This is a genomic window from Bradyrhizobium sp. 25ACV, assembly GCF_054863005.1.
Genome location: NZ_JAVAYO010000012.1, coordinates 56248 through 113918 on the forward strand (window position 1 = coordinate 56248; position 57671 = coordinate 113918).

Genomic DNA, 57671 nt, shown 5'->3' on the forward strand with positions numbered 1-57671 from the left:
CTGCGACGATCTGAACCGCCTCGAACGCGCAGCCCGCATTTGCATCGAACCAGTCGTTCGGGTAGTCGGTCGCGAACATCTTCATGATCTTGTCGGTCTCGGCGCCCTTGGGATTGAGCCACAACGCCGACAAAACCGGACCGTCACCATACTTTCCGAGCGCGTCGTGATACGCCTTGTCGGACACGCCGTTGGAGTTGGGCGAAAACACCATCTTCGGGTCCCAGCCCTGCTTGATGCATTCGCGCGCGATCATGATCGCGTCGTTGACGCGCGTGACCGAGATCAAAGCATCGGCACCCGACGCTTTCGCCTTGGCAACTTCCACCGACAGATCTTTGGCCTTCTCGTCATAGGCAACGTACTGCGCGATCTTGAGCGGAACATCCACTTCCTTCCACGCCTGATCGATGCTGGCCGCCGTCGACTGCCCCATCGTGTTGTTGAGATGGAGAACGACGGCGCTGCTCGGCGGGTCCTTCAGCGTGCCGAGCACGGACTTCAGCTCGGTCAACGATTGCCGCACGATGGTCAGCGACGTGGGGTAATAGCGGAACACTTGGGTGAAGCCCTGTGAAGTTACCTGGGTGGCGCTCGCGATGTGGACCACCATCGGCACCTTGGCGGCCTCGCAGGCCTGCAGCGCCGAAATGGTGGCCCCGGAATCCCACGCGCCGATCAGCACGGTGCAGCCCTGCCGGATCAGGCTCTCGGCGGCAATCCGGCCGTTCTCCGGACGGCTTTGCGTATCGGCGTGAACGATCTCGATGTCGAGGCCGAACTTATCACGCGCGAATTTGGCGCCGAGATCGATGCCGCGCACGCAGGCCTGACCGGGAAACGCCAGCACGCCGCTGCTGGGCATGATCGCTCCGACTTTCACTGTCGTGTTCGCCGCAAACGATGGCCTTGATACCAGGCCTGCCGCAATTCCCAATCCGCTTCCGACAATCGTCCGCCGCGTGATTCCGCTTCGCTTGGTCATCTCGATGTCCTGTTGCTGAAGGAGTGAAATCTTATCTCGACTGGTAGCTTCGTACGTTTTGGGACCGACCGCCGACCTCAAAGGCCCATCTCGGCCTTGATCAATTCTTCCTCGGTTTCGTCGTAGAGCGACGCGATCAGCGACTGATAGCGCTCGTTGATCTGCTTGCGACGCTTCTTCCGCGTCGGCGTCATCACGCCGTTCTCGAGCGACAGCTCCTCCGGCAGAATGCGGAACGCCTTGATCTGCTCGGCTCGCGCCAGCCTTCCGTTGGCCTTGCCGATCTCCGCCTCGATCAGCCGGTTGACGATCTCGGAGCCTGCCAGGTCCGCGTAACTCGCGATCTTGTCGTCGCGCGACTTCGCCCAGTCCATTGTGGCGGTGGCATCCACTTCGATCAGGGCGGTGAGATATTTTCGCCCCTCGCCGATCACTGCCGCCTCGGAGATGAACGGGCTGTGCCTCAGCTCGTTTTCGATCTGAGTCGGGCTGATCGATTTGCCGTTCGACGTGTTGATGATCTCCTTCTTCCGGTCGACAAGCTTGAAGGTTCCTTCCGGCGACACTTCGACGATGTCGCCGGTGTAGAGCCAGCCGTCGCGAAGCGCCGCTTTCGTCTCGTCCGGCTTGTTCCAATAGCCCGCGAACAATCCCGGTCCACGGACGATCATCTCGCCGTCCTGGAGCACGGCGGTTTCCCAGGCTGGATCCGGCAGCGGGACCCCGACGTTGCCGGCCTTCGGCCACTCCGCCATCTGCACCAGATTGGCACCGACCAGTTCGGTCTGGCCGTAGCACTCCTTGAGCTGCAAGCCCCACAACTGCCACAGCGACATCAGCTCCGACGGCATCGCCGCCGACGAGGTGAACGCGACCTTCAGCTCGTCGAAACCGACCTCCGCGAGCAGCGGCAGGAACACTTGCTCGCGGCAGGCCGCGAACAGTTTCGAGACGAAGGCATCCTCGTGGCCGCGCTGACGGTCTTCGAGCGCCCTGCGCGCGATTGTCATGGCGAGCGTGTAGTTCTGATCTCCCCCTTCCCCGGCGGGATGCACCTTGCTGAGGATCTGTGTCGCAAAGCGCTGGTAGAACCGCGGCGGCGCCATATAGTAGGTCGGCTTCACCTCTTTGATCGTCTGGGCGAAGTCCGCGGTCGTCTCGCCGAAATATGGAACTGCGTCGGCAATCAGCGGCAACGTGGTCGCTTGCCCGCGCGCGACGGTGTGCGACATCGGCAAATGCACGACCACCCGGTGTTCCTCTTCGCGCATGCTGGGGCCGAACAGGGTGATGCAATGAACGCCGGCGAGAATGGAAAGGTGCGTCAGCATGGCGCCTTTGGGGTTTCCGGTCGTCCCGGACGTATAGCCGATGCTGACGACATCGGACGCCTTTGCTGTCGCGCTCTCCTTCTGCAGATAGTCATGCGCATCGACATCGTGTGCTCCAACAAAGTCGGCCAGCGACTTGATCGACGCCGAGGCCTCGCCGGTCCAATCCGGGTCGAGCACGATGATGCCGCGGAGCTGCTCGGCCCGACCGGAGGCGAGCACGATGCGAAGCTGCGGCTCCCCGCCGACGAACGCGAACTTCGCGCCTGAATCCGTGAAGCAGTAAGCCACTTCTTCGGGTGAAGAGGTGAAGTAAACGCCCACCATGACGCCGCCGGCGCACATCGTGGCCATGTCGGCGATCAGCCATTCCTCGGACGAATCGCCCATGATCGCGACCCGATCGCCGCGCTCGAGACCAGCACGCCGCAGCGCGCTGGCCAGGTTCACGACACGCTGCGCATAGGCGCTCCACGTCATGGCGGTCCAGGCGCCGTGACGCTTTTGTTGCAAGGCGATCTTGTCGGGCCGCTCCGCGAGCCGCGCGGCCAAAAGCTGCACGACGGTCGTATCCGCCAACTGGGCGCCGGATGTCATCTCAGCGACGTTCATCTCAGCGCTCCGCGAAACGCTTGCGCTTGGCCGCGAATGCGGCAACCGCCTCGGCCCGCTCGGGCGACTTGAACGTCAACATCTCCAGCGCCGCAGAGGTGTCGAGCAGCAGGTGGGCGTACTGCTTGATGATCTTGTTGACGCTGTACTTGGTCCACACGATCGATTCCTTCGGCCCGCTTGCCAGCAGTTCGGCGTATTCGATCGCGGCATCGAGAACGTTGCCGTCTGCGACCACCTCGTTGATCATGCCGATAGCAGCCGCTTTCTCGGCGGAGATGAATTCGCCGGTCATCAGATAGTGCTTCGCGCGTACCGGCCCCATCAGCAGCGGCCAGATCACCGCGCCGCCATCGCCCGCGACGACGCCGGCATTTACGTGCGTGTCGGCGAAACGGGCTGTCGAGCTCGCATAGATCACGTCGCAGAACAGTGCGAGCGTAGCACCCAGGCCGACCGCGACACCGTTGACCGCCGCGACGATCGGCACTTCGACTTCCAGCATGTTGCGGATGAGGTGGCGACCGCTGCGCGTCGGGGACGGCAGCGTTCCCTTATCCAGCGACTTCTGATCGCCACCAGAGCAAAATCCGCGGCCCGCACCGGTGAGAACGATCGCATTGACAGAACTGTCGTGATCCAGCTTGACGAAGACGTCTTCGAGCTCCTCGTGCATCTCCCAGTTGATCGCGTTGAGGATCTCCGGGCGGTTCATCGTGACGATCGCGACGCCAGTGACGCGCTGCTCGACGATCAGGTACTTGTAGCCGTATTCCGACATTGATTTCACCGTTCGATTACTGCTTCTGGGTCCGCATCAGCCGGATCTGCCCGAGGATCTCCTCGGTCGGCCGCACGACGTTGTTTCTGTCGTTGAAATGCGGGATGACGTAGCGACCGACCATCTCGATCGCCTCCATGATCTTTTCGTGCGGGACGGAGTCCATGTGCAGCAGCACCTCGTCGATACCCATGGCCTCGAACTTCTCGATCTGACGAATGACCGTATCGGGGCTGCCGCACACCGTCGTGGCCGACTCGTTGACCAGATAGTCCCAGTCGTTGGCGGCGCGCTCCATCGACGGCACGCTCTCCCCCATGTATTTGTAGTCGTCGGCAATCGCCGCGAGACGCGGATAGGCATCGGTCGAGATCTTGGCATAGTGCATTAGCGGGCCGGCATAATCCGCCTTGGCCTGCTCGTCCGTTTTCCCGATGCCGATGAACAGCGGAATGCCGATACGCGGACGCTGCAGCGGTCCCTCCGCGTCGCACTTCCAGTTTTTTTGATAGGCGTCGATCAGCTTCTGCTGAGCTTCCCAGCCCTGATAGATGTTGCTGCTCATCACAGCGAAGCCCTGCGACGCCGCCCAGAGATGACTGCGCTCGCTGGTCGCCGCGATCCCGATCACCGGATGCGGCTTCTGCAGCGGCTTCGGAACCAGCTGGCGCGGAGGGATCTGGTAGTACTTGCCGTCAAACGTGAAAATGTCCTGGCGCATCGCCGTTTTCAGCAGCGCCAGTCCTTCTTCCATCTGTGCCAGCGTTTCGTTCGGATCGACGTTGAACGCCCGCATCGCGATGGTGGTGTTGGCGCGGCCGCCGTAGAATTCCATGCGGCCGTTGGACAGGATGTCGGTCACGGCAAGCCGCTCGGCCGAACGCAAGGCGTGGTTGATGCGCTGCGGCATCAGCGTCACCGCCGCGCGCAGCTTGACGCGCGAGGTCACCGCGGCCAGATAGCCGAACACCACTTCGGGCGCCGAGCTCGAGATCCCGCCCAGTGCCACGTGCTGCTCGGAGAGCGCGACGCAGTCGAAGCCAACCTTCTCGGCCAGACGGACTTCGTCGACCAGTTCGTGAAGCCTGCGCGAGTAACTGTGGCCGACCTGGGTTTCCTGTTCAGACCAGAACCCAAACGTAAGTGCCATGTCTCAATCCTTTTAGCTTGCGAGATGGCACAGGGTTTCATAGGCGTGGCGATATTTTCGCCCGAAAGCCGCGTTGCGTAGTAACGCTTTCCGAATTTTATGCTGTCAGCATTCGCAACATGGCAGACGCCCCGGGAAGCTTCGCCACGCAGCGGACGGGCTGACCGTCAACGGCGGGCGCTGGCGGCTCCGGCCTCGCTATCGAAGGTCTTGATCAGCAACTCGGCGACCGCCGCGAGGCACGCTTCGCCGATGGCGTAGCTCGAGCCGATTGGACTTCCGATCACGCCGTTCTGCGAAACCGATCGGATGCCGTTCTTCCACATCAGCTCGAGATCAGCCTCCGACAAGCCGCCAAGATGGCCCACCTCGAAACGGTCCGGTCTGACGCTGTCGGGCCGAATGACCATCATCAGCGACGTCTCGGCGATATCGGCGTGGCCGCCGACGGCCGACACGTCTCCTCCGGCTTCGCGCACCGCATCGCGCCACGTGTCGATCCATTTCGTCGAGTCGACGAACGCCAGGATGGCAACATCCGAGGGCACGGCCTCGCGCAAGCGACCGAGCATGTCCTTCAGGACCGGAAAATTGCCGATGTGACCCGAGTGAATCAGGATACGCTTGAAGCCGTGCCGGGCCAGGCTTGTGCAATAATCGACACAAATCGCTTCCAGCGTCTCCGGCCGTAGCGAGATCGTACCCGCAAATGGCAGATGGTGAGACGAGCAGCCGACCGTGATGGTCGGCGCCACCAGCGTGTTGCCGCGGCTGCGCGCGATCCGCTCGGCCAGAGCATCGGCGTGATCCGCATCCATGCCCAAAGACAAATGCGGCCCATGCTGCTCGACGGCCCCCAGCGGGATCACCACCGTCGTGCACCCATCGGCCAGCGCCGCGGCGACTTCCTCGTGGCTCATCTGCTCTAGATAGATCTGATCGGGATATCCGCGCGTCATCGGCTCAGCCCTTACTGTTCTTTGACAAAAATCTCGCACGCGCGTTGGTTGAGCTCTCGGCTGTGACATAGGCGTCGAGGTCGGCCAGAGTCATTTTTTCAAGCGCCTGATCGCTCATTTGCGCGGTGAGGTTGAGCGATCGCTTGATGGCATGGAACAGCTTGCGGTCTTTCTGCCGCAACGCGCCGCACACGTCTCGCGCGCGGGACGCGACCTCCTCGGTCGGGACGATCTCGTTCACGGCGCCGATCGCCATGGCGCGCTCCGCGCCGACGAGCTCGCCCCAGTACAGCAGCTCTTGCGCCGCCCGCACGCCGAGCTTCTCGACGGCCCGGCGCATGCCTTTGGTCACCGGCAGCAGGCCATGGTTGATTTCCGGAAATCCGATCTTGCACGCCGCATCGGCCACAACATAGTCCGCATGCAGCAGAAACTCCAGGGCGCCTCCGACCGCATAGCCGCGGACGGCGCAGACGATCGGGCCCGGATAGTTCTCCATCGCCACGAGGAGTTCGTGGAAGAACCGGATGCGCGGCCTCGCGACGTCGATCCCGACGACTTCCTTGATGTCGCCGCCTGCGCTGAAGAAGCGGTCGCCGCTTCCGGTGAGCACGATGCCGGGCGGATTCTCGTCGTCGGCAAGGCGCCGGATCGCCTCCAGCAACTCGACGATGAGTTGCGCATTCAGCGCATTGGCCGGCGGCCGGTTCATCGTGATCGTGACCAGGTCTTGATCACGCTCGATCAGGAGAGAAGTGGCAGTGTTCATCAATGAGACCCAAGCGAGAGGCGGCTGCAACAGCCGGGGAGCGGTGGACCGAACGGCGCGGGACGAGAGCCGCAACGCCCGACGCCCCGCCGAGACGGCGCGCCTCACAATCCCAGATAGGCGCGCTGGACATCGGGGTTCTCGAGCAGATCGCGGCTAGATCCATGCAACACCACGGAGCCGTTCTCGAGCACATAGCCGCGGCTGCTCAGCGCGAGCGACTTGGCGACATTCTGCTCGACGAGAAGGACCGTGATGCCCTGCTCGTTGAGGGATTTGACGACGCCGAACATCACATCGGTCAGCGCCGGTGACAGTCCGATCGACGGCTCGTCGAACATCACGATTTCTGGCTTCGACATGATCGCCCGACCGATCGCCAGCATCTGTTGCTCGCCGCCGGACAGCGTGCCGGCGAGTTGGTCGCGGCGCTCGCGAAGTCGCCCGAACAGCCGATAGACGGAATCAAGCGTATTTGCCAGGTCGTGCCTGGCCCGCTTCAGCGAGCCGCCGATCAGCAGATTGTCCTCGACGGAGAGCGCACTGAAGATCTGGCGGCCCTCGGCGACCTGAGCGATGCCCATTTCGCAGATGTCCCACGGCGGTCGCCGCGAGATTTCGACTCCGTTGATCCTGACGGAACCGCGCGACGACGGCACGATCCCCGCGATTGATCGGATCAGAGAGGTCTTGCCGGCGCCGTTGGCGCCGACCACGCAGATCAGTTCACCCTTGCCGATGCGGAGCGACACGCCGTTCAGCGCATTGGAGCCGTCATAGGCCACGCACAGGTCGTCGATGGCGAGAAGCGCGTCGTCAGGCATGGAAGCCGGCTCCCAGATAACTTTCCAGCACCGCAGGATCCGCCACCACCTCTGACGGCTTGCCCTCGGCGATCTTGGCGCCGTGGTGAAGCACCACCACGGTCGACGCCACCTCCATCACGATCCGCATCACGTGCTCGACCAGCAGGATCGTCAGTCCGCTCTCGGCGAGCCTGTGCAGCACGCCGACGACGCCGGCCGCTTCGGTCGGACGCAGCCCCGCCATCACTTCGTCGAGCAGCAGCAGCTTGGGGCGGGTCGAGAGCGCCTTCGCCATCTCCAGCATCTTGCGATCGGGCAACGTCAACTGATCCGTCCGGGCATTGGCCTTGCCGGCGAGCCCGACATTTTCGAGCGACTCATACGCCTTGTCCCGCGCCTCCTTGACGTTCGTCGTCCAGCTGAAGGCGCCCACCATGGCATTCTCGAGCACCGACATATCTTTCATCGGCCGGACGATCTGGAAGGTGCGCGCAATGCCCATGCGGCACACCGCTTCGGGCGGCTCGCGCTCGAGCGAACACCCCTCGAACAGCACCTGCCCGGCGGTCGGTCTCAATGCCCCGGCGACGAGATTGAAGCAGGTGGTCTTGCCGGCGCCGTTCGGTCCGATCAGGGCGGTGATGCGGCCTGCCTGCAACGAGAAGCTGACGTCATTGACCGCGACCAATCCAACGAACGCTTTGGTCAGGTTCTTCACTTCGAGCAGCGCGGTCATTCCTCGACCTTCCGCAGTTGTGAAATCCGGCCGCGCGCCGGCAGCTGGATCGCCCCGTAGAGCCGGACGATCGCCGGCCATATGCCGTCGGGCAGAAACCACACGACCAGGATCAGCACCGCCCCGTAGGCGACGCTGTTCAGTCCGGGGAGCCCCAGGCTGTCGCCGAGAGCCCCCATGGCGTGGTGCAGCGGGATCGCGGCCATCGAGCCGACCAGCGGGCCGAACGCAGTGCCCAATCCGCCGACTACAGGGCCGATCAGTACGTCGACCGAGATCGCCATGCCCATGATCGAATCCGGAAAGATCGCGCCTTGCACCAGGCCCAGCACGCCGCCGCCGATCGCGGCCGTCGCGGCCGATATCGAGACCACCAGCACCTTGTGGCGAAACGTCCGCACCCCAAGCGCACGGGCGGCCTCGTCGTCATCCCGCATCGCCCGCCAGACATAGCCCCAATAGGACCGCGAGATCAGCTCCGTTCCCGCGACGCCGATGGCCGCAAGCGCGAGCGCGACGAAGTAGTAGAACCGCGCGTCACCGCGCAGCATCCCGAGGTCCATCACGCCGCTCGGCGCCTGATAGAACAGCCCCTGCATGCCGCCGACATAGTCCCACCCACCGAACATGATCCGGGCGAATTCGGCGGCGGCGATCGTGAGCAGCGCGAAATAGATGCCACGGACCTCGAAGCGGAAGCTCAGCCACGCCAGCACCGCGCCGACGAAGCCCGCAATCACCGCGCCCAGCAGCAGACCGATCCACGGGGTAACCCCGTATTTGATGTTCAGGATCGCCACCGCATACGCACCGATTCCAACGAACAGCGCGTGACCGATAGATAGCTGCCCGCCGATCCCGAGCATCAGGTTCCACGATTGTCCCATGAAGCTGAATAACAGGACGATCGTCAGAAGCGAGATGACGTAAGCGTTGGACATGCCACCCACCACGGCCAGCGCGGCGAAGACCAGAACGCCGGCGCCCCAACGCCTGGTGTCGCTGGCTTGATCAGATGTCCTTTGCACCGAAAAACCCCCTCGGACGGAAAATCAGGATGATGATCAAAAGCGCGTAAGGGAGTGCTGTTTTCATCGACGGCGTGAACATCAAGGCCGCGATCGCTTCGGCGACCCCGATCGTCAGGCCGCCCAGAAGAGCGCCGCCGAAGCTGCCGAGACCGCCGACGATCACCGTCACGAAGGCCAGCAGCGTGAAGTCAACGGCGAGATAGGGCTGCGCATCGAACAGCGGCGAGATCAATGCGCCGGCGATGCCAGCGCAGGCGGCTCCGATGCCGAAGGTCACCGCATAGACCCGAGGGATATTCAGCCCGACCACCAGTCCGCCCAGTCGATTATTGGCGGCGCCCCGCAGCGATCGCCCGAATGCGGAGTACTTCAGATAGGCTCCCAGTGCGGCGATCAGCAGTCCGGCCGTAGCGGCCGCCTGGATGCGGGCCCAATCCAAGGTGAGCGGTCCCACGCTCACGGTCTGGAAGGACAACTGAGACGCCGTCGGCCGCGGATCCGGACCGAATGACATCAGCAATACGCCGCTGAAAAGCAGTGAGAGGCCGATGAAGACGATGAACTGATAATGATGCGGCCGATTGACGAACCGCTTCACGACGAGCGTCTCCAGCAGGTAGCCGAAGACGAACATGACGACCGCGGCGATCGCGGCGGCTAAAACGATCGGGATGTCCCAGATTCGAACGGTCCAGTATCCGATGTAGATCCCGAACACGACCATCTCGCCATGAGCGAAATTGACCACGCGCATGACGCCGAAGATGATCGTGAGACCGAGCGCGACGAGCCCGTAAACCAGCCCGATGAGCACCCCGCCGGCGATGACATTGAGCCAGAGCGACAGCATCAGCGACCGACCGCCGATGGATGCGCGATAGAAAGTCTTCGTCTTCCTTGCATGCTGATCGGTTCCATCTTGGCTGTAGCGGAAACGTAGCGGCGCCTGACGTCGTCCTGTGTTTCAGACCGCCTTTGGCGCGGCGAAACATCCGTCGATGTAGACGAGCGACTCACATCCGGCCCTCGTGGTCTGAGCCACCACCTCTCCGGTGAAAATGGTGTGACTACTGTCGCTGTAAGCATTCACCACGCGGCAATCGAAGCTGCAGACCGCGCCGACCAGACTTGGTGCTCCGGTTTTGAGATCGCACCACAAACCGTCACCGAAGCGGATATCGCCCTTGCTGCCGTCCTGCCCGGAAAACTTGAGCGCCAGATGGCGATGCTCGACCCCTAGAATATTCCAGCAGAACGACCCACTGCTGAGAATGGTGTCGTGCGCACCGGCAGATCGATTGACGCAAACCAGCACGCTGGGCGGAGCCGCCGACAGCGAGCAGCCCGCCGTCAATGTCAGACCATGGCGGTTCGGCGCCCGGCCTGTCGTGACGATCGACACGGTGCCCGGCACGCTGCGCATCGCAGCACGGAATGCTGCGGCATCGAGTGGGCTCGTTTCGGACAGCGGCGGTGTTGCGGACGGCATGGCGACGACCCTTGGATTCATGGGATGGATGCGCCCTCTTTGTCTGGTTGTGAGTCCGGGCATGCAGCGCTGCCCCGGGGAACGTCTGAGCTATCCGGCTGCTTGATAGAACTGGATGACGTTGCCGCCCGGATCCCGCACCTTCACCGCACGGCCGTGACTTTCCATGTCCCGGACCGCGCCGACGTGCGCCCCCATGGCTGCGGCACGCTCCATGGCGGCATCGAGGTCATCGACATCGAAGACAAGAACGGCATCTTGCAGCTGGTCCGAGACCGACTCCGTCGGTCCGGCGACGCAGAACGCAGCCGCATCGCTCACGAACTGGATCCACTTGCCGGGATCAGCGAAGCGCACCTTCAGACCCAGGCCTTCGTAGAACTCGGCCAGGGGTCCAGGATCGTTCGCTGTCAAATAGACTTGCTTCAGTTTCACGCTCGACATCCAAACCGTCGCTACCCAAGTGCGATCGTGGGTGGATAGTCGCCCGAGCCTCTCAGCATTACTGCTTGAACAACGCCTGTCACAGAAGCTTCATCAGCATTTTATGCTGTAACGCCTTGTCGAGTCGCTAGATCCAACTCTGCATCCGGCCGATCTTTGCCATTTTCTGGTTGACGAGGGTGGGCGTCGTTGCTGCGCCGAACCTTTTGTCTCGCGCAACGCCCGCGGCGTGGTCAGCGACGTGGGACCGGGGCCACACGCGACGACAGGCGGTTGTACGAAACAGGGCAGCTCTCGACATCGAGCTCTGCTGCACGTCCCGTCAAGTGACATGGGGAGCCAATCGATGGAGCGGCGGGCATTACATCTTGACCGAATCCGTGGATCAACGTCGGCCTGCATATCGCATAGGCAAAAAATGTATCGGAAGTAGGCAACTAACCCCCTGATCGCAATGCACAATGCGAAGGTTGACGGTTTTTCGATACAAATCGACGATTTGTCGAAATCCCACAAACGCAATTGCGGTTAGCTTTTACCACGCGATTGTCATCACCCCGCAAACGACGGTGATACGCGCCGCAGAAGACTGCCATACTTGGGAGATACGCGATGTCGACAACCTCTCTCGACAGAATAGATATCAAGATCCTCAACGAGCTCCAGCAGAATGCGAGCTTGACCAATGTCGAGCTCGCATCACGCGTCAATCTCTCGCCGTCGCCGTGTCTGGCACGCGTCAGAACACTCGAAAAACTCGGCGTGATCGATCGACGGATCGCCCTTCTCGATCCCGCCGTGCTCGGCATTGGTGTAACGGCTTTCATCCAGATCAAGCTGGAAAAGCAGGTCCAGACGTCCCTCGAGAATTTCACCCGATCCATCGACCGGCTGGCCCAGGTAATGGAATGCTATCTCATGACCGGTGAGAGCGACTACATGCTCCGCGTCATGGCGGCCGACATCGAAGATCTCGAAGACCTAATCGTCAACAAACTATCCCGCATTCCCGGCGTCAGCAGCATTCGATCAAATCTGGCCCTCAAGCGCATTTCGCACAAGACCGTGCTGCCGATCGACGCCAATCGGCCGGTCACCGTCAAGGCTTGCGCCACCCCCTCGCGCCCTCTGGAGCGCTCACCAAGACCCCGATACGACCCAACCGGTCCTTTGCTGTCCGATGCGCCGATCGGGCTCGACACCAATCGTCCCAGCTACAGCGTGGAAAGCCTATGAGGCGCCCCGCCATGGGCTCCGGCCAGTTGGCAATAATGGTGAAGTTAAGATCGGCAGAGTGCTCGAGCGGCGCTGCGAGCCTGACAATCCGCACACGACACAACGCGAGCACCCGTCGGTTCCAGCGAGCAGAGCGACCGAGATGACGGGATCGATCGAAGCGGCCCTGCAGGCGCTCGCCGACGGCGAAATCGTCGTGGTCACCGACGACGACGATCGCGAGGGCGAAGGGGACCTCGTCGTTGCCGCCTCGCGGTGTACGGCTGAGAAGATGGCCTTCATCATTCGCCATACATCGGGAATCGTCTGCGCTCCGATTACCCTCGAAGACGCGAGACGCCTGCGGCTTGACCCGATGGTTGTCAACAACGACTCGGCTCACACCACGGCGTTCACCGTGTCAGTGGACTACCGGCCGGATAACGGTACGGGCATCTCGGCCAAAGAGCGGGCCTCGTGCTGCCGTGCACTCGCCAACCCCAACGCTGGCGCCGGCGATTTTTGCCGGCCGGGACACGTTTTCCCGCTGATCGCAAAAGAAGGGGGCGTACTCATGCGCTCGGGTCACACCGAGGCCGCCGTCGACCTGTGCAGACTGGCAGGTCTCGAGCCGGTCAGTGTCATCAGCGAACTGATGAACGACGATGGCTCTGTGATGAAGGGTCCGCAAGTCGCGGCGTTCGCCGACAAGCACAAGCTGAAACAGGTCACCATTGCTGACCTCATCAGCTTCCGGCAGGCCCGCGAGACGCTGATCGAGCGCGTCTCGAGCGTCACGGCGGAGAGCCCGATCGGCCCGCTCCAGGGCTATTCGTATCGCTCGCCGTTCGACCCCATTCATCACGTCGCTTATATCTACGGAGAACTGGGCGACGGCACCAACGTCCTCACGCGCTTCTACAAACCAAACATCTTGCGCGATTTGTTCTCGGGTCAGGAACAGGCTAAGATGACCGTCATTCTGCAACGCTTCAAGGATAATGGCAGCGGCGTGCTCGTCTATCTGCGCGACGGCGCGGCGGGCGTTCCGCCTGCGCCGTTAGGCCCGACCGGTTCGCGCGAACACGACCGCAATCGGCAATGGCGCGAGATCGGCGTCGGCGCCCAGATCCTGCGGGATCTCAAGATCAGTTCCATCCGTCACCTCACGTCGTCGACGCATCACTTCAAGGGACTGTCAGGCTTCGGTATCGAGATCGTCCGAAACGAAGCGCTCTAATTCCAGCCATCTGCGTTGCGAAAGTCCATGAGCGGGTCCCGCACCTCAGGCATCCGGCGACGCTTGCAGTTCGTCTCGCGACAGATCTCCCCCGGCCCAGTCTGGCCGGCCTCGCGCTCGGAGAAGTAGCGCGCCGGCGACTTGCCAAGCGCCTTCTTGAACATAGTGATGAACGCGCTCACCGACTCATAGCCGAGCGCCCCGGACACGGACTGAAACGTGTCGCCAGCAGAGCGCGCTTGACGAACAGGAAATGCGCGACAACAGCGTTGAACCCGCGAACTTTCAAAATTGCCAACGCTTGATGGCAATCGCACAGGAGCTGTTGCCTGCTGGCGCAATCTGCGGTCCAAATATCTCGCCCATCCAAATGATCAAGTATCGTGCAACGGGGTCCGAGATCAGCCAGTCCGGTCCATCATGGGCGCCACGGAAAAGCGATAGTCTTGATATTTCAACAGTTTATCTTACTCTTCAATGGGATGAACAGCGAACGTGTGCACTCCAAACTAGACGAAATTGCACACGTTTGTACCCGTTTTGACCTCTCAGTGCACACATAGTGCACACGAAAGTCGGAGTGCACACGCGTGGCGACCTTCATACAAATGGCATCCGGAAACTGGCGCGTCCAGGTCCGCCGCAAGACCCGTTATGTGGCCGAGACATTCCGACGGCGCAAGGACGGCGAAGAGTGGGCGCTCGAGATGGAGCGCAACATCGACCGCAACGGTTCAGCCAAGCCACGCGCGGCACGGAACGTTCGCACGTTTGGCGATCTCATCGACCTACATAACGACGACATGCACGAAGTTGGAAAGCCCCCTCGCCGATCAAAAGCCGCCGTGATGGCGTCGCTCAAGACTGAGCTTGGGAGTGTGAAGCTCTCCGCGCTCACTCGGGAACGGCTGATCGAGTTCGGCAGGAAGCGCGCCAAGCAAGGCGCTGGTCCCGCAACGTTGGCGATCGATATGTCATTCATCCGGACAATCACTACCCACGCCGCCACTGTGCACGGCATCGAGGTTTCAGCCGAGGAAGCTCGCCTCGCACGCGTCGCGCTAAGTCACCTCAATTTGGTTGGAAAGAGCAAAGAGCGTGACCGACGGCCCACACAAGACGAACTCGACGAACTCATCGAATACTTTGAGACGAACCGTCGGCAATTCATACCGATGGGGCGGATCGTCCGATATGCCGTGGCAACGACATTGCGACAGGAAGAAATCTGCAAACCCGAGTGGCCACTGGTTGACATGAAAAAACGACTTGTCGTCATTCAAGACAGAAAGGACCCCAGGAATAAGGATGGAAATGACCAGAAAGTGCCTTTGCTCAATCTAACGGGCTATGATGCGTGGGAAGTCGTGCTTCAGCAGCGAATTGTGACTCGAGGCTATGGGCGGGTCTTTCCTCATAACCATAGATCCGTAAGTGCGGCATTCACTCGGGCATGTGCTGAACTCAAGATCGAAGACCTGCACTTCCACGATCTGCGTCACGAGGGAACGAGCCGTCTGTTCGAAGCGGGACTCCCAATCGAAAAGGTGGCACTGGTCACCGGCCACAAAGATTGGCGGCAGCTCCAGCGCTATACCAACCTCAAAGTCGAAGATCTTCTCAAGCTGCAGTACGCCCAGCAGCCGTCCATGGAAGAATTTATAAAGATGTTGGCGTGAGGAGTCTCTCAAATTGATACGGAGGCATGCCATGCATCTCGGTCGCAAGAACGGGAAGACCGGGACAGCAGTGGCCGTCGTCGACGAACGCCCACAATTCAAAGCGCAACTTCAGCAGATGTCCGCAAACTTTTCGGCGAGGCGCCCGGTCTTACTCAAAACGACGTGCGGCCGGGTCCTTCGAGAAGCGAAGGATCAACGTGTCGTCGTCCTCATCCAGTCCTCCCTTCTCGAATGAGATCTCACTTATCACGAAGCCCTGCTCCAAGAACCCGCCAATGGTCGAGCCACCCTCCCCGTCACCTAGACGGTGGCGGAATTGCTTCTCCGTAATTCGATCCGCCAAGAAATCCTGAAAAGCCCGGCTGGACATACGGTACGTGATCTCGTCTCTTGTGCTCGATGTCATCGTTGTAGCTCCATACCATCCCGATGCGTCGGGGGCGAATGCGCCCTGCCGAAACAAAGACCGTGCCTGGGAGCCGGTGAACCGAGGCAGGGGCAAGGCGGCCTCGATATTGCGGAGGCCCTCCAATAGACCCGGGATTTCTTGATGCGAGAAGACGGTGATCTTCCAGCTTCGTCTTGGCTCTTGAGCGAACGAGCGATAATCCTTTTTAGGCACGAAGACCACAACGGCATCGACCCGCCCTTTTTTGTCGAAGAGAAAGCGGCGTATGATTTTTTCCGCGGTTGCGTTCCTTTCGACCATGTTCGGAAACGGCGCCGCTAATTCATCAAGGGTCCGTGAGCCGATCTCTGAAAGAAAGATAATCCGATATGTCCCTTCGGGTGCCTCTTCGATTTGTGACAGCTTCTGGCTAAGGACATTGTAGATCGGATTGTCCGTCTCGGAATAGACGCGCGGTGGCCGAGAAGTCCAGACGTTGTGATACCGAATCTGCTTGTAGTCTTTCCGCTCGACCTCGACACATAAGTCATTCTCCTCAATCCTCAGACGCGGGAGCGGCTCAGTATTCGACAGCACCCATTCCTTGATCAGTGCCTTCGCTGCATCAGATAGCGCGTAACTCTTCGGCGCGGCAATCCCGCGTATCCTAATCCCGCGCTCGATTCCGACCGTCTCAGCAAATCGGAAATACAGATATTCGCCGAAACCCTTTTTGACCGCATTGGCGTGGGCAATGATGGTTTGCGAACATCGATCCATAAGTTGTTCGCCGGAAATCGAGTTGTCGTTAGTGGATGCAATCTCAACGACCGCGGGCCTACCCGGCAGCAGCCCCTCAACATAGGCATCCGGCTTCTTCCCATTCACCCACCACACCGGTTCAATATCGAGACAGTCAAAGCTCCTCATGGCCCAGATGAGCGCCAACTCCATCTCCGCCGGCAAGGCCTGCTCCACACGCTTGTTGTTCAAGCGCGCGACCAAGTCAGAGCGCTTTTCCTTGTTGAGCAGAGGGCTCAGGTCATCCAACATTGCCTGAATGCGACGACGGGTGAATATGGCCACGGCACGGTTCGATCAAAGGGCTGGGAAGCGAATCAGATGCATTGTGCCAGAGTTCACTCAGCAGGAAACAGACCGGCCCCGAGGGTCGGCGGGCGTTCGTGATCTTTGATCTCGACATGCTGGCTCGAGCAGCCCCCCGGGCCACTCCAGTTGTCCGTGCGCTGAGTATCCCTTAATTCTGTCCGAATCACCCCGGAAGCGTGGGTCCCACGAGCCGGGAATCGTGAACGCCCACATGGAGGCATTTATGTCGAAGCAGTCGCGTAAGGCGAGCAGGCATAATTCGCCAATGCGCAAGAAGCGCTCGGAGGCGATTTACGGGACGACGGCAGGCGAAGTCGATTCAATCACCATCACCTATGATCATAGCACCGGGGGATTTAGCTTCGGCGATGCCATGACGGGCGTCTATTCGGAGATAACCTACGAGCGACCGAAAGGGCCCAAGGTGCTTTCCCGGATCCCGCAGGGGCATCGCGACATTCGCTTTGAGAGCAGTGATGCACTCCTCAAGAATTACCAATTTGTCTGTGCCGTCGATACAAACACGCGCATGATAAATGGTAGGCGCGTTTCGGTGACAGGCGTTATTGTTCTTCGCGCTTTTGGTTTGCCGGCCGTTCGAGAGCTCAAGCGGGGCTGGAAGCTGGAAGCACCATTCTGCCTCGAATTCCTCGATATTAGCGAAAAGCCCGAAAGTTGGGGCTGGATGGCTGCGCATCAAATTCTTCGCGAGAAAGGCCTTGTAGGTCCAACAACGAGAGTTGGAATGATCGTGGATAGCGATCTTGGCAATCTCAATAGTTACAACGCCCGCAAAAGTCCCGTCATTCGCGACGATCTGCTTCCAGACACGGTACAGCTCATTTACGCCAGCAGCGATGCCGGCAAGGAAAACATCGTCAATCGCGCCTTGTTGACAGCGGACTCCGCGTCAAGCCAGTGCCTGGCGGCGATCGAAACTGGAGCCGTACCGTTCAACACGTCAAACGGCAATCCTCCCTGGTATCAAGCGTATCGCCTGATTGGACTGGACGTCGTCGAAGGATGAGCCGCATCTATGTTGATTGCGGCGGTTGCTTGAACTCATGGAGGAACATCTCAGTCATCGTGGATGCGGCGTTTCGATGTGAAGCTGATGCCTTGTCTGGACTCGCTGGCAACGATCTCAGCCAAGTGTCAGAATGGGAGAATCACAAGGACACCGGATTGGCGCGATGCCAAAGAAAGCAGCCACGAAGAGGCGAAAGCTCACGACGCGCAGCGGCGCACGGACCGAGAATCCGGGTTGGCTGCGGCAGGACCCAAGCGGGGCCGCGCCCAGTCCGCCGGTTCATTCGCGCGTCGACGTTCTGCCGTTTGTCGGTCTCTCCTGGGAGGACTTCGAGCGGCTCTGCGTTCGGCTGGCCGCAATCGATACGACGATCGAAGCGGTTTGGGCCTACGGCAAGTCGGGGCACGCGCAGCACGGCATCGATGCCCTTGTTCGCCTGACCGATGGCACCTATCACGTCTGGCAAAGCAAGCGCCACCAGACAATTTCAAAGGCCAGGATCAAAGCTGCGGTCGATTTTTTTCTCAAGCGTAAATGGGCTCACAGGGCGACGCGTTTCGTGCTCGCCGTGGCATGCGAGTTGTCCTCGCCCTCCGTCGTCGAGGCGATCGAGGCCGCCCGCGACAGGCTGCGTCAACGCAACATCGAGTTTGAGGCCCTTGGCCCGACGCGGCTGACGCAGATGCTGATAGCCGAGCCCGAGCTTGTAGACGATTTCTTTGGCAGGCCCTGGGTGCCAGCGGTCTGCCCGCCAGAAGCGATCGAGCGTTTACGGCAACGCCTCTCGCGCTTTGACGCCGCGGTCCTAAGAGCGGGACTGCGAACCCACTACAACTCCTGGATCGCAACCGTTGACCCTGGCCTTCCCATTGTCGGCGTGGATGCGCAGGGCCGAACACGCGCCAGCATTCCGCTGCCGGACCGGTACATCAGGCCAGATCTTCTCATTCAATCGGCCGAGACAGAGGTCGCTGCCGCCTCAGATGAAGCGGCCGCTAACGCGCAGGCAAAACGTGAACGGGAAACGGGAGAGCGCGAGGCCCCAATGCGTACCGGGTCCAGGTCCTTTTCACGTGCGTTACTGCGCGAACGCAGGGTGGCGATCGATGGATACCTAGGTGGGCAGAAGCTGTCGCTTGTGCTCGGTGAGGCAGGAACCGGAAAGAGCTCGCTCCTTCGTTTTCTGGCCCTCGACATCCTGTCCGATAAGCCGGAACTGGCGGTCACACGGGAGCAATACCGAGACCTCATCCCCGTTTGGTTGCCCTTTGCATTCTGGGTGCGGCTGAGTGCGGATCAGCGTGCTCCGGTAGCTATTGAAGAGGCAGCCGCCGCGTTCTTGCGTGCGCAAGGCGGGCAGGATTTAGCCGACCGTATATTGCAAGCAGTCATGGGAAAGCGCGTGGTGATCCTTGTCGATGGCATCGACGAGGCCTCCGATCAAGGTACAGCCCAGACGCTTCTCGCCAGTCTGACAACATTTGTCGATCGAGCGGGCATTCCGGTTGTCGCTACCTCACGTCCGCACGGCGCACGCAGCTTGACGGCTCTCGGCGGCGCGTGGGAGCGCGCCACGCTGGCACCTCTATCGGCCCCCCAACGACACTCGCTGGCAACCCTCTGGCTTTCCGTTTTGGAGCGGTTCGAGGCGGACGCGACCGCCTCGAACAGCCAAATCCGAGCGCGAGCCCGGCGAAAAGCCGACAGGTTTGTAGCTGCCTTGCAGGCCAACGCCGGCATCGCGCGCCTGTCCCAGACGCCGCTCTTCCTGTTGGCCTTTGTCAGCTTGCACGGCCGGGGTCAGGACCTACCAAGAAACAGATTCGCGGCCAGCAAGGAGATCGTTGACCAACTGATGGAGCACCAGCCAAGCCGCCGAGCGGTCAGCGCCTTGGCGACTGACGCCGCTCAGACGGAGCCACGGCTGCGCGATCGGATCATCTGCGATTTTGCCTTCGGTCTGCAAGCTGGAGAACTTACGGGCGCGATACCCGACGCCGCAGCGGAAGACGATGCCGTAGCGCGTGCGAGCGGCCTGATCTTGCGAAGGCAGAATACAGGCAACCAAGACGCCGCAGAAGCAACCGCGCGGGCCATATTCTCGTTCACAGAGGAGCGGGCCGGGCTGTTGGTCAACAAAGCGCCGGGCAATATCGGCTTCCTGCATCTTTCTTTGCAGGAATTTCTGGCCGCGCGACACCTCTTGCAGTTGATGGCGCAAGAGCGGCTCGCCTTCGTGACCGCAAACGCGATAACGGTACGTTGGCGAGAGCCTATCCTCTATCTCTTAGCAATGACGCAGACGGAAGCCGAGACCGGCCAATTAGTTGAGGCAATCGAAAATGCTCGGCCAACAGACATTGCCGAACAAGCCGCCCGCAACGCGCTTCTGACAGATGCAGTGTTCGCAGACTTTTCGCACGACCTTGGCGTCGTCCGGCGCATTACCACAAATTTTCTATCGGAAGCGGAATCGACAGCGTGGGGCGCGCGGCAGACGCATCTCTTGACAGCCACCGTTGAAGGGCTGTTCTCGGAATCGGTGAGCAACCTTTGTCGAGACAAACTGGCGCAGTGGCTATGCGAGCCGATGTCTCTCGATATGACTTCTTGCTGCGGGGCTGCAAGAAGATGGGCATTGCGGCCTCTGATGACGAGATGGTGCAGGCAGCGTTGGCGGCTGACGTCAGCGACAAGTCGGCCACCGGAGGCGACGCGTTTGCCGACCTGGGCGACGAACATCTCGAACCGCTCACGTCCCAGCGCACGCGCCGCATCCTGATCTTGCGAAGGCAGCGGCGGAGTGATGGTGAGGTAGTAGCGGATGAACAGCGCGATGGTCTCCGCCAGGACGCTCACGTCGCGGTCGGCTCGCTCCAATTGCCGGCTCATCCGGTCCAGCCTTCGGATCAGCGCCGCATCGCCGCTGGCATCGCGCTCGGGGTTGAGGAAGCGATCGAGCGCAGCATCGACAATGGCTGACTTGTTGGCTCCGGGACGCTTGGCAGCGAGCTCGAGGCGCTGCGCCACACTTTCAGAGACGTAAGCCGACAATTTCGGTTTCATCAGGGGATCTCTTCAGAACGAGGGAAGAAGGTCGTCATCGTCGCGGGTGACGGCGTGGGCTCGGCGCACGGTGCTGGATGCGCCTGCGGCCTGCTGCATCTGGCTGCGCTCAGAGGCGACGTCTGACTCGTCGTCGAGCAATCGTTCCTCGAAGGCGCGCGTCTCGTTCAATGCCGGCGCGGCCTCGTCGAACAACGCCAATTGCTGCTTGAGGCCCCCCTCCTCGCCACTGGTCTGCATGAGCTCGCGGTAAGGCAGGCTCGCAAGGCGAAGATCAGTGGTGCGCACCTCACCCTTCCAATCGTCGGCGCGGGCTGGCGGCCGATCGGCGTACTCATCGCCTACCAAGTTCGGCGGCTTGCGCAGGCGATTGACGAAGTTTGCGTCCTCATCCTAGTGAGATCAGAACCGGTCCGTCCACCCCGGCTTGCCGGTACATGGCATCGAGCGCCTGGTCTGAATCGTGAAGAAATCCTGCAAGCGCTAGGGTCTGTCCAAGCGGCTGGGGCTCACACAACCGCTCCAGGGGCCAACCCGCTCGCCTTAGGATGCGCTCCATTCGAGCATCAGTGACGGTCACGATGGATTGCGCTCCCCCTTCTCGCATCGCCTCGAGCATCGCGGCAAACAGCACGAAGGTGGCGCGGTTGAAGCCGGTTCGGCCGGCATCGACGCTGCGCTCGGTGTCGACGCAAAATCTTGAGCTTTCGAGAATGCGCTCGTCACGTGGCGCCGCCCTGTTGCCCAGAAGATTGGCAAAGGTGTCGGCGAGCATGGTTGGGCCAGTCGTCGGCAGAAGCCTGACGCAGCCAAGAACCTCGTTCTCACCTGAGACGACGAGAAGATAGTTGGGACCCAAGGCATCATAGACGTCGATTTCCAGGTCACCCGATACCGACACGCTCCAATCCAATCGGTCTTTGAAGACGCGCCGACGGAGCCGATACATCGACGTTAGAAGGTCGAGATGGCGACCAAACTGAGACGTATGAAGCGCGATAGCGTGCATACCGACCTCCTAGAGTTACCAGGAGGCTTTGACAGCAGAAAACGCCCGCGTGAGCGCCTGTCAGATTTTGCAGGTGGGACGCGATTAGCAGGACTACGCTAGACCACTTTAGACTAAATGCAATGAGCCCTTCGTCTTGAAGGCCGCACGCATGCGCCTTCCTTTATCCTACCCTGCTGGAAATCAGATACGAGGGCGTCAGCTCAACAGGCCGCGGCGCAATGCTATCGCAACACACTGAGCGATCGACGCTGCTCCCAATTTGCGACGTGCATTTTCAAGATGAAAGACGACGGTACGCGGCGCGATCGCGACGAGAACCGCAATATCGGCGACCGTTTTGCCTTGCGCTGTCCATGCAAGGCACTGACGCTCGCGCTGGGTCAGCTCGCCTTCGGTGAGTTGCCGCGTGACAAACGGAGCGCCGAGCCGAGCGACGACGTGGGCATGGAAATACAATCCCGCCTGGTGAATGATGTCCCTCCACTCGCCGGCAAGACGGTCGAGATCGATCTCACGATCGCTCGTCGCCAACGTGAAAGCCGCTGTCTGTCCGAAACCGCCTCTGATCGGCACGGTGATTCCAGAGCGGATGCCAAAGGTTGCGGCCTCATCAAAGAACTGACGCTGCGCTCGCGACCCCGCGGCCGCACGAGCTCTCCCACCCCAGCTAAAGAGGTCACGCTCGGCCCGGGCACGGAGAACTACGGGATCAAGCTTTTGATATCCAAGATCAAAATAACGGCCGGTCCAGGACTTCGGGTAGGACGAGATGAGCACGGGCGCCTCGCCGGTCAGGCGCAAATAGGCAAATCGCTGAAAGCCGAGCCTTTGCGCGAGCCGCGTGGCAAGACGTTCGAATGCGTTGACATCGCCCGCCGTCTGGATTGCGTCAGCGAATTCCTGGAACACGTCCTCGATCGGATTCATTTTGTTTGCGATCGCCAAGCCATCACCGCCGAGCATATCGAAGCGCCGGATTCGTCGGTTCGATAATTCCTTACAGCACGTTCGGAGCTTTACGACTTTCCATGATATGGGGGGCTGATAAATTGACAACTCAAGAAGTAAAACACTCATGAAGTGAAAGAAACAATGCGCAAACTAGAGAATAAGGTAGCGCTCATCACCGGCGCGTCACGCGGAATCGGTCGTGCGATCGCGGAGGTCTATGGACGCGAAGGCGCGAAGGTTGTTGTCAACTATGTATCGAACAGAACTGCAGCGGATGCGACTGCGGATGCGGTAAAGGCGGCTGGGGGCGATGCCGTTGTTTTGCAAGGCGATAGCATGGACCCTGTGGCAGTACGCCGACTGTTCGATGAAGGGCAAAAGGCATTCGGAGGTCTGGATATCGTGGTCGCGAATGCTCATCCCGGGATGCCCGGAATCGCTGCAGGGGCGCCAACTCAACTTTCCGAGGAAGCCATCGACCATCAGTTGAAGGTGCTGAAGGGCTTTATCGTCACGTTTCAAGAAGCTGGCCGTCGTGTGCGCGACAACGGCGTCATCATCAGTCTCTCCTCGGGAACGACTCGACTTGCTGTGCCGGAGCACTGCCTATACTCATCCACTAAGCTCGCGATCGAACAACTGACCCGGGCCCTCTCGCGAGAGGTTGCGATTCGCGGCGTGCGTGCCCTGACCCTGGCCCCCGGACTGATACGGACCGACCGGATCGCGGGCCTGGCGGTCGGTCCGACCGGCTCGGCCCCGGCCCCCGCCATTCCGACCCCTTTCACACGACCGGGTGAACCGGAAGAAGTTGCTGACGCGGCTTTGTTCTTGGCGTCCAATGACGCGCGTTGGGTGAACACGACCACCGTTTACGTGAATGGCGGCGCCGTCTACGCCCAATGATTTCAATCCCCTCGGCGCGATCCCGTTTCACCGACGGCGAGGTTCGCAAGATCGACGAGCGCCATCTGCCTTCACCTGGCGGCGCGCTACGCGGCGTGTACTGCGGGTAGCGGAGGATAAGAGACCATAAGACCTCACCCAGGTCACAAACGTATGTCCTCACCGGCGGTCGACTCTGAAGCCGTCGTTGGCGGTTATCGCTTCGCGTCAGTCGCCGTCCGCAGGCAAATGTATGAGGATTGACCTAGGTTAACCGCCTTGATGCTGGCCTCTCAAGATCATCTGGACAGAGGCCGAGCACCTCAAGCCGAATGGTGCGTCGCCCATTCGCACAATGCGCCCACGCTGACGGCATTCCCACCGCATGCGATCACCACGATGTTCTTGCACTTATCGAGCGGAAAGTTACCTTGTTGGACGGCTGCCAGCGCGGCGCCGCAGGCAGGCTCAACCAGAACACGAAGCTCATTTGCAAATGTAAGGCACGATGTGAAGGCGTCTTGATCGGTGACCACAGCAGAGTGGATAGGATGCCTCGCGGTCCAGCGGAAGGCTTCGTCGGACACTTTAAGGGCACCTAACGACGTTGCTTTCGAGGTAATGCCCCCCAGGGCGACCGGGCGGCCGGCTGCAACGGCCGCAGCAAAGGAATCTGCGCCTTTGGTTTCCGCCGCTACGACGGGCACGTCGCTCCAGCCATGCTTGTGCATTCCATGTAACACTCCGCATAAGAGCCCGCCACCGCCGACAGACAAAACGACCGCATCGGGTCGCTCGATCTGAAACGCGAGTTCATCAACAAGGGTGCTATGCCCTTGCCAAAGCAAGGGATCATTGAATGGCGACACGTATACCGCACCTTCAGCCGCGCAGTGGTCACATGCTGCTTTATCGGCCTCATCCCAGACCTTGCCCACTACGTGGACCGTCGCTCCATAGTTCGCAAGCAATTGATGCACGCTCGGCTTCGTGGTCGCGGGGACGAAGATTGTCGCTCGCACTTTGAGGGCCGCAGTGCAATAGGCGAGCGCCAGTCCTGCGTTACCCCCCGATGAGCAGACGAAATGATCAGCGCCGGCGGCAACATGCTGCGCCACGACATGGCCGATGCCTCGGATCTTGAATGACCCCGCGGGCTGATGGCAGTCCATCTTAAACATAATGCGGCGACCTAGCCGCTGATTGATCGTCGGCGACTCAACAACGGGCGTTACATGATGGAAAATCGAATGCATCGTGGGATATCTTTCGGAGATGGCTCGAACCCGTCGCTGCGTTATTGCAGAACGGCCTGCCTTCCCCCAATTGGGAGTAAGGGAGACATCGCTGCTTCAACATCGCAGTCGGGGGATCTAGGAGTTAGAACCGGCGCCTGACGGCTTTGCTTTGCGCTCTTGGCCTGATTCTATTCTGCGCCATAACAGCTCCTTGATGCCCGCAGGGGCGTCGCGCGAGATAAATACGTCCTGGTCGGCATGGTTTTCGGAGATCTCCGGGGCCATTCGGTCAAACATGCTCGTTTCATATGCGCGGATCGCCCGCGCAGCGTCGGGGTACTTTCCCGATGTGAGATTGTCAGCCAGCTCAGCCGCATCCAGCATCGCGAGATTGACGCCCCGTCCCGTAAAAAACGGCATCACGTGAGCAGCATCCCCCAGCAATGTGACGTTGGCTCGATCGAGCCAGGCGGCTTGCCTAGGAGGATGTGTATATAGTGAGCGGGGAATAAACATATCCGGTATCGTCAGCACCTCACGTAGATGCGGCGCCCATCCTTCAAAACTTTGCAACAGGCCTTGGCGGGTCGCATCGGGTTGATTGAAAGCAAAACCACAGCGCTGCGTCCAATCCTCAGGAACACGCAGAAGTACGTACACCCGAACGCTGCCATTGCCGTTCCGCTGAGCGAGCAATCCCTTGTCGTCCCCCGTCGCCAGGAAAATGCCGGCACCAACAAGCTCAGCCACGCGAGGGTGGTGCGCTTCCACTGAGGGAATCCATGTTTCCGCAATCGTAATTCCGCAATAATACGGTTTCGTCGTGGAAACAAACGGCCGAACCTTCGACCAGGCGCCGTCACACCCAAACACCAGATCCGCATCTACGTGCCGCCCGTCCGCAAACACCAATCGCAGATTTCCTTGCGCAGACCGTTCCACGCTCTCTAACGGCCGCCCCCATTGTATCGTCTCGGCATCCAGTGAGTCGATCAGTAGGTTGCGCAGCACGGCGCGATCAATTTCGGGACGTGTTTCCGCCTCATCTTTCGGCTGCAGATCCACGATCATCGTGCCATGCTTGTCAACGACTTTGATGGCTTGCCCTTCCGGTCGACATGCGGCGATGAATTCCTCGTGCAGACCTGCTCTACGCAAGGCGAGTTGGCCAGAGTCTTCATGCAGATCGAGCGAGCCGCCCTGGTTACGCGCCGTGCTCGAGGGCTCCATTTCGAAGACGCGTACGTCGGCGCCTTTCTGTTGTAAAAGCCGCGCGAGCGTCAGACCACATGGTCCTGCGCCGATAATGGCAATCTTCTTGTTATTCAGGAGCGATGAGGACTCGCCCAAGAGATGAACATTGCTGGCAGATTTTTTGGTCATATTTGCTCTCTGTCTTGCTTCATCCGACCATTTGTACGACCAACCGCGCCATTTAAGCGCCCACCTGGTACACAGCGCTCGGTCGCTTTTCGAATCGCTCGTACCAGGCGGTCAGACGCGGATAGCCTTCGGTAAGAATCGTGTTCATCCGAACTCTGAACGCCTGGGTGAAGGAGAAGAGAGTGATGTCCGCGATGGTCGGTCGTTCCCCCGCCAGGAAGGGCTTGTCGCCTAGATGTGCCTCGAGGAAGCTAAGCTGCTGAGCGACGATCCCCTGCACGGCCTCAGCCACTGCCGGAACCTGATCGACGTTCTTTGCGAACGCGGGGCTGGAGTGCTTAAGCATCACACCTGAAACGATCGCGAGATCGCTGGCGATCCTTTCGAGTGCTCGGACGTTTCCTCGCATCTCTGGCGTACCGCCGATCATTGTCGGGGCCGGAAACTTGTCCTCGAGATACTCAACGATCGCCGACGATTCAGGGAGGAACGTTCCATCATCCAACTCCAGAACCGGTATAAGGCCGGCCGGATTCTTCGCACGGAACGCCGCGCTCTTGTGCTCGCCTGATGCCAGGTCAACCTCAACGAGCTCGAGCTCAAGACCCTTTTCCGCAAGATAGATGGTCACCCGACGGCAATTCGACCCCACTCTGTTTCCGTGCAACTTCATGCTCTGCCCCGCCTTCGCTCCGTGTTGGCCCAAGGACGACGCCAGCGATGCTGCGCCCCCCGAAGTTCTGATTTGCGCCGAGCGTACCAGCCATGGATGTCGGCGGAAGTAGCAAATGACCGAACTCGACGTTAGAGATTCACGAAGCGAACGGACCAATAGGCAACCCTTTTTCGAGATGCGAATGATCGCGCTTTCGAGGGCCGCTTCAGTTGCAAGCCCGGCCCGACGCGAGAGCCGATGCGTCCTTCTTTCCGCCAATCGCGTTAGCGGGCTCGGCTGGCCCGCTCGCCAAAGGCAACGTTCTGCCCGAACGGGAGTCCGCCTCAACACCTCCGGGCCCATGGGCCGCGAGGCAGAGATCCAGGAATTCTTCCACGATCGAGCTCGACCGTTTGTTGGTGCGCTGGACGATGCTCAAGGTCTGTTGGAACGAGACGCCATTCAGGGGGACGATGTCTAACTCGCGGCGCCGGACCTCCGCCGCCACTGCCGACGCCGCGATGCAGCTGAGGCCCAGCCCACGCATCACGGCAGCCTTCAAGAGTTCATTGCTACCGACGGTCATGACGACATGGGGCGCAACCGGCCAATCAGCGACAGCTGTCTCGAAAGACCGACGCGTGCTCGATCCATGCTCGCGCAGGATCCACTTCGCCGCGCCGAGAGCCGCGTGGTCCGTGGTTCTTGCTAACGGATGGTCCGGCGCGGCGATGATCACCAGCGGATCTCTTCGCCAAAGACGAACATCGAGCGAGGAATCGGTGACACGCCCTTCGACGATCGCCGCGTCCACCGCATGCTCCGCCACCAGGTGGATGACGTCGTCCGTGTTGCGAATTTGTACCGTGATCTCGGTTTGGGGGTGCCTCAGCGCGAAATCACCGAGCAGCGGCGGCAAGATATAGTTCCCGACTGTCATTGACGCACCGATACAAAGCACCGATCGTCCGCGGTGTCGCAATGTCAGCGCATGCGCCTCACGCACGAGCTTTTTCGCATCGGGCAGCAGTGCGCGACCGTCGGCGGACAGCCGCATCTTGCGTGATGATCGGTCGAACACTTCCTTACCGAGCGCGGCCTCGACATCACGAATTGCGTCGCTCAGTGTGGCCGCGGAGAGGCCAAGTATCCGACCGGCGGCCGCCAGATTCTCGTGGTCACCCACCGTCGCGAAGATATTTAGCTGGCGAAAAGTGAGATGTCTCATTTCGACGATAGATTCCGCGGTGGTTCGATTATTCGATGAAAAGGAGCTGGCCCAGTGCGATGTGGCTTATATTCGCGAAGCCGTGCAGACGCGCGCCGCGCGCTATAGCAACTCGCCGTAAGACCCTCCTTCGTCCGTAAGCAAAAGTTGCGTACTTCTGCCTCTTGCCGGATGCAGACGACGGGACTCGCATGGCGAGCAGCACTGACGAAGGGCGCAGGATCGCTACAGACGGGAGCGTCGCAAGCATGGCAGACCCTACTGGCCGGCGGCGCGCGCGGACGTGACCTCAACGGCCATCTGATAGAGCATGGGGTTGCCGCGGATCCATGGGCTGTAGAAGCGTTGGCGATGGATCTTCCAGCCGCCAGGGGAGCGGCGTGAGTCAAATTGATAGCGGCCGCCCAGCGATACGTTGCGATCACCGCGGTCGTTGTTCAAAAAATGCTCAGCATAAAGATAGGAATCGGTCACGGCTTTGTCGCCGTCGATCGTGTGCACCATATTCGTGACATGATGCTGGGCAGTGTCAAAGCCCTCGATCACCGCGCGCTGCAAGACCAGAAAGTTGTCTATCCCGGTAATCACTTGGCGGGCCTCCGGCGGGGCTGCGCCATGCTCGCGGAAGTCGAAGGCGACATCGTCCACGAACGACGTCCGGTAAGCAGGCCAGTCGCGCGCATCGAGCGCATGCATCGTTTTAAAGATCAATTCGTCTAGCGCGCGCTTGTCCAGCAGCTCCTTCAAGGGATCGGTCATCGTCGTCCTTTCGCCGGTTATTCTTTCACTTCGGATTTGCGCCGCCGTCCGGCCGGCCGAAGCGGGGCTGCCACCCGACGCTGAAGTTAGAGCGAGCAACGCACAAACTGCCCGCTCTTCATGATCATCGGGATGTTCCGCGCAGCGTCCTCGAAAAGTCCGAGATCCGCAAAGGGATCGCCTTCCAAAACAAGGATGTCGGCAAGAGCGCCAGGGCGAATGCACCCGAGCTCGCCACTCTTCTGGAGGATTTCCGCGCCGATAGAAGTGGCCGAGCGCAACACGTCGATCGCCGGCGAAATTTCGCCGCGCAATTTCAGTTCGCCTCCTTGCATGACGTGGAACTCCTCGCCGAAGAGATCGGTGCCGATTCCGAGCTTTACGCCGGCTCGAGTCAGATTCTCGATGGAGCGAGCCATAAGCGCGACGATGCCCTTGACTTTCTCGACGCCCGCGGGAGGCAGCCCAACTCGCGCGCCGTGCCGCTCGAGGAGCGCGGCGGGCGACAGTGTGGGAACGACGTAGGTGCCGTGTTCGGCAAGGAGCGCCGCCGTCTCCGGACTAATGTCTGTCCCGTGCTCCACAGTACGCACGCCGAGGATGGCGCAGCGGCGCGCCGCATCGTCGGTATGTGCGTGCGCCATCACATAGACGCGGCGTGTGCCGGCTTCCTTGACCGCTGCCAGGATCTCGTCGTCGGTGAACTGGGGCATCCACATCGGGTCGGTCGGCGAGGTGACGCCTCCAGACAGCATCAGCTTGATCTGCGTGGCACCTTTACGCAGCTCTTCGCGGACAACGAGCCGCACGGCGTCGGCCCCATCCACGACCAGTCCGGTACAGCCGACGTAGCCAGAGCAACCGCATTGGGGGACATAATCAGCTGGACGGTTGTCCGAATGACCTCCGGTCTGCGACAACGCCTTCCCGGAGAAGAAGAAGCGAGGCCCCTCGATAATCCCCCGTTCGATCGCCAGATGCAGACCGACGTCGCCACCCCCCGCATCGCGCACGCTGGTGAACCCTCGGTGCAACGCGCCCTTCAACCATCTGACCGCATGGGACGTTAGCAAGGACGCCGGCAGATGATCCGCAACAGGCAAATTGTACGTCGGTGAACAAGCGTGGACGTGGCAGTCGATCAGTCCGGGAATCAGATAGCGGTTGCGACAATCGATGACACGGGCGTCGCTGAGGCGCACAGCGCCCGATGTCACATCCCGAATCCGATCGCCTTCAATGACCACTGCGCCATTCTCAATGATATTTTCGGAGACCCCGTCAAAAATGCGCGCGTTGCTTAGCACTGTAATCACAGCCCATCTCCCCTGCTGACTCGCGCTTGCGAGTCGTATGCCGGCGAGCGCTTACCCGGTCTTAGAGTCGCCTCAAGCGAGGCCAAGCACAAACGCGGCGTGACGTAGCTCAGTAATCTGATCATGGCAGCCTGCTTCAGGTGCTTGAGGTGAAGGCTTGGGGTTCGACATCGCTGGGGCACGAGGCGCCCTGAACGGGTTCGAACTTCGTAGGATAGGGACCCAGCGACAAGAGACAGAGACCGGATGCGACCAGGGCGCCTGCGCAGGCTAAGAGGCCCGTCGTATAGCTGCCGGATAGATCATAAGATCGACCAAGCAGCGCTGGCCCTCCACCGGCTCCGATCGCGAAGATGCCGAATAAGATGCCGTAGATAGATCCGTAGCGGCGCAAGCCGATATACCTGGCGACCAGATAGGCCAGAATGTCATACTCCACGCCGGCGGCGAGGCCGATCAACACGATTGCGGCGCCTGCACTGGTGTCCGTCACCACGGACGCTGACAGCAGCACGCAGCCCGAGGCGGCGCAGACCAACATGATCATAGCCAAGGCTGGGACCCAGAAGCGATCCATCAACCAACCGCCAGCAAGACGGCCCACAACGATGGAGAGGCCAATGAGCGCCGCCACATTGACGATCACGCGCGCATCGAGCTGCTTGGTGTTGAGGATCGCTTCGATGTTTGGCACGGGTGCGCCGATCCCAAAACCCATGCCAATAAAGGCGACGATCAGCACCCAGAAAGCCCAACTTCGCAAGGCATCCCTGACGCTGAGCCCCGTCTCAGCCATCACGACAACACCTTTTGGTCCTGTCCAGCTTCTTGGGAAACCCCACCACACGAGCGGAGCCGCAAGCAAAACCGGCAGAGCACCGATCGCGACCAGGGCGACGCGCCAACCGAAGGCGGCGATCAGCCATGCCGCAAAAGGTTTCACCAGCAAAGCGAAGACGCCGGATCCCGCCAACACCAAGCCAAGCGCGAGCCCACGCCGCTGGCTAAAAGCGCCGCTGATCACTCGCGTGAAAGATATGGCACTGGCACCGAGACCGGTGACGCACATCGCGACCCAAGCGGCATAATAGATCGTCATGGAGCCGTCGGAGGCGGCCAGCCCCATATAACTGACTCCCATGCCAACCAGCGAGACCATCGTGATCAGGCGGGGCCCTCTCCGATCGATGAATGCTCCGATAAAGGTGCCGAAGACAAGAATCATGACCGTGGCAAGCAGCAGCCCACCCAGAATGGCAGCTTGACTCCAGCCGAAGACGCGCTGGAACGTCGGCGCGAAAGCGCCAATGCTGAAGAATGGAAGCGTCGGGAATCCAACAGCCGATCCGACAAACGCAGCAAGCAGTAGGCGCCAGTTTGCTTTGAGCTCGGAATAGTCCCGCGTCGAAGTCATCCCATTTCCTCCCCTTAGTCTCGTCGATCGCAATTGCAGTTTTTCAAGACTCCCCCGGTCGGATGGAGAGAGGAGTTGCCGGCTGCTCAAACATCCAGCTCGATCACGTTCGTCGCCGGCCGGGCGCAGCAGATAAGCACCTTGCCGCTCTCCAAGGGCACCGATGGCTGCGGGTCGTACTGGACAGCACCGGCCATGATCGCGCACTCGCAACTCTGGCAAAGACCGGAGCGGCAGGCATAAGCAGGGCTCAGGCCCGCGGCCTCCGCCAGGTCCAGCAAGGTCTGGCCATCGTCCGCGTGCCACTCGGCGGTTACCCCGGAGCGGATGAAACGCACCGCCGCCTTCTCGATCAGGGCCGCCTGCCCTTCGTTCGCCGCTCTTTTGACGACGAATGCCTCGGAACGAATGTCGGCGGGTTTCACACCGATCGCCAGCAGTGAATCCCGCACCAGATCCTGGAAGCTCTCTGGGCCACAGACGTAGGCCTCCGTCTCCTGTCCGGGAAACGGCAGCTCCCGGCCAAACAGGTTGAGCGGATAAGGCGCCCCGAAAATCTCGCACAGATCCTCCGCCGTCGGGCGACCCGCGCGGTCGTAGTCAACACCAACGCGATCCGCGGGATCAGGCCGGGTGTAATAGATGATCCGGTGAACATCCGGGAGCTGCGCCAGCAGCGCGGAGATCTCCTGCTTGAACGGGTGAGCCCGCCCATTCACGGCCACCTGCACCCACACCAGGGGCGGCGCGCCCTGCCCCCGCTCGATGTAGCCCTTCAGCATCATCATCATCGGTGTGACACCGATACCTGCACTGAACAGCGCGATACGGCGGTGACCGCTGCGATTGAGGACGAACTGACCTGCGGGCGGACGACACCAGATGGCGTCTCCCACCTGCAACTGCTCGTGCATGCGGCGAGATCCGGCGCCGCCTTCTATAGCCTTGATGCTGATGCGGTAAAGGCGCCGTTTCAGGTCGACGTCACTGATGCTCCAAGTGCGCACTAGGTCCGGTTCGCCCTCGCGCTGGGTCTTGACGCTCAAAAACTGGCCTGGCGCCGGGGGAGCTAGGGGCTGATCGTCATCAGGCTGCAAGTGGAACGAACGGACCCCCTCGACCTCGTCGTTAGCGTACGCCAGGATGAACCGGCGCCACCCTCGCCAGCGGCCGACACGCATGCGCTCGCGATCCTCGATTAGGGCAATGCGACGGCGGACTGCTCCCGCCGCCTTTTTGCCGAGGGCCGGGATCGCCAAAGAGGCGTTCAGCTGCTCCACGCTTTCGATGGAGGTCGACAGCAGCAGCCGCGACATGTCGGCGACGGTTATGTTTTCAGGCTGTGGAGAGGAGACTTCGATTGCGTCACCGAGCGAGACCAAACCCGGCTTGAGCACTGCCAGATGGAAACCAACGCGCCCCGTCTCCATCATACGCAAAAGGATGGAGTCCGGTTGACCGATGCGCCAAGCCACCTTGAAACAAGGAATCCGCGGCGATGTGACCTCAAACTCGGCAGTACCGATCTTGACCAGGTCCCCGATGCGCAGCATTTCTTCGTCTACGCCATCAACCGTCAGATTCTCTCCCCACCAGGCCCAGTTCCATGCATTGCGAGCCACGCCGAGTTCACGCGTCCAGAAATCGTAATGCGCGGCGGGAAACGCCAGCATGTGCTCGGTGTGTACAGCGGTCGAATTGTCGACCGGTCCTTCGGGACCGATTTGCAGTGGCCCCTCGATGGGGTCGCGGACGATCGACGTCATCAGCTGCCGGCCGCGAATCTCGGTCGGGACGGGATGAGCGCGGCTGAGGGCGATGATCCTTGGCGTGCGAGGCGCCTCCGAAGATTTGCCACTAAGGCGTGTTTGGGGCACGACGACTCTTCATCTTTGCTAGCTTGGAAATTGTTCGCGATCTCCGAATATTCTGCGTAATCATTCACTCCTACAACTCGCTTTTGGAGCACGCTCGAGAGCGCTCCCGAAGGGAGGTCTAGACAGCAGGAAATTCAGCAAAACAAACGATCCACGGCGCCTTCCGGTTCGACAATCAAGGTGTCTGCTCGCATTTTGGATTAGGCGAGAGTTGACGGATGCGATTAGAACGCTACAGCGTATCGCGCCCAGGCCGAAAGCGGCTCAGCTGCACCAGTATCCTACGATCACCAACGCCCCGATCGAAAAGTAAACACTCATCCAGCTCTGCCCGTCGGGCAGCGCAAGACGCTCACCAGCGAACCCGTGATCTGCTCGGTATCGTGCGCGGATTGCCGAGGGTACGGCTGCCAAGAGCGAAATACGACATCGCCCACATCTTGAGCGACCATCGCATGTTGAGCGCGAGGAGCGACAATCGGCTCGGCGGGCCTTCGGGTTTGCCGCCACTGACCCAATCGGCCTCTCTTGATTGCAGGCAAAAGATGCCGAGTAACAACACTTCGCTCAGAGAGCGACGTCACACTTCATCAACGATCGATTGGGTTCACCGCACCACGCTCAGCGCAAAATTTGCAAATCCTTTGGAACGAATGAGATAGGGCACGAGGAGGATCAGTGCTTCGGTACCACGCGCGCTATCGATCCTTCCAAGATCCTCGATGGAGCGATCCGACCAGCCGAGGTCGCGCAGTAATTCCCGCGTGACCGCCTTCGCACCGTCATCGTTTCCGGACACAAAGATGGTCGCTGGCGATCTCAGCAGATCGGGATTCGCCATCACGGGCGACAACACGGTATTAAGCGTCTTGACCACGAAGGTCTCAGGTAATGCTGCCTGAAGGACTTCCGCCAAGCTTGAGCTGGGGTAAAGCAAGGCACTCGGAATTCCATCCGGACCACGTACCGTTGCGTTAGCAACATCGATCAGCACCTTTCCCTTCAACTCTGCGCGAAGAACTGAAAGGCACTCGACGCTACTCGCTCCGGGCGTAGCGTTGATAACAACCGAGGCGTCGCGCGATGCCTCGGCCAGGCTGGCGAACATCGCGTTAGGTCCCGTCCATTTGCCGCGCGCCGTTTCTGGGTTTCGTACGCCGAGTTTCAAAGAATGCCCGGCCGCAGCCAAACCGGTGGCAAGCGTCGCTCCTACTCGACCAGATCCGAAAATTGCAATATTCCGCATTTTAGAACGTGCCTTTGTTGATTGACCGAAACAGAATTTGTGAATTCGCGCTTCGAGGAGCACCACACTCTCACGGTGTTTTGAAACCAATCACACCAATCGTACGTGACTTCGAATGATGTGTGTCTATGGCGCGCTCGGATGGGGACGCGATTCCAGCACTACTTTTCCGACAGGCACAAAGAACCGCGTTGCATTGGCTTCTGGTTCAGCGCCAAGCACGCATCTTTTGGAACAGGGTTCAGTGCGTAGCGCACACTCGCCGAGTGTTCGCCTCCGCGACCGCTCTCCAAGTTCGCTTATCGGCTATCTTTCCCCTTTCGTATTCGCAACTCGGGAAACTCCTCTTCCCGGAACTCCTGACCACGCAACGGGCTGATGCCATTGGCGTCCTGTTCAAGCTTCCGCAGCTGGACGCGGCGGATCTTGCCAGAGATTGTTTTGGGAAGTTCGGAGACGATTTCGAGGCGCCGAATACGCTTGAATGGGGCAAGCCGCGCATTCAGGTGCTGGAAGATAGACAGCACAGTGTCGCGTGAACATTCGGCACTTGAAGCGAGCAGTACGAAAGCCTTGGGCACCGCGAGGCGTACAGGATCCGGACTGGGGACCACCGCCGCTTCCGCGACGACCTCGTGCTCAAGCAGAACGCTCTCCAGTTCGAACGGGCTGATGCGATAGTCCGAGGACTTAAACACATCGTCAGACCGTCCTATGAAAGTGAGATAGCCGTCCTCATCTGCAACGGCGACGTCGCCGCTGCGGTAAAGCACGCCATTGACGCCGGAAAGTCCGTCGTCCTCGGTTTGGTAGCCCTGCATGAGCCCAGCCGGCCTGCCCGCGTTGAGCTGAAACGTGATCTCGCCCTCGGTTGCGGGAAGACCATCAGCATCGCTAACCTGCACTTGATAACCGGGCAGCGGGCGCCCCATAGATCCGATCTTGATCTTCTGACCAGGAGAATTGCCAGCCAGCGCCGTGGTCTCCGTTTGGCCGTATCCATCGCGGATGGTGAGCCCCCACGCGGCACGTACCCGATCGATCACTTCCGGATTGAGTGGCTCGCCTGCGCCACAGACCTCACGCAAGCTCACCTTGAAGGAGCCAAGGTCCTCCTGAATGAAGTGACGCCAGACCGTCGGCGGTGCGCATAGCGTGGTCACGCCGAAACGGCCGATGGCCTCGAGCAATGCTTTTGCTTCGAAGCGGGCTTGATTGAAGACGAATACGGTAGCCCCCGCATTCCAGGGCGCGAAGAAGCAACTCCAGGCATGCTTGGCCCAGCCCGGCGAAGAGATATTGAGGTGAATGTCGCCGGGTCTGAGGCCAAGCCAGTACATGGTCGAAAGATGGCCGACTGGATAGCTGCGCTGGCTATGGCGCACGAGCTTGGGTTTGGCCGTGGTGCCCGAGGTGAAGTAGAGCAGCATCGGATCGTTTGGCAGCGACGGACCGTCCGGGACGAAATTCTCCGATGCCAGCGCAGACTCTTCGTAGGCGAGCCAGCCGGGCTGCGATGTCGCTCCAACGGCGATACGGACGAGGTTGTTTGTCGCCAGGTCTCCGAGTTTGTTCAGTTGGTCCTGCCCTGCGACCACCGCTGTAGCTCTCCCGCGCTCCAATCGATCCCTCAGTTCCTCCGGCGTCAGTAACGTCGTTGCGGGAATGACGACCACACCAAGCTTGATGGCCGCCAGCATGGTCTCCCATAGCGGCACAACATTGCCGAGCAGCAGCAGCAGATGGTCGCCGCGCCGCAGCCCTTGCGCGCGCAGGAAATTCGCGACCTGATTGGAGCGGCGCGACAACTCCGTAAAGGTGAGCTTGTTCTCCGTGTTCCGGCCGGCATCGACGATCCACAGAGCTGGGCGGTTTCTGCTCTCTTCTCTCGTGGCAAGATCGGCATCGAACCACTCCAGTGCCCAATTGAAAGGGACAGGATCAGGCCAACGGAATCCCTTCACCGCCGTATCGTAATCGGTGCGATGCTTCAGCAAAAAGGCGCGCGCGTCCTGGAACGTTGTCATCATACTTTTCCTGCAAAACCTGCGCCTTTGGTGCGTTCGACCTTCATCAGAAGCAGGTCCCGATTGCGAATTCCCGTGGGGGTCGACCGAAATGGGCCGCCTAGCACAAGCTAGGCGGCCCAAGTCAGGGAGGAGCAGAACTGACCGGCCTGCTAGCGGAGGCGTCTTCGATCTATGGAGTGCGTGGCCACCCGCCGAGCCATTGACTCGATGCCGTGAGCAGCTCCGGACATCTTCGGATTGTCGTACCAAGCCAGGCGGTTAGAACTTCACCGTAATCCCGGAGTATAGTGATGATCCCCTGCAATTGAGCGACAGGCACGCCAGATTGGAAGTGTCGTCAAGCCCCAGAAGATTGCGCCAATACTTGTAAGCGACCCACACGTCGACGAAATGAGAGTACTTGGGACCCCACAGCACTTTGCTGGCGTCCAACGTCAAGCGGACGGGCTCACCATTGTACTCGGTTATGGTGGGAGCAATCAGGGCCGCTGGAAGGACACCTGGTTTCGCGCCCCTCCCCATGGGGCCAATGATGGTGAAGTTGCCACTGACGGAAAGCGGGATCGACTCAGGCAAGAAACCCAACGGCATATAATAGCTCATGAAAAGGGACCATGTCGGGTCGAAGTCGAGCCATCCGTTGGGAGCTCCCGGAAATGCCGGTGCGAATGATATCGCCGCATAGCTCCCGGAGTACTGCCAAGCCTTGTACATTTGCGGCGTAATGTTGAAGTACCCCTTGTAGGGCAAAGCGAAGTCGAATTGGAGGCCTGCGGTAATCGAGTTTCGGTTGATTGCGGAGAATGTATTCTTGAACTGCACGCCGCCTCCGACCGCCAGCGAGACGTTCTGTAGCGGCCCGGCTGAGAACGCTTTGGTGTCAAATACTTGATTGAAACCAAGCGTGCTCCTGAGAAAACCGTGGAATTCCAGTGAGCCGGCACAGCCTTGATTTGGTAGCCTACAAGATGAAGCTACGTCGCCCTGTTGGTTCTTGGCCAATAAGCCATTAAAAGAGTTGGTACCGTATGCCCAAGCGTCAAAGTGCGTAAACGCTGCTACGTTCTTCCCTCCCGGAGCCAACGGAGTGTTAGCCTCAAACAAATATGCGTAAGTTAACCGGTTGTCATTCACGGTAAAAAAGGGAGCATCGACAACCGGTACAGCCTTCACCGGCTTATCAGGCCAATCCGCCGCGTTGGCAAAGCCTATTGGGCCAAGCATCGTCGCGGACAACATCGCCAATGCGATCCTCCAATGACAGCAAGACACGTGATATCCCCCATGTAACGTTGTTTGAGTAAAGCGTTTTGGTTACGCCAGCGGCGACGTCGCTCGGCGAGAGGATTCTTAAGTCACCGAAACTGTCCTCTCTCAGTGGTTCGGTCTTAGTCTTCAGCAACACGATCAGCCGCTTCCAACGCCACGATCAGTCCGGTCGCGACTAGCGCGCACCAAAGCTTCCCCACCGCTTTCACGAGGTAGTCGAGCGCTCTGAGAACCGCTGCTTTGATTGAACTGCGCGGAGGCGACTTGATCCAATTGAACCCTCAAGCTGCCGCCTCGCTGGCCAGATTGTATCGCTCGCGAACTCTCCCTTCATTATTGTTTTGTCGCTGAGCGATCGAACGTCACTCCGTTTTCATGCGCACAGGGTAGCGATTGCTCGCCATTTCGGTACTCGCATCAGGCTCTCGCGTTATTTCCTGCAAATGCTGCCGTTGACCGCAGAGCCGGCCACGCCTGCTCACATTTCGGCTGTCGAGAATCCGCCTGCCTCCAGTCGGCCTGCACACCAAACAGATTGCTTAACTCGGCCCGACTCCTGACGCGAGCGGATGAAAGTCCCATCACGAATGATACAATCCCTCTGCGTCCTCAAGCTACGAAGCCTCCCGACGTTCGCACGGCCACTGGCACGACTTCCCCGCCCCTCAGCTAGACCGTTGCCGCGCGCGTCGCCGAACATGAAGGTCGGGTTCGGGCATGGCAACCGTCGGGAAGACCGTCGAAAGAACATTCGAGCAATGCGTACGGTGACGTCCGCTGGATCAACGGATACCCTTGACGACAGCCAGAAAAGGTACGAGCATTTCTCATATGAGGTCATCACGCTCCAAAAAGGTTGGCACGCAGCGGCTGAACCCCAGAAAAACGCCCGCTCAAACCCGCGCGGCCCTAACGGTGGATACGATACTCGAGGGTGCGGCCGATATTCTTGAACGTTACGGCTTTGACGGCTACACGACGAACGAGATCGCGGCTCGTGCCGGAGTAAGCATAGGGTCGCTTTACCAGTATTTTCCAAACAAAGACGCAATTACCATCGCACTCATCGAGCGCGAGACGACCAGTATGGTCGACGCCGTCTTGGCAGCGCTCGCCTTAACCCCGCCGAGACAGGCACTGCGGGAGGTGTTTAAGGCGGCCGTCCGAAATCAGGTACGACGTCCACTGTTGGCAAGATTGCTGGATTTCGAGGAAGTTCGATTGGCATCGCTCATGCCAGCGTCGCGCGCCGGCACAATCATCCGAGCTTCGCTAGAAGAGTTCCTACGGAAGAGCTTCGGTCTCTCAATGTCCGCATCTGAAGCGACGGCTATGGACATAGTCGAGATTGCCAAGGCGCTAAATTACGCCAGCGGCCGACGAGGAGAGGTCGATGCATCCTCTCTAACGCGCTCTATCGAGGCGGCGGTGTGGGGTTATTTGGACATGAAGGTGAAGTTGGCTCAGCAGCAAACGGGGCACCTTCGAAAGATCGATTCCCAGGCGTCAGATCCGGGAAATCCGCGGGGCTATAAAGTCGGAGTGCGAAATGCGCACCATCGTCAGCGGCTCGCTGATGATGAACACCGTCACAAGTAGTGACTGGGTCAAGACCTAAGATTTCGTCGAAACGCTTTTATGACCGGGACGACGCGCGGGTTGAATGCACGGCATTCTCCGCCGCCTAACAGGCGCGCGGCGTACGGACAATTCCTAGACATCGGCCCAATGCTCACGATCCTCTTTTGAGAACGCACTTTTCAATACTAAACCGCGGGAGCGGCTGATCGCGAGCCGCGCGCCGTCCAGAATGACAAACGAATAGGACGACCTCTCACGCAGCATCACCACCTGGATAAGTGTGAACTTCCTTCGGTATATTTCCTCAGGCTGATTTGAGGTCGCTTCACAACAGACAATGTGAGCTTTCATTTTGTAGCTGCACGTTTCCCGCTGCTTGCCCCGCTCCAAAGCGCGCGAATGGGATCGCTTGTAACGCGAGTACTACAATCGCACACAAGCACGCACAATACAGCGCGGATCTAGCCAAGCACGCTGCCCCACAGACTGAGCTAGGTTCTCTCTTCTCGATGAGGGTGGAACGCCCTCGAATGGGTTTTGCATAGGCTCACATGTTCATCTTGATCAGCGCGCCTGCATTCTTCAATGCGGCGTTCGGCACCTTACAATCATAGAATGCTGCACACTGTTCGCTCCTTTCGGGGTATGGTTGTCTCACCACATCATTTGGCGAGCCAGACGGGGCTCGACGTCCTCAAAGATGGTGGTGACGCAATCGAGGCGGCAGTTGCCGTCGCCGCCTGCCTGGCAGTCGTCTACCCTCACATGACGGGCATTGGTGGGGATGGATTTTGGCTAATAGCCGAACCTGACGGTCGTACGCATACGATCGACGCCTCTGGACGCTCGGCAAGCCACGCGAATCTCGGCTTGTATGAGAATTTAGCCGAGATACCTCGCCGCGGACCGCTAGCCGCTAACACGATGGCAGGAGCAGTCTCTGGATGGGCTGCAGCCCTCGAGGCGAGCCCTCGCCGCCATTTATCTCCCTCGCGGCTACTTCGTGACGCCATTCAATACGCGGAGCACGGTGTAGCCCTCACCCGTGATGGCGCCGAGGTCGCGGCCAATAAGAGCCCGGAGTTGAAGAATTTGCCCGGTGCCTACGCAAGCATTTTCGAGCGTGCGGGGCGACCGATGGTGGAAGGCGAACGCTTCCGGCAGCCCGCCCTCGCGGCATCTCTCCGCCGCCTGGCTTCCGAGGGACTCGGAACTTATAATGGTCCTCTTGCTACGATGATTGCGTCCGATCTGGAGGCGCTGGGAAGTCCACTTTCAGCGGCCGACTTCGCCGAGCATTTGGCGGACCGCCCTGAACCGCTTTCGGTAGACATTTCCGGCGCCCGGCTCTTCAACACCGCTCCACCAACTCAGGGTCTCGCGTCGCTGCTCATTCTAGCTCTGTTCGACCGCATTCACGCAGACAAGCCAGAAAGCTTTGCGCATTTGCATGGTCTCGTCGAGGCCACGAAGCAAGCTTTCTTGGTGAGGGACACGCATGTGGGCGACCCGGCCTGGATGAAGCTAGATCCGCAGGCGCTCCTGGATGACAGCGACGCCCTCGACAAAATGGCGGCTCGAATCGAAAGTCACCGTGCCTTGCCTTGGCCTCGGTCCCCTTCTGCCGGCGACACCACTTGGTTCGGGGTGATCGACAATGAAGGTCGGACTGTAAGTGCAATCCAGAGCACCTACTTCGAGTTTGGCTCCGGGCTTGTTCTGCCACGCTCCGGCATTGTATGGCAGAATCGAGGGAGCAGTTTCCGATTGTCGCGCGGCGGCTGGAATGCTCTGGAACCGCGCAGAAAGTCGTTCCATACCTTGACTCCAGGCCTGGCCCGTTTCCAAGACGGACGGGTGATGACTTACGGCACAATGGGGGGCGAAGGCCAACCACAAACGCAGGGCGCAATTTTCTCGCGCTATGCCCGCTTTGGCATGCCCTTGCAGCAGGCGATCACGGCACCCCGCTGGCTGCTCGGGCGCGCTTGGGGGGACGCTAGCACTTCCCTAAAATTGGAGGACCGCTTCGACCCGAAACTTTATGAGGCACTACGCGAAGCCGGTCATGAGGTTGAGCTCGTCGGTCCTTTCACGTCTCAGATGGGCCACGCCGGAGCGATCGTTCGGCATCCCGATGGCCTCCTTGAGGGCGCGTGCGATCCTAGAAGCGATGGGTGCGTGGCGGCATGGTGATCTATTGTGCGCCAAGCATAGATCATTCTTGTTTCGCAGTGGAGGGATGAGAGCGACGACATCTGTCGTTCCGATTGGAGCTGTCCGATTCGACTAGCGTCTTTAATCCCTGAGGGTTACATCTGTCTTGTAAGCCCCCGCATCTTCCGTATTCGACGATAATGAACACGCTCTTCGTATTCTTGGAGTTGCAGGGAGTTGATAAGAAACGGAAGCGTCCACGATATCGTCGGCCTGGACCCTTTCCAAGCTCAGCGATTGTTGAAGAGACAAGCCATCTGCCGCGAACGTCGAGCGGCACATCCAGAAACTCACCCGCTGGACGGCGGGATTCAGTCAGAGAGCCAGGTTAAGAAATTGAACCAGGCGCGGCGCGAGGCTCGTGTCCTCGCCTGACGGGAAATCAAGGGATTGTCCAAACCAAAAGTGCGAGGCACCGAGTATTTTGTGTGTTCGAACAGTGAAGCGCGCCTGTTGCAAGGCGCGCACGAACGACTCCGACTGTGCGGGATCTACGAATTCGTCCGATGTGCCCCAGCTCACAAACACCGACATTCGGTTCTTGTCGTAAGTGACATACCGCAACGGCGATGCCTCGAAATAGCTCCGCTGATCCTCATAGGGGTCTCTGCCGATAAGATTGCGCGTCATATTCCATTCGGGATCCGGATTGCGACTGAGATCATCCTGCCATTGTCTTAAGAGATCGAATACTCCGTAAACAGCCACCAGCACCTTTACACCAGCTGGTGTTGAGGCGAACGCATCGCCGGGATGCCCCCCACCGAAAGCAGTCGTGTCGCCTCCAAACGCTGCTAGTGCGGCAAGATGCGCCCCTGCCGACGCACCTAGCAGCCCGATGCGCTGTGGATCGATGGATAGTTCGGCCCCTGAGCCGCGAATAAACCGAACGGCCGCGACGACATCTTGCACCGCCTCGGGGAAGGCCTTGCGGGTTGCAGTCGCAAGGCGATAATCGATAACGAATAGGCCATATCCGCGAGAGGCGAGATAAATACCCCATTGACGAAGGCTGGTCCGTACGCAGATACGCCAACCTCCTCCGGGCACACCTATCAAGATCGGAAAAAGCCTATCTCCCTTAGGAAGGTAAAGATCACCACGCAGCTCTACTCCGTCGTGGGTACAGTACGTTACGTTTTCTCTGCAGATGTAGTCCTGCATGTCCGGCACACTCATCCATACCATTATTTGCCTTGGACGCCGAAACGTAACTCAGCATTGAACGCCCAGTCGAAATCATCCGAGCCTCTCTGATCGCTACACCGACGATAACACTTTCGATCATCATTTTCAGATCAGTGTGAGCGGCTGCTCGCGATTTGAATACTCGCATTCCCCAATTTTCACCACGCCTGTTTTTTCCCGCGGATGGACCACATTCCCACTGAAGCCACGACACGTGCTCACATTGCTGATCGTCAAAACGTGCTTGGAGCTGAAGCTATGACATCTGAGCCTCGAACTTGCACGCCTCAATCAATAGAAGTACTCAATGCGTCGAAGCGAGGCGCGATGAAGCCGGCGACGCATCGCATCGAGATGGCCCTTATATATCGAATTGAGCCATGCACAAAAAATCGAGCCGAAGCCTTTTAGAGCCCAGGAAGAAGCCGGTTCAAGCGCGCTCGGCGGCAACAGTCGCCACCATTATTGAAGCTGCGGCATGCATACTAGAACAGAGAGGATTGGCGGATTACACCACAAATGCCATTGCCAACCTCGCAAGAGTGAGTCCTGGATCTATCTATCAGTACTTCCCGAGCCGAGACGCGATCACTCGAGCCTTGATAGAGCGCGAAACAGACTTACTGCTCGGCGACTTTAGCGAATTGAATGCCTTCTCGAGCGGGAGAGAGGGTTTAGTGTCTCTCATCGGTGCGATGGTGAACCGGCAACTGAAGCGGCCAACGCTTACGTGTCTGCTCAACATCGAACGAAAAAGACTGTTTGCAGATGACAGGGACAAACGCCTCAAAAACGAACTCGTCCGCATTGTTTTGAGCTGCTTGGAACGATCTGACCTGCCGGCAACTGCTCGACATTCCTCCGCAGCTGCCGATTTAATCGCAATCATTGGCGGCATAGTCGATTCTGCCGCGCAGAGAGGCGATGCAAATGCACCGCTTTTAATCTCCCGCGTCAGAAGGGCGATCTTTGGATATCTCCAGATCACATGCGACGGCTTGGAGTAGCTAGATCAACCAGGAAAATGTCGAGCGCGTGCGCGCCGAGACGCTCTAGGCTTATCAGCAGCAGCTGTCGGGATACTACGCTCCCTCCGAACTTTGGGACGACGGAATGATCGATCCTGACGACACCGAAATGCGCTCGGTATCGCCATCACCGCTTCGCTCAACGCGCCGCTGTCGGATGCCGGCTATGGGGTCTTTCGTTTTGACCCCGGCGTTGACGACGCGAGCATGTCACGACGCATGAGAGACGGACGAGGTCAGACGAATGCTCAGGAATACCTGCATCGCGAGACCGATCGCAGGTTATCACTGGTCGAACATCGATCAGCCGGTCTAGCGGACACTGTCGGGGCGGATGAGGTCGGCGGCCTTCTCCGCGACCATGATCGTCGGCAAGTTGGTGTTGGCGCTAGGCACGCAAGGCATTACCGAGGCGTCGACGACGCGCAAGCCGCCGAGCCCGATAACGCGGCAATGCGCATCGACGACCGCATTGGCATCCTCGACCCGCCCCATGCGGCAGGTGCCGGAGACGTGTCCCATCGGCGCAATAGCGCTCAAGATGTCGTCGTCGTTCAGCACCCGCTGGTGCCGGCGGTTTGCGATCCAGAAACCAGGCGCTAACCGGCGCGACAATACGAAACGTGAAATGGGCGGCGGCGCGTTCAGCACCAAGGATGCGCCCAGCGCGGTCAACGCACCGGCAAGCCCGGTCTTTCCGAATTGATTGAGCGACATCACCGGCGGCAGCAGAAAGGCGTCATGGTAGTGCTGCCCGAAGAGGGGATCGGCGAGCAGGCTTTCAGCGAAACGAGCGGCCTGCAGAATCCGCGGTGCATCGCGCGGATCATCCAGGAAGCGGAAATCGATGACCGGAGGCGCTTCCGGCGCGGCATTGGTCAGAGCCACTGTGCCCCTAGAAAAGGGCGCATACAGCGCCGCGCTGAACATAGCGAGATCGACGCCGAAACTGTGGGAGCTTACGCGGCCAATCGCTGTCAGCACCAGGTCACCCGCCGGGCAATCCGCCAAGCCGGACGAATGCCGCACCCCGGCCAGCGCAAACCGGCGCAACGCTGCCGGTAGCCGCGCGCGCGCCGGCAGCGTCATCGCGATATGCAGATAGGGATGGTTCTGCAGATTCTGCCCGACGCCGGGGCGGTGCAGGCGCGGCTCGATGCCAAGGTCGCGCAGCGACTCGGCGTTACCGATGCCAGCGCGCATGAGCAAGGCCGGCGAATGGATGGCGCCGGCGCTGAGGATGACCTCGCCTGCCGCGAGTTCGCGGCTCGCGCCCGCCTGCTCGACAGTGACGCCCGTGGCGCGACCATTCTCGATTCGCAGTGCCCGCACCGTGGCGCCCGCAAGAATGGTCAGGTTTGATCGAGCGCGCACGGCAGCGGTCAAGTAGCGGGACGCGGTCGAGGAACGCTTATGTGCCGTTGCGGCATTGGGCATAGCGAAGAAGCCGCAGCCGGGCGTCTCGTTGATGTCCTCGATATGCCCAAACCCACGGGTCTGCATCGCGGCCTCGATGGCACGCACAAAGCCCGGCCATTCCGCGCGCGGCGGGATACGGATCGGATAGGGACCGCCCGACGATGGCTCATCGGCATGCGCCTCGGCCCGATGGAAATAGGGCAAGACGTCCGGCCAGTCCCACCCCTCAGCACCGGCCTCGGACCAGCGTCGATAGTCCGACGGCATGCCGCGTAAAGCCCACATACCCATGATGCTGGATCCGCCACCCATGATTCGTGCCTGGGGATAGGAATGGAGCCGTCCGCCCTCCCGTCGACGCGCCTGCAACTCCGGCCAGAAATATTCTGGGTTGAGGCTCGAACTCGGGAAGGTGTCGTCGATATCAGCGGGCGTGGCATCCGGCGGCGTATCGGCCCCTGCCTCAAGCAGGACCACGCGGTTCGCCGAGTTCTCGGATAAGCGCGATGCCAGCACCGCGCCGGCACTGCCGCCGCCGACAATGACATAGTCCGCGATCATGCCGGATACCCGCGAGCCGTCAGCGCTCCCGCCCAATCCGCCATGAACTGTCCTCCCTCTTCCCGGAAAGACCACAGTCCACGTCGCACCGGCTTGCGGCAAACAAGAATTAGTCCATACTGGATAAAAATAAACTCAGTATGGATATTCTGCAGCATGAACGAAGGAGAGCTGCTGAGAGTCATCGGTTTCCTCGACCGGCTCCGCGAGCCGTTCGGCGAGCTATTTCCTGTTACCCAGCAGGATCCGACCTGGGCCATCGCCACCAGCCTGGTGACCGCGCAGCTGCGCGGCGAAATCCTGACCGTCTCCGCACTGGCCCAGGTCTCGGGCGTGCCTCACGCGACGGCGCTGCGCCGGATCAATGAGCTGATCGCGAGCGGCTGGATCATTCGGCTGCCACGCACGCGCACGGGCAAGAGCTTCACACTGCATCCAGGCGAGCCGATGATGGCCGCCTTCACTGGCTATGCTCGGCACATCAAATCCGTACTGGCGCAAACCGTCGGCGTGCGGTCGAGCGCCGAGAACGACGAGGATTTCAGCTTCGGCGTCAACCGCATCGACACCTTTCTCGCGCCGCCCCCTAGCATCATGCAGCGCACGATCGACAGCGGCCGGACTCTGCGCTTCCTGCTGCAGGACGATGCCTTCTTCGCTGCGATGCGCGACCTCTGGGCCGATTGGCGCAATAACCTGGCATCTCGCCGCGACTTCGATCTGCTGAAGCTAGACGACATGTATGAGCGCGCCGTGGCCAATGCCCAGCGTCCGGTCTCCGAATACGACGTCATCACCCTGAACGCGCCCTGGCTCGGCTCCTTCGCCGAGAGCGGACGAGTGCAATGCCTGGATACACATCTGCTGAATGTCGGCATCGACTCGCTGGACTTCGATCCGTCGGTCTGGGCGACCGGGCGATGGGCCAGCCGCCAGTACGGTGTGCCGATCGTCTCTTCGATCGAACTGTTTGCCGCGCGCACCGATCTGTTCGCCGAGAAATCGCTCAACTTCCCCCGGAGTTTCGACGAGGTGATCGCGGCGGGGCGGAAGCTGCACGCACCCGCTGAAGGCCGTTTCGGCATAACCTGGAACGGTGTGCGCGGCATGCCGATCGCGTCCAGCTTCATGTCACTGGTCGGCTGCTGTGGCGGCGCCGTGCTGGAGGGGCCACGTGGTCCCGCCACACACCGGGCGATCGACTGGAGTGCAGCCGAACTGATGCCGTCCCTGGACAGCGACGCCGCGCGCGCGGCGCTCGACTATATGCACCGGCTCTGCACCATTTCGCCGCCGGACGTGCTGGAGCTCAGTTGGGATCCCTCGGTCGAGCTGTTCCTGACCGGTCGCGCGGCGATGGCCTATGCTTGGTCCATGCGCGCGGTGCGCTTCGAGGCGGATATGCGCTCGCGGGTCAAGCGCCGCGTGCGCTACCTGCCACAGCCGGCGGGGCCGCGCGGCGGCAATATCACGCCGCTCGGCGGCTTCCTGCTGGCGATCCCGGCCAATCTGCCGTCTGACCGCGTCGAGGCCGCAGCGGCCGCGATTGGCAGGATGACCTCACGCGAATCGATCCAGAGCCAGATCGACAATGGCTTCCCTGTCCTGCCGCGCTTCAGCATGGCCGCCAATCCCGACACGACCGCAGCCTCCCCGATCGTGCGCGCCATTGATCAGATGGCTCGGCGCGGGCAGCTCCAGGCTTGGCAGCGCCCGGCGGTGCCGGGCTACATCGCCGTCGAAACGATCATTGGTGAGGAGGTACATGACGCTCTGACCGGTCGCAAATCCGACGCGGCGGCTCTGAGCGATGCGCAGCACCGCATCACGGCGGTGCTCAAGCGGGAGCGGCATCTGACCAACGTCAGGCGATCATGATCGCCGTGTCCCATCCGGCGGGATGTTGGGGACCTGGCTCGATGACTTCCATTCGCGAATCATCACACGAGATATCGCATCGCGGTCGTGTAGATGACCTCGGGAAGAGGCGACTTCGTCGTCGCCTTACTCCTGACATCTCACGAACCCGAAACTCGGCAGCGTTCCAGAACTGACCGGTCGCTGCGTGCAAAGGACGTCCGAAAGGACCGGCGTGCCAAAAGGACCGGCGTGCCACGCGATACGTTCGACGGCCCGGAGATCGACACGATATCTCTTATCCATCCGCCTCGCTGAAAAGTCCAAAACGGACAATTCCATTGTTGCGTTTCCCGCGGTGGACTGTTGTGCTCTCGCATGACGGACCAAGAGCTGTTGCAACGGGTCCGTGTCGCAACAATTAAATTGGAGTGGGGAAATGTCTCAAGACGATCTTGCGACGCTCAAGACGCGTGTCCAGGCATTGGAGGATCGAAACGCGATACTCGACACGCTGAAGCAGTACGGTCACGCCCTCGACTACGGTGACTTCGACCGGTTGATGGACTGCTTCACGGCCGACGCGGTGCGCGAGACGAGGCGACCGGATGGCTCGGTCAATCGATGGGAAGGCGTTGCTGGCACCAAAGATTTCGCGAGCCGCCATTCGCACGCTCCTGAAATTTTTCATAAGCACCTCGTCCTCAACAGCCTGATCGAATTGCATGGCGACACTGCAGATGTCGTGAGCTACATGTTCCGCTTCGATCCGCGCGACGGCGAACCGTCGTTCGTCTGGGGGATGGGGCGATATCTGGATACGCTGAGGCGAGATCCCGATGGCCGCTGGCGCATCATGCGGCGCATTTCCGAGATCGAAGATCAATGGCCTGGTCGATTTGTCTTGACCGGACATCAGGTGAAAGCCTGAGGCCCGCAAGAGCCTCGAGAACTGTTGATTTCAGCGATTCCCGGCCCTGTTCGCCAGCGGGCGCCGCAAGCTGCTGCCGTGTCCATTCCTGCATCACAGCGGGCTCTGTCCAGGCAGGGTGCTTACGTGCGGACACAGGCAGTGAATATCGACCTGCTGTCCAAGCAAAATCAGAACAACGATGAGGGAACGTCCATGATGCTTCAGGAAGCGAATACCTACTCGATCGCCGGGACGGCTGCCGTGGCGGCAGTCTCGGACGGCACACGCCATGCAAATTCGGATCGCCGCGAAGTGAGGCGCGTCATCATCTCCGGCTACCTCGGATGTGCAATTGAGTTCTACGACTTCCTCTTGTACAGCACTGCTTCTGCGCTCGTGTTCGGGCCGGTCTTCTTTGGCAATCTTTCGCCGCTGATGAGCACGGTTGCTGCCTACGCGACGTTTGCCGCTGGGTATTTGGCTCGGCCCTTGGGCGGCATCATCTTTGGCCACTTCGGCGACCGACTCGGGCGTAAGAGCATGCTCGTCATCACAATGTGGATGATGGGCATCGCTTCGACCTTGGTGGGTCTTCTGCCAACGCCGCAGACTATTGGCTGGGTGGCTCCTGCGCTGTTGCTGCTCATGCGCATCATCCAAGGCCTCGCGGTGGGCGGCGAGTACGGTGGAGCATTGATGATGGCCATCGAACACGGCGACCAGAAAAGGCGGGGCCTTTTTGCGTCGCTCATCCACATCGGTGCGCCGACTGGCACCTTGCTCTCAGCTCTCGCATTCGGGCTCGTCAAACTGCTACCCGAGGACCAGTTTCTGCAATGGGGATGGCGCGTGCCCTTCCTCTTTAGCGCTCTGTTGCTGGTCATCGGCGTCTACATCAGAAACCGGATCAGCGAGTCACCGCTTTTCCTCGAGGCTTTGAAGCGCGAAGGTGAAATGAGCCGATTTCCTCTCGCCCATCTGCTGCGCTTTGAGTGGAAGGCCGTTATTCTCGCTGTCGTCACGGCAGCAGGACCCCTTGCCGTCTTCATCGTTGGGGCAACCTTCACACAGACCTATATCCGGAATCTGGGGTTAGACTCGAGCATCGCGCTGTTCGCGCTCGCGTTCGCAAACGGTGTCAACCTCGTGTGGTTCCCGGTCTGCGCTCATCTCAGCGACAAGTATGGACGCAGGCCAGTGTTAATCACGGGCTTTTTGCTTTCGATTCTGCTGATTGGCCCCAACTTCTTCCTGGTCTCGACGGGTGATCCGATCCTGACTGTCCTCGCCTTCTGGCTTTTGGGTTCGTTCGCAGCAGGCCTGCTCTATGGACCCATGGGCGCCTTCCTGAGTGAGAAGTTCAGCACCAAGACCCGCTACACCGGCGCCTCCATCGGCTATCAGCTTGGCTCGACCTTGGGCGCTGGCCTCACCCCACTGATCGTGACTTGGATTTTCGCCTCTACGGGGGGAACCAGCGTTGTCGGAGTTGGTGCCTTCCTGGCAGTGTTCTGTCTCATCTCGATGCTTTGCGTCGTGCTGTCGCCAGAAACACGGCAGACCGACATCTCGCACTGACGCCGGTTGCGCATCAATTCAGTCCGACATCCGCTTCACCAGGGGAAAACGATGACATCATCCGAGCTGCGGCAGAAGCCATTGTATCTGCTGAAACGTAATCCGATGATCAACCAGGAGCAATTCGGCAAACATTGGTTCGAGGTCCACGCAGCGGTTCTCAAGTCGATCCCGGAATGGCCTCGGTTGCGCAGCGGTTACGTGCAGAATCATCTGATTGGTTCGGGTCTCCTGGGCCAATTGCCGTTCCCCTATGACGGGGTTGCGCAGGTCTACGTTCGTCCCGGCACCGAGGGTGGCCCGTCCTTCCCCGAGATGCCGGTATTCCAGGAGCGCGTGATCCCCGATGAGGAGGCTTTCCTAGATCGGAGCCGCGTTGTTGTTCTCAAGACACTCGAGCACGTGATTCTTCCGGGCGCTGGCGCCGTCAAAGTATTCATCTTCCACCACCGGCGTGCGGGTCTGTCGAAGCAGGATTTCAGCGACCGCTGGCGCACCACGCACAGGGATATCGTGCTGGCTGAGCAAGACTTCGCGCAGGGACTCCGCGGCTATCGGCAGGATCACACGATTCCAGGCGCAACGCGGTATCTGGCAGGCGGAGTCGTGCCTGCCGATGAGGAATTCGATGGTGCCTCCGAATTCTGGTTCGATTCATCCGAGGCGGCAAAAGCCGCCTTCAATGCGTCGGGCTACACGAGGGGAATTCGTGACAATGCATCCAACGTCTTCGATTTGAGGCGCGAGATTGCGTGCCTTGTCGACCCGCGTGTGATCCTTCCTGAATGAGCACCCCTCGCAGAAGTCTGGGTCCTACGGTCAAAGTCGGCCCAACCGCTCTCGCCCGTCGTGTCATGGAGAAGCGAATGACATCGCCGATGAATTTGGAAAAATCACGGAGCCCTTGGCGCTTGATTGCTACGACGGCCGTAGCAACTATGATCGGAATCACAATGGCCGCCGGCCAAACGGCGGCGCAGGTACAGGTCCCCGGTCCGATTGTGGCGTCAGGCGCCAAGCTCGAAAAGCTATTCGACGGAGGGTTCTGGACTGAAGGTCCTGCGGTTGGCCCCGACGGCAGGATTTATTTCTGCGACATAACCATGACGTTCGCGACCGGGATGGATGCCGGGAATATTTGGGTCTTCGATCCTGCCACCAACAAGACCTCCATCTTCCGTTCACCAAGTGGCATGGCCGCTGGGATTAAATTCGATCGCGAAGGACGAATGATCGTCGCGCAAGGCGCCGATTTTGGAGGCCGTTCTATCGTTCGCACGGACAGCAAGACCGGTCGAACAACGATAATCGCGGGGCTCTATAAAGGACGCCCTTTCAATGCACCGAACGACCTCGATATCGACGATCAGGGTCGTATCTACTTTACGGATCCCCGTTATTTTGGTCATGAACCGGTCGAGCAGCCGATTCAGGGAGTCTACCGCCTCGACACGGACGGCTCCGTCCATCTCATCCTTGCCGATGTTGCCAGGCCGAATGGTATTGTGATTTCGCCAAATCAAAAGACCTTGTACGTTGCCGAGCTCGATTCTTTAGTGTCCGACTTTCGCATCGACAAGGTCCCGCAGCGGAACGGCGCCATGCGACTATTGGCATATGACTTGGCCGCGGACGGGACGGCCAGCAATCAACGCGTTCTTGCTGACTACGGCGGAGAGATCGGCCCTGACGGCATTACCGTCGATGCACGGGGAAATGTCTACGCTGCGGTATCAGCGGCGAGTCGTCGCGGCGTGCTTGTCTACGCACCGAGCGGCGAGGAGATCGCGTACATTCCCGTGCCGGACGAACCCGCGGTGTCTAACGTCGCGCTTGCCAGTCGTGACGGCCGAACGTTTCTCTACATGACCGCGAAGAACAGTCTCTATCGGATCGAGACGTTGATCCCCGGTCGATGAGGTGAGCGGCATTCGATCTCGCGTTGCATCCAACCTCTTCTATATGAACCGCTCGATTGCATGTCTTGTCGACCCCGGGGTGATCCGCAAACTGCAAGACGTCCACGACGTGGGATGGTATCTTCCCGCCACTGCTAAGTCGTATTCGACTGCACAGATCGTGGCGCTTGTAGCTGGGTCCTCCGACACGCTCTTCGGCGCGCGGTTCAGGTTCGAATTCTGGCGACGCCCTCCGCGATCCTCTGATCCGCACAGTCGACGTGTACCAATGACAGGCATTGGGCTGCATTCGGCGCGATTGAGGAGACAAGCATTGGGGAATCGTAGTTTAGCGTACAAAATCGTGCGGCTGGCGGAGAGAGTGGCAGTCAACCCCCATGGAAAAATCAAGCATTTTCGACCTTCATAAACCAAAACCCACCGTTCGAGCTACGGCCCGAAATAGGATTTCGTCGCCGGCAAAAGCCTGTTCAGCCAATTGCCCATCATCGACAACAACACGATCAAGCGACAAGCGAAAGTCAAATTGCCGTCGCGCGCATGGAGCACACCCCCCAGAACCGGTTCGCGGGTCATGGCCGAACGCGAGAGCGGCGATCCCAAACGCGGCAAACAGCATTCCCGACCAGAAATCCTGGTCGGCAACATCCGCGTGAGCACCATGCCCCCAATTTCGAAAACTCAGGCTTTGCCCGCGATGTTCCATCCGCGTGCGATGTCGCCGGGTGCTTCCCAGCCATCCTCAGTGACGATCAGCGTATCCTCGAGCTTGATGTAGCCGCGCGAAGGATGGAGCATCGCGGTCTCGATCGAGATCACCATGCCGGGCTGCAACGGCCGATCGGCATCGTCGGGCGCATAAGGCACCGGCCCACGTCCAGTGAGCCGCGGCGCCTCGTGACTCACAAGGCCGATGCCGTGCGCCGTGTAGTCCAGCACATTGCCATGCGGCGCCCGGCGCACCGCTTCCTCGCCGGCGGCGATGATGTCGCCGCCGCGCGCACCGGGGCTGATCGCGCCGCGCGCTACCTGCTGGATCTCCTCGATTTCGTGCAGCAGGTCGTGCAATTCCGCGTCGGCATCGCCCACCACGCCCATGCGGCTGAGGTCGCCGATATAGCCTTTATAGTTGCCGCCGGAATCGAGCGAGATCACGTCGCCCGCCTTAAGGCGCTGATCGGAGGGTGCGCGGTTGTGGCTGTTGCCGGCCGCGATCAGGCAGTACTCGAATGCGAGGTCTCTCTCCTGCTCCTCGCGCCGCAGCCGATCGACGATATCGTGCTTGCTCATGCCCGGCGCGCAAATGTCGAAGGTCGCCGTCATCGCGTCCACCACGCGCTCGGAAGCTTCACGCACCAAGTCAAGTTCTGCCGCGGTCTTGACCGCGCGCAGCCGTTCCAGCACGAATTGCGCGTCCGCCAGCGACGCGCCGCCGACCTCTTTGCTCAGGAGATCCTTGGCATCCGACGGCAGGAAACTGGGTTCGAATCCGACGCGTTTCACGCCGGCGCTCAGCGCCTTGATGTGATCGATGGCGAGACGGATCGCGTCCGTGCTACCCCAGGAAACGGTTTTGACCGCGGGCGCCGCAATGCGACCGAGCTCCTTCTCGAATCCTTCCATGCGGTTGCCGATATAGAGCGCGTTCTCCGGACGCCCGCGCTGATAGACGTACACCGGCAAATAGCGGCTGACGCCGATCGCCTCCATCGCATCGAAGAAGAAAAAGCGATAGCCGCCGAGCAGATACTGAACGTTGTGACGGGATGTGACGACCAGCGCGTCGAGCCGCGCCTCGTGCATCAGCCGGTCGAGCTTTTCGGTATCGAACGGCGCGCGCGCCGTGATCCTCCTGTCCGCTACATTCATACCCTTGCTCCAATCATGCTTGCTGGGTCGTTGCGTGGTCGCGCACCGCCACCGTTTCGCGCGGTGCTACGGCCGGATCGCCGCTCTCTAGCGCCAGCGGCTTGCCATGGGTTTCGATACCAAGCAGGCTGAAGGCGAGCCCGATCGCGAGGCCGCAGGCGGCCAGGAACAGAAACGCCGGCGTGACGGCGTCGATGGTGGCCTTGGGCGTGATCAGATTCGACGCGCCGGCAATCAGCGCGAGGCAGAGCGGTCCCGAAATCTTTCCGACACCGTTGGCGGCCTGCGCCAGTCCCACGCCGCGCGCGCTTAGCCGCACCGGAAAGATCTCGGCGGAATACGGCGCGATATTGGAAAAACCGCCATCGAAGAACAACACAGCCGGGATCAACAGCACGACGAACGCCGGATAGCCAAAGATGATGCGGTCGAAGAACAGCGCCGCCGCGCCGAGCGAAAGCGCGATGCCATAGCCCATGATCTCACCGCAGCGCCGCCGCCCAAGCCATTGCGGTAGGAACGAGAACGCGGTACGGCCGAGCATACCGGTCAAGCTGACGAAGACGAAGAGATGGGCGGCCTGCATCGGCGACACGCCCATCAACAGCGCGACGATCGTGGGCCCCCACAGGAACACGCCGTAATTGGCCGTGCTCGCACCGAACCAGACGATCACCGTGAGCCAGAACAATTTTGGCTTGGCCAACAGATCGGCGAAGCTCGAGGCCGGCGACGGCACATGGTCTTCCGGCGCGATAGCCGGCTGCGGCAAATTATCCGGCCGAACGTTTAATGCCCGGCCGACGATGCGGCGCGCCTCGGCGTGACGCCCGCGCGATACCAGCCAGCGCACGGACTCCGGCATAACAACAGCGATCAGAATGGCCGGAGCCAGCGGCAAGAAACCCAGCGCTGCGAGGCCGCGCCAGCCGATTAACTGCAACAGCGTCGCGGCCGTGAGCGACGCCGCGAGGATTCCGAGCGAAACCGGAATCACCGTGACGCTGGTCAGGATCGTACGGTGCCGCGTCGGCGTATATTCGACGATCAGCGGCAGCGCGACCGCGGCTACAGCGCCGACGCCGAAACCGACGACGAAGCGCAGGCACGCGAACAGGATCCACGCGCCGTCCGGGATAATCGAGATGGAACCTGCGCCCAGCGCGCAAAGAACGACGCCTGCGACCGTTAACGTCTTGCGGCCGAAATGATCCGCCAGCGCGCCCCAGGCCAGCGATCCGACGATCGCGCCGACGCCGGCGCTGAGCAGCATGACCGAGGTCTGGCCGAACGTCAGGTGCCATTGCGGGGCCAACACCGCCACCAGGAAGCCCACGATGAAGAAGTCGAAAAAATCAAAGACGCTTGTCGTGACGGCGAGCGCCATGCTGACCCAATAACGGACATTGAGCGGCGCCGCGTCATAGAGCGTGACGAGATCCTCCCCTTTGGTCTCCATGGTCATCCTCCTCCATGTTTTGTCGTTGTGTTGTCTGTTCGCCTCGCAAAAATGCCCGTACCTCCGCCGCGACTGCGGCAGGATCTTGAATGGTCCCGATGTGGCCAATGCCGGCGATGGTCGCGGCCTTCGCGCCCGCGATCCCCTGCGCCAGCGACAGCGTATGCGCCGGCGGGATCAGACGGTCGGCACCGCCCGCAAGTACAATCGTTGGCGCTGATATCGCGCCGGGCTCGAACGCGATCGGCCGCGTCAGGATAGCGCCGCGGCGCTGCTTCTGGTCGGCATCGCGCGTGCTGCTGGTGAAGATCGCCAGCACCTCCGGATGCGCCGCGATGTAGTCGGGCGGCACAAAAAACTCGGCGAACTCGCGGACCGATTCCGGCATGCGGTCGCGCAGCGCCAAAAACGCCGGGAAGCCTTCCGGATTGATCGACATCACCGACGTACCTGGCCGGAAGGTGCTCGACAGCACCAGGCGATCGATGCGCCCGGCGTGACGTGCGGCCAGCACCTGCGCGATGACCCCGCCGAGCGAGGTGCCGAACACATGGGCGCGCTGATAGCCAAGCGCTGCGATCAGCGCGGCAGCATCGTCGGCGAGTTCCTCGAGACCGTAGGGCTGGGGCGGATTACGGGTCGCACCGGAATCGCGCTGGTCATAAGCGATCACGGTGAAACGCGGGGCCAGCAGCGCGGCGAAGGCATCGAACATCGAATGGTCGGCTTCGGCGCCATGCAGAAGGATCAGCGGCGGCCCCTCCCCGAGGCGCTTGAAGGCAATCGTGGTGCCGTTGGCTTCGATCGTATCCATGGTCAATGCAGCACGGTTTCGAGCGCGCCGGCCAATTCGCGCGCGGGATCGGACGGGATGTAGGGCATGCGCCAGGCGACATGGCCGTCCGGACGCACCAGCACCGCGCCGCGCGGTCCCATCTGAATGCCGTCCACGGGATGGGCGGGGGGCAGTTGCTGCAGATTGAGCTGCAGGCCGGTTTTTGCCGACACTTCGCGGCCGGCCTCAAGCCACGTCTCGCCTTGCGGGCCGGCAACAACGGTAAATTCCTTGTCGAACCAGTCGAGCGTCGATCGCTTCCGCGGCATGTCGAGCCAGAGATGGGGAAAACGTCCGCCCGGACGGTCGGACGGCCGGTAGACACGGGTCAGATGTCCGCCATGCGGCGTGCCGTCGGGGATCACCGCGCCCTCTTCATAGGTGAAGCCGAGCCCTTGGCCGATGCTGTGCAAATGGTTGTCGAGGTCGTTCACCCAGAAGCGGATGTGATCCTCGTTGCCGGAGCGGACGGCTTCGTCGATCCGCCGGAAGCGGATCATGTTGCCAAAACTGAAATCCGCGTTCGATTGCCCCACTGGCCGGCGTTCGAGGTCGTAGCTGTCGAGCAGCTTCTCCGACGCCCAACCGCGCAGCACATAGACGAGCTTCCAGGCCAGGTTGTGCGCGTCCTGAACGCCCGAGTTGAGGCCAAAACCGCCGGTCGGCGGAAAGCGATGCGCGGCATCGCCGACGAGAAAAACGCGGCTCTTGCGAAAACTCGCCGCGATCTGCTTGCTCATGCGCCAGACCGAGCGGTTGAGCAACGTCACTTCAAGATCGGGAACGCCGACATGGGCGCGGATAATCTCGATCATCTCGGCATCGGTCCAGGGCCGCGGCCGATCGTCCTTTTGCTCGCCGATCTGGATGATGGACAGCCACCGGTCGCGGCCGTTGGTGTTGAGAATGCCGGCACGTGGCGGCACGCCCGGCGTTTTTGAGTAGACCTGAAAGCCGGCAGCCTCGCGCGCCAATGGAAAACGCGAAAGATCGGCGCGCCAGTATTCGTTCTGCAGCACCGACAGGCAGGCCGGCCCCACCATGTCGATGCCGGCGGCTCGGCGTGTCTGGCTGCCGGCGCCGTCGCAGGCAAGTAGATACCGGGCGTGCCAATGTTCGCTGCGGCCGGTTTCAACCGAGCGGATCTCGCAGATGACACC

Annotated in this window: 47 protein-coding genes and 1 pseudogene (2 of these 48 only partly in view); 14 read left to right on the top strand and 34 right to left on the bottom strand. The window is 60.4% G+C overall.

Features of this window, described 5'->3' with window-relative positions; translation table 11 throughout:
- The 12 genes from RAD04_RS25710 to RAD04_RS25765 form a co-directional block, all read right to left on the bottom strand.
- Positions 1–985, bottom strand: partial view of an ABC transporter substrate-binding protein gene (locus RAD04_RS25710; RefSeq protein WP_461625998.1) — the 5' portion only. The gene continues 239 nt to the left of window position 1, outside the view; the window shows 985 of its 1224 coding nt (coding positions 1–985); its start codon is at positions 983–985; its stop codon lies off the left edge, out of view.
- Between the two features lie 77 nt (positions 986–1062).
- Positions 1063–2928, bottom strand: coding sequence for an AMP-dependent synthetase/ligase (locus RAD04_RS25715; protein ID WP_461625999.1), 1866 nt, complete (start codon positions 2926–2928; stop codon positions 1063–1065).
- Position 2929: 1 nt separating this feature from the next.
- On the bottom strand, positions 2930–3709 hold the full coding sequence (locus RAD04_RS25720) for an enoyl-CoA hydratase/isomerase family protein (protein ID WP_461626000.1): 780 nt from the start codon (positions 3707–3709) through the stop codon (positions 2930–2932).
- A gap of 16 nt (positions 3710–3725) precedes the next feature.
- A complete protein-coding gene (locus RAD04_RS25725; protein ID WP_461626001.1) occupies positions 3726–4859 on the bottom strand; it encodes an LLM class flavin-dependent oxidoreductase in 1134 nt (377 codons plus the stop codon).
- Between the two features lie 167 nt (positions 4860–5026).
- Positions 5027–5818, bottom strand: a complete 792-nt coding sequence (locus tag RAD04_RS25730) for a creatininase family protein (protein ID WP_461626002.1) — start codon at positions 5816–5818, stop codon at positions 5027–5029.
- 4 nt (positions 5819–5822) lie between these two features.
- The gene (locus tag RAD04_RS25735; RefSeq protein ID WP_461626003.1) at positions 5823–6695 is read right to left on the bottom strand and encodes an enoyl-CoA hydratase/isomerase family protein; all 873 of its coding nucleotides are present in this window, start codon (positions 6693–6695) and stop codon (positions 5823–5825) included.
- Entirely contained in the window at positions 6692–7411 is a 720-nt protein-coding gene (locus RAD04_RS25740) for an ABC transporter ATP-binding protein (protein ID WP_461626004.1), read from the bottom strand. The genes RAD04_RS25735 and RAD04_RS25740 overlap by 4 nt, the downstream gene beginning before the upstream one ends.
- Positions 7404–8129 carry an ABC transporter ATP-binding protein gene (locus tag RAD04_RS25745; RefSeq protein WP_377791837.1) on the bottom strand — a complete coding sequence of 242 codons (726 nt, stop codon included), beginning with the start codon at positions 8127–8129 and terminating at the stop codon, positions 7404–7406. The genes RAD04_RS25740 and RAD04_RS25745 overlap by 8 nt, the downstream gene beginning before the upstream one ends.
- Complete coding sequence (locus tag RAD04_RS25750) at positions 8126–9157, bottom strand: branched-chain amino acid ABC transporter permease (protein WP_461626005.1); 1032 nt, start codon at positions 9155–9157, stop codon at positions 8126–8128. Before RAD04_RS25750 ends, RAD04_RS25745 begins: the two co-directional genes overlap by 4 nt.
- Complete coding sequence (locus RAD04_RS25755; RefSeq protein ID WP_461626006.1) at positions 9141–10010, bottom strand: branched-chain amino acid ABC transporter permease; 870 nt, start codon at positions 10008–10010, stop codon at positions 9141–9143. Before RAD04_RS25755 ends, RAD04_RS25750 begins: the two co-directional genes overlap by 17 nt.
- 114 nt (positions 10011–10124) lie before the next feature.
- Entirely contained in the window at positions 10125–10670 is a 546-nt protein-coding gene (locus tag RAD04_RS25760) for a flavin reductase family protein (RefSeq protein WP_461626007.1), read from the bottom strand.
- A 69-nt stretch (positions 10671–10739) separates the two neighbouring features.
- Complete coding sequence (locus tag RAD04_RS25765; protein ID WP_461626008.1) at positions 10740–11093, bottom strand: VOC family protein; 354 nt, start codon at positions 11091–11093, stop codon at positions 10740–10742.
- A 678-nt stretch (positions 11094–11771) separates the two neighbouring features.
- Between RAD04_RS25765 and RAD04_RS25770 the strand changes: the two genes are divergently transcribed.
- On the top strand, positions 11772–12329 hold the full coding sequence (locus tag RAD04_RS25770) for an Lrp/AsnC family transcriptional regulator (RefSeq protein ID WP_461626009.1): 558 nt from the start codon (positions 11772–11774) through the stop codon (positions 12327–12329).
- A gap of 142 nt (positions 12330–12471) precedes the next feature.
- Positions 12472–13548 carry a 3,4-dihydroxy-2-butanone-4-phosphate synthase gene (ribB, locus tag RAD04_RS25775; protein ID WP_461626010.1) on the top strand — a complete coding sequence of 359 codons (1077 nt, stop codon included), beginning with the start codon at positions 12472–12474 and terminating at the stop codon, positions 13546–13548.
- Positions 13549–13673: 125 nt separating this feature from the next.
- Here ribB and RAD04_RS25780 read toward each other — a convergent pair.
- Positions 13674–13778 (bottom strand): annotated as a pseudogene (locus RAD04_RS25780) (AraC family transcriptional regulator); the annotation flags it as partial.
- A gap of 360 nt (positions 13779–14138) precedes the next feature.
- On the opposite strand from RAD04_RS25780, the gene RAD04_RS25785 reads away from it, so the two are divergent.
- Positions 14139–15227 carry a site-specific integrase gene (locus RAD04_RS25785; protein WP_461626011.1) on the top strand — a complete coding sequence of 363 codons (1089 nt, stop codon included), beginning with the start codon at positions 14139–14141 and terminating at the stop codon, positions 15225–15227.
- Positions 15228–15378: 151 nt separating this feature from the next.
- Here the strand turns inward: RAD04_RS25785 and RAD04_RS25790 are convergent, their stop codons facing one another.
- Positions 15379–16704 (bottom strand): hypothetical protein, encoded by a 1326-nt coding sequence (locus RAD04_RS25790; protein WP_461626012.1) that lies wholly within the window; start codon positions 16702–16704, stop codon positions 15379–15381.
- Positions 16705–16951: 247 nt separating this feature from the next.
- Here RAD04_RS25790 and RAD04_RS25795 point away from each other — a divergent pair, with 247 nt between their 5' ends.
- Complete coding sequence (locus RAD04_RS25795; protein WP_461626013.1) at positions 16952–17755, top strand: hypothetical protein; 804 nt, start codon at positions 16952–16954, stop codon at positions 17753–17755.
- Positions 17756–17921: 166 nt separating this feature from the next.
- Positions 17922–20540 carry an NACHT domain-containing protein gene (locus RAD04_RS25800; protein ID WP_461626014.1) on the top strand — a complete coding sequence of 873 codons (2619 nt, stop codon included), beginning with the start codon at positions 17922–17924 and terminating at the stop codon, positions 20538–20540.
- 296 nt (positions 20541–20836) lie between these two features.
- Here the strand turns inward: RAD04_RS25800 and RAD04_RS25805 are convergent, their stop codons facing one another.
- The 3 genes from RAD04_RS25805 to RAD04_RS25815 all read right to left on the bottom strand — a co-directional run bounded on the left by RAD04_RS25805 (position 20837) and on the right by RAD04_RS25815 (position 22913).
- Positions 20837–21112, bottom strand: coding sequence for a hypothetical protein (locus RAD04_RS25805; protein WP_461626015.1), 276 nt, complete (start codon positions 21110–21112; stop codon positions 20837–20839).
- A gap of 100 nt (positions 21113–21212) precedes the next feature.
- A complete protein-coding gene (locus tag RAD04_RS25810) occupies positions 21213–21833 on the bottom strand; it encodes an acyl-homoserine-lactone synthase (protein WP_461626016.1) in 621 nt (206 codons plus the stop codon).
- Positions 21834–22031: 198 nt separating this feature from the next.
- Positions 22032–22913, bottom strand: a complete 882-nt coding sequence (locus RAD04_RS25815) for an autoinducer binding domain-containing protein (protein WP_461626017.1) — start codon at positions 22911–22913, stop codon at positions 22032–22034.
- Positions 22914–22928: 15 nt separating this feature from the next.
- On the opposite strand from RAD04_RS25815, the gene RAD04_RS25820 reads away from it, so the two are divergent.
- Positions 22929–23693 carry an SDR family oxidoreductase gene (locus tag RAD04_RS25820; RefSeq protein ID WP_461626018.1) on the top strand — a complete coding sequence of 255 codons (765 nt, stop codon included), beginning with the start codon at positions 22929–22931 and terminating at the stop codon, positions 23691–23693.
- A 302-nt stretch (positions 23694–23995) separates the two neighbouring features.
- Here RAD04_RS25820 and RAD04_RS25825 read toward each other — a convergent pair whose 3' ends face one another.
- From RAD04_RS25825 to RAD04_RS25875, 11 genes are all read right to left on the bottom strand, one after another.
- The gene (locus RAD04_RS25825; RefSeq protein ID WP_461626019.1) at positions 23996–24928 is read right to left on the bottom strand and encodes a pyridoxal-phosphate dependent enzyme; all 933 of its coding nucleotides are present in this window, start codon (positions 24926–24928) and stop codon (positions 23996–23998) included.
- Positions 24929–25045: 117 nt separating this feature from the next.
- Positions 25046–26293, bottom strand: coding sequence for an FAD-dependent oxidoreductase (locus tag RAD04_RS25830; protein ID WP_461626020.1), 1248 nt, complete (start codon positions 26291–26293; stop codon positions 25046–25048).
- 52 nt (positions 26294–26345) lie between these two features.
- Positions 26346–26966, bottom strand: a complete 621-nt coding sequence (locus tag RAD04_RS25835) for a glutathione S-transferase family protein (RefSeq protein WP_461626021.1) — start codon at positions 26964–26966, stop codon at positions 26346–26348.
- Positions 26967–27174: 208 nt separating this feature from the next.
- Positions 27175–28176 (bottom strand): LysR family transcriptional regulator, encoded by a 1002-nt coding sequence (locus RAD04_RS25840; protein WP_461626022.1) that lies wholly within the window; start codon positions 28174–28176, stop codon positions 27175–27177.
- A gap of 258 nt (positions 28177–28434) precedes the next feature.
- A complete protein-coding gene (locus RAD04_RS25845; protein WP_461626023.1) occupies positions 28435–28935 on the bottom strand; it encodes a nuclear transport factor 2 family protein in 501 nt (166 codons plus the stop codon).
- An 86-nt stretch (positions 28936–29021) separates the two neighbouring features.
- Positions 29022–30251 carry a metal-dependent hydrolase family protein gene (locus RAD04_RS25850; RefSeq protein WP_461626024.1) on the bottom strand — a complete coding sequence of 410 codons (1230 nt, stop codon included), beginning with the start codon at positions 30249–30251 and terminating at the stop codon, positions 29022–29024.
- 136 nt (positions 30252–30387) lie between these two features.
- Positions 30388–31665 carry an MFS transporter gene (locus RAD04_RS25855; RefSeq protein ID WP_461626025.1) on the bottom strand — a complete coding sequence of 426 codons (1278 nt, stop codon included), beginning with the start codon at positions 31663–31665 and terminating at the stop codon, positions 30388–30390.
- A gap of 86 nt (positions 31666–31751) precedes the next feature.
- Positions 31752–33431, bottom strand: coding sequence for an MOSC domain-containing protein (locus tag RAD04_RS25860; RefSeq protein WP_461626026.1), 1680 nt, complete (start codon positions 33429–33431; stop codon positions 31752–31754).
- A gap of 718 nt (positions 33432–34149) precedes the next feature.
- Positions 34150–34851: an NADPH-dependent F420 reductase gene (locus RAD04_RS25865; protein ID WP_461626027.1), complete on the bottom strand. Its 702-nt coding sequence runs from the start codon at positions 34849–34851 to the stop codon at positions 34150–34152.
- A 236-nt stretch (positions 34852–35087) separates the two neighbouring features.
- Positions 35088–36815 carry an AMP-binding protein gene (locus tag RAD04_RS25870; RefSeq protein ID WP_461626028.1) on the bottom strand — a complete coding sequence of 576 codons (1728 nt, stop codon included), beginning with the start codon at positions 36813–36815 and terminating at the stop codon, positions 35088–35090.
- 261 nt (positions 36816–37076) lie between these two features.
- Entirely contained in the window at positions 37077–38057 is a 981-nt protein-coding gene (locus tag RAD04_RS25875; protein WP_018316714.1) for a hypothetical protein, read from the bottom strand.
- An 825-nt stretch (positions 38058–38882) separates the two neighbouring features.
- On the opposite strand from RAD04_RS25875, the gene RAD04_RS25880 reads away from it, so the two are divergent.
- Positions 38883–39686 (top strand): TetR/AcrR family transcriptional regulator, encoded by an 804-nt coding sequence (locus RAD04_RS25880; RefSeq protein ID WP_461626029.1) that lies wholly within the window; start codon positions 38883–38885, stop codon positions 39684–39686.
- Between the two features lie 597 nt (positions 39687–40283).
- Entirely contained in the window at positions 40284–41864 is a 1581-nt protein-coding gene (locus RAD04_RS25885) for a gamma-glutamyltransferase family protein (protein WP_461626030.1), read from the top strand.
- Positions 41865–42200: 336 nt separating this feature from the next.
- Here RAD04_RS25885 and RAD04_RS25890 read toward each other — a convergent pair whose 3' ends face one another.
- Entirely contained in the window at positions 42201–43049 is an 849-nt protein-coding gene (locus RAD04_RS25890; protein ID WP_461626031.1) for an alpha/beta hydrolase family protein, read from the bottom strand.
- A gap of 404 nt (positions 43050–43453) precedes the next feature.
- Between RAD04_RS25890 and RAD04_RS25895 the strand changes: the two genes are divergently transcribed.
- Positions 43454–44080 carry a TetR/AcrR family transcriptional regulator gene (locus RAD04_RS25895; protein WP_461626032.1) on the top strand — a complete coding sequence of 209 codons (627 nt, stop codon included), beginning with the start codon at positions 43454–43456 and terminating at the stop codon, positions 44078–44080.
- A 333-nt stretch (positions 44081–44413) separates the two neighbouring features.
- Here RAD04_RS25895 and RAD04_RS25900 read toward each other — a convergent pair whose 3' ends face one another.
- On the bottom strand, positions 44414–46081 hold the full coding sequence (locus RAD04_RS25900; protein ID WP_461626033.1) for a GMC family oxidoreductase: 1668 nt from the start codon (positions 46079–46081) through the stop codon (positions 44414–44416).
- Between the two features lie 156 nt (positions 46082–46237).
- Here RAD04_RS25900 and RAD04_RS25905 point away from each other — a divergent pair, with 156 nt between their 5' ends.
- The 5 genes from RAD04_RS25905 to RAD04_RS25925 all read left to right on the top strand — a co-directional run bounded on the left by RAD04_RS25905 (position 46238) and on the right by RAD04_RS25925 (position 52348).
- Positions 46238–47959 carry an extracellular solute-binding protein gene (locus RAD04_RS25905; RefSeq protein WP_461626034.1) on the top strand — a complete coding sequence of 574 codons (1722 nt, stop codon included), beginning with the start codon at positions 46238–46240 and terminating at the stop codon, positions 47957–47959.
- 418 nt (positions 47960–48377) lie between these two features.
- On the top strand, positions 48378–48869 hold the full coding sequence (locus tag RAD04_RS25910) for a nuclear transport factor 2 family protein (RefSeq protein WP_461626035.1): 492 nt from the start codon (positions 48378–48380) through the stop codon (positions 48867–48869).
- A gap of 141 nt (positions 48870–49010) precedes the next feature.
- Entirely contained in the window at positions 49011–50429 is a 1419-nt protein-coding gene (locus tag RAD04_RS25915) for an MFS transporter (RefSeq protein WP_461626036.1), read from the top strand.
- 51 nt (positions 50430–50480) lie between these two features.
- A complete protein-coding gene (locus RAD04_RS25920) occupies positions 50481–51218 on the top strand; it encodes an EthD domain-containing protein (protein ID WP_461626037.1) in 738 nt (245 codons plus the stop codon).
- Between the two features lie 77 nt (positions 51219–51295).
- Positions 51296–52348 carry an SMP-30/gluconolactonase/LRE family protein gene (locus RAD04_RS25925; RefSeq protein ID WP_461626038.1) on the top strand — a complete coding sequence of 351 codons (1053 nt, stop codon included), beginning with the start codon at positions 51296–51298 and terminating at the stop codon, positions 52346–52348.
- A 681-nt stretch (positions 52349–53029) separates the two neighbouring features.
- Here RAD04_RS25925 and RAD04_RS25930 read toward each other — a convergent pair.
- The 4 genes in view from RAD04_RS25930 to RAD04_RS25945 are tightly spaced (at most 34 nt apart) and all read right to left on the bottom strand, a layout consistent with a single transcriptional unit that may run on beyond the window.
- On the bottom strand, positions 53030–54217 hold the full coding sequence (locus RAD04_RS25930; protein ID WP_461626039.1) for a M24 family metallopeptidase: 1188 nt from the start codon (positions 54215–54217) through the stop codon (positions 53030–53032).
- A gap of 13 nt (positions 54218–54230) precedes the next feature.
- A complete protein-coding gene (locus tag RAD04_RS25935; protein ID WP_461626040.1) occupies positions 54231–55604 on the bottom strand; it encodes an MFS transporter in 1374 nt (457 codons plus the stop codon).
- Positions 55605–55638: 34 nt separating this feature from the next.
- The gene (locus tag RAD04_RS25940; RefSeq protein ID WP_461626041.1) at positions 55639–56490 is read right to left on the bottom strand and encodes an alpha/beta fold hydrolase; all 852 of its coding nucleotides are present in this window, start codon (positions 56488–56490) and stop codon (positions 55639–55641) included.
- A gap of 2 nt (positions 56491–56492) precedes the next feature.
- On the bottom strand, positions 56493–57671 hold the 3' portion of the coding sequence (locus RAD04_RS25945) for an FAD-dependent monooxygenase (RefSeq protein ID WP_461626042.1). The gene runs 444 nt beyond the window's last position; 1179 of the gene's 1623 nt are visible here — the last part of the coding sequence; its start codon lies off the right edge, out of view — the gene reads right to left on this strand; it ends in the stop codon at positions 56493–56495.

Excerpts from the sequence above, each read along its gene's own strand:
- RAD04_RS25715 (WP_461625999.1), bottom strand. The coding sequence starts at position 2,928 with ATGAACGTCGCTGAGATGACATCCGGCGCCCAGTTGGCGGATACGACC.
- RAD04_RS25720 (WP_461626000.1), bottom strand. The coding sequence starts at position 3,709 with ATGTCGGAATACGGCTACAAGTACCTGATCGTCGAGCAGCGCGTCACT.
- RAD04_RS25725 (WP_461626001.1), bottom strand. The coding sequence starts at position 4,859 with ATGGCACTTACGTTTGGGTTCTGGTCTGAACAGGAAACCCAGGTCGGC.
- RAD04_RS25730 (WP_461626002.1), bottom strand. The coding sequence starts at position 5,818 with ATGACGCGCGGATATCCCGATCAGATCTATCTAGAGCAGATGAGCCAC.
- RAD04_RS25740 (WP_461626004.1), bottom strand. The coding sequence starts at position 7,411 with ATGCCTGACGACGCGCTTCTCGCCATCGACGACCTGTGCGTGGCCTAT.
- RAD04_RS25745 (WP_377791837.1), bottom strand. The coding sequence starts at position 8,129 with ATGACCGCGCTGCTCGAAGTGAAGAACCTGACCAAAGCGTTCGTTGGA.
- RAD04_RS25755 (WP_461626006.1), bottom strand. The coding sequence starts at position 10,010 with ATGCTGTCGCTCTGGCTCAATGTCATCGCCGGCGGGGTGCTCATCGGG.
- RAD04_RS25760 (WP_461626007.1), bottom strand. The coding sequence starts at position 10,670 with ATGAATCCAAGGGTCGTCGCCATGCCGTCCGCAACACCGCCGCTGTCC.
- RAD04_RS25765 (WP_461626008.1), bottom strand. The coding sequence starts at position 11,093 with ATGTCGAGCGTGAAACTGAAGCAAGTCTATTTGACAGCGAACGATCCT.
- ribB (WP_461626010.1), top strand. The coding sequence starts at position 12,472 with ATGACGGGATCGATCGAAGCGGCCCTGCAGGCGCTCGCCGACGGCGAA.
- RAD04_RS25795 (WP_461626013.1), top strand. The coding sequence starts at position 16,952 with ATGTCGAAGCAGTCGCGTAAGGCGAGCAGGCATAATTCGCCAATGCGC.
- RAD04_RS25800 (WP_461626014.1), top strand. The coding sequence starts at position 17,922 with ATGCCAAAGAAAGCAGCCACGAAGAGGCGAAAGCTCACGACGCGCAGC.
- RAD04_RS25810 (WP_461626016.1), bottom strand. The coding sequence starts at position 21,833 with ATGCACGCTATCGCGCTTCATACGTCTCAGTTTGGTCGCCATCTCGAC.
- RAD04_RS25815 (WP_461626017.1), bottom strand. The coding sequence starts at position 22,913 with ATGAGTGTTTTACTTCTTGAGTTGTCAATTTATCAGCCCCCCATATCA.
- RAD04_RS25820 (WP_461626018.1), top strand. The coding sequence starts at position 22,929 with ATGCGCAAACTAGAGAATAAGGTAGCGCTCATCACCGGCGCGTCACGC.
- RAD04_RS25825 (WP_461626019.1), bottom strand. The coding sequence starts at position 24,928 with ATGCATTCGATTTTCCATCATGTAACGCCCGTTGTTGAGTCGCCGACG.
- RAD04_RS25830 (WP_461626020.1), bottom strand. The coding sequence starts at position 26,293 with ATGACCAAAAAATCTGCCAGCAATGTTCATCTCTTGGGCGAGTCCTCA.
- RAD04_RS25835 (WP_461626021.1), bottom strand. The coding sequence starts at position 26,966 with ATGAAGTTGCACGGAAACAGAGTGGGGTCGAATTGCCGTCGGGTGACC.
- RAD04_RS25840 (WP_461626022.1), bottom strand. The coding sequence starts at position 28,176 with ATGAGACATCTCACTTTTCGCCAGCTAAATATCTTCGCGACGGTGGGT.
- RAD04_RS25845 (WP_461626023.1), bottom strand. The coding sequence starts at position 28,935 with ATGACCGATCCCTTGAAGGAGCTGCTGGACAAGCGCGCGCTAGACGAA.
- RAD04_RS25855 (WP_461626025.1), bottom strand. The coding sequence starts at position 31,665 with ATGACTTCGACGCGGGACTATTCCGAGCTCAAAGCAAACTGGCGCCTA.
- RAD04_RS25860 (WP_461626026.1), bottom strand. The coding sequence starts at position 33,431 with ATGACGTCGATCGTCCGCGACCCCATCGAGGGGCCACTGCAAATCGGT.
- RAD04_RS25870 (WP_461626028.1), bottom strand. The coding sequence starts at position 36,815 with ATGACAACGTTCCAGGACGCGCGCGCCTTTTTGCTGAAGCATCGCACC.
- RAD04_RS25875 (WP_018316714.1), bottom strand. The coding sequence starts at position 38,057 with ATGTTGTCCGCGACGATGCTTGGCCCAATAGGCTTTGCCAACGCGGCG.
- RAD04_RS25885 (WP_461626030.1), top strand. The coding sequence starts at position 40,284 with ATGCTGCACACTGTTCGCTCCTTTCGGGGTATGGTTGTCTCACCACAT.
- RAD04_RS25890 (WP_461626031.1), bottom strand. The coding sequence starts at position 43,049 with ATGCAGGACTACATCTGCAGAGAAAACGTAACGTACTGTACCCACGAC.
- RAD04_RS25895 (WP_461626032.1), top strand. The coding sequence starts at position 43,454 with ATGCACAAAAAATCGAGCCGAAGCCTTTTAGAGCCCAGGAAGAAGCCG.
- RAD04_RS25900 (WP_461626033.1), bottom strand. The coding sequence starts at position 46,081 with ATGATCGCGGACTATGTCATTGTCGGCGGCGGCAGTGCCGGCGCGGTG.
- RAD04_RS25905 (WP_461626034.1), top strand. The coding sequence starts at position 46,238 with ATGAACGAAGGAGAGCTGCTGAGAGTCATCGGTTTCCTCGACCGGCTC.
- RAD04_RS25910 (WP_461626035.1), top strand. The coding sequence starts at position 48,378 with ATGTCTCAAGACGATCTTGCGACGCTCAAGACGCGTGTCCAGGCATTG.
- RAD04_RS25920 (WP_461626037.1), top strand. The coding sequence starts at position 50,481 with ATGACATCATCCGAGCTGCGGCAGAAGCCATTGTATCTGCTGAAACGT.
- RAD04_RS25925 (WP_461626038.1), top strand. The coding sequence starts at position 51,296 with ATGACATCGCCGATGAATTTGGAAAAATCACGGAGCCCTTGGCGCTTG.
- RAD04_RS25930 (WP_461626039.1), bottom strand. The coding sequence starts at position 54,217 with ATGAATGTAGCGGACAGGAGGATCACGGCGCGCGCGCCGTTCGATACC.
- RAD04_RS25935 (WP_461626040.1), bottom strand. The coding sequence starts at position 55,604 with ATGGCGCTCGCCGTCACGACAAGCGTCTTTGATTTTTTCGACTTCTTC.
- RAD04_RS25940 (WP_461626041.1), bottom strand. The coding sequence starts at position 56,490 with ATGGATACGATCGAAGCCAACGGCACCACGATTGCCTTCAAGCGCCTC.